Origin of the sequence: Arthrobacter dokdonellae, from assembly GCF_003268655.1 — a bacterium.
GTDB classification, from domain to species: Bacteria; Actinomycetota; Actinomycetes; order Actinomycetales; family Micrococcaceae; genus Specibacter; species Specibacter dokdonellae.
In genome coordinates this window covers 400,974-457,434 of the sequence record NZ_CP029642.1, presented here as the reverse complement: position 1 = coordinate 457,434, position 56,461 = coordinate 400,974, and the positions used below count along the sequence as shown (strand labels likewise).

Genomic DNA, 56,461 nt, shown 5'->3' with positions numbered 1-56,461 from the left:
GGGGACGCTCATCCGCAGCTCCGCCGGAGGCATCATCGTCCTGGTGGCCCTGTTCTTCCTGCTGGAAATCGGCACCTCGCTGCTGGGCCTGGTCCCCGGCGACTTCTGGAAGTACGTGGGACAGTACGTGCCCAGCGTGGCTGGCGGGCGGATGCTGGAGATCGGAGACAAGGCCGCCTTCATCAGCCCGCTGTCCGGTGGATTGATCTTCCTGGGCTGGATCGTGCTGGTCACGGTGCCTGCCATCATCACCCTGAAGACCCGTGACGTCTAAGACCGTCTGCTGCCCGGCGCCTGCGCCGGGCCTCCAGACCCACCCTTATGCGCACGCCTGAGCAGGCGGGGGCTGCGGAACGAACGGCCGCGGCCCCCGCCGAACCGACGTCCGCCACGGCACCCGCCGCCGCCGGGCGGGCCGAGGATTTTACGGCCCTGCGCCGGGGCAGGCTGCGGCACTACCTGTACAACCACCCCCGCGTCATGGACGTGGTGGTGGTTGCCGCATACCTGTTGGCAACCTCCGGAGCGTTCCTTCGTGTGGGCCCGGGCACCGCATTGGCCTGGCAAACCGCCCAGGTGGCGGCCGTGGCCGTGGCACTCATGTTTCGCCGGTACCGGCCCCTCAGCGTTCTGGCCGTGCTGTGCGCGTTGGAAATCGTGAACATCATGCTGGTGCCGAGTGCCGGCAACGTGGGCTCAAGCCTGTGGTTTGGCCTCTACGCGGTGGCAGTCCGCTACCGCACGGTGTTCAGTTTCGCGGCAGCCGCCCTGGCCACCGTTCCGCTGGCCGGCTACATGCTGCTCTTTTACCGGTACCCCCACGAGTTTCTGGTTGCGGACGGGCCCTCCGCCGCGACAAGCAGCGTCATCACCGTGATCGTGCTGCTGCTCTCAAACACCATTGCCACCGGCGTGGGCGCCTCCGTGCGGCGCGGCCGGGACCACGAGGCGGAGCTTCGCCAGTGGGCGGTCCGCAACGCCCAGCTGGCCTCCATTGCCGAGCGGAACAGGATCGCCCGGGAGATGCACGACGTCGTTGCGCACTCCCTGACCGTGATGGTGGCACTTTCCGACGGGGCCGCCGTCGTGGTGAGGAGAAATCCGGACAAGGCGGGGGAGGTGCTGGGCCAGCTCGCCCAAACAGGCCGCAACGCCCTGGCTGACATGCGGCGCGTCCTGGGCGTGCTGCGCGAAGACTCCGGCGCGGAATCGCGTTCGCCACAGCCGGACGACACGGACATGGCGGCATTGTTCGAAGGGTTCCGCCAGGCCGGGCTGCCGCTGTCCGTCACCCAGGCAGGTCCCGCGCTGCCCAAGGACCCGGCGCTACAGCTGACCGTGTACAGGATTGTCCAGGAGTCGCTGACCAATGTGCTGCGGTATGGCACCTCCGTCTCCCGGGTGCAGGTGCTCATTGACAACGACGCCGCCGCCGGTGTGCTCAAGGTGGCGGTGTCCGACGACGGCCGCGGCTCCGTGGACGCCTCCATGGGGACCGGACAGGGCATTGTGGGCATGCGTGAACGCGCACGGATCTACGCGGGAACGGTTGCCGCCGCACCCGCCCCGGGCGGCGGATGGGCCGTCGAGGCCGTGCTGCATCCGGCGGCCGAAAGGAAATAGGCGGGGAATGGAGAACATGGTGAACACCGGGCCCATCAGGGTGCTGCTCGTGGACGACCAGCCCCTGCTCCGCATGGGGTTCCGGCTGATCCTGGAGGGGGAGGACGACCTGGACGTGGTGGGGGAGGCCTCCAACGGGATCGAGGCGCTGGCGGCCGTCGACCGGCTGGCGCCTGATGTGGTGCTCATGGACGTGCGCATGCCGCTCATGGACGGGATCGAGGCCACCGGGAAAATCAGCGCCTCCGCATCCGAGGCCAAGGTCATCATCCTGACCACCTTCGACCTGGACGAATACGGATTTGCCGGGCTGCAGGCCGGGGCGTCGGCATTCCTCCTGAAGGACGTGGCCCCCGCCGAACTGGTCAACGCCGTCCACCTGGTGGCCAGCGGCGACGCCGTCGTGGCCCCACGCATCACGGCGCGCCTGCTGGAGAACTTTGTGCGCTCGCAGCCCGCGCGCACACCCATGCCTCGGGACCCCCTGCTTGAGGAGTTGACGCCGCGCGAGCTGGAGGTGGCCCTTGCCATCGCCCAGGGCCTTTCCAACGCCGAAATCGCCCACCAGCTGTTCCTGTCGGAGGCGACCGTGAAGACCCACGTGCGTCGCATCCTGACGAAGCTGCACCTGCGCGACCGCGTGCAGGTGGTGGTCTACGCCTACGAAACGGGGCTGGTCACGCCCAGCAACCCTGACTATTAGTGGGTTTAGCGACTATTAGTGGGTTTAGCATTGTCTTGACAGTAAAAGTCAAGAGCGGAGCATACCATGCAATCTCCGAAGGAAGAAATCGCGTCATCTCCCGGACAGCTGGTCATCGCCAGGCTTGAACGCCTCGACGTGTGGTCCCTGTCCTACGTTTTCATCGGGATCATCGGGCTCGGATTCCTGTTTACGTTCTACGATATTTTCGACATCAATGTCTCCTTCATTCAAACATGTGTGGCCCTGAAGCCCGGCTGCACGCCGGAGACCGCCTTGGACGCCCTGCCGTACCCCGTGGTGCTGAACCTGGCCGGCTACGTGGTGGGCACCCTGGTCCTGAGCCCGTACGCAGACAAGGTCGGGCGGCGGAACATGCTGCTGATCACGATGCTCATCACGGGTCTCGGTTCCCTCTACAACGCACTGGCCCCCGGGTACGTCAACTTCAACATTGCCCGCATCATCACCGGCATTGGCATTGGCGCCGACCTGGCCATCGTGAACACCTACATCAATGAGGTGGCTCCACGGCGGGCCCGGGCGAAATTCACCACCATCATCTTCATCATGTCGGCGCTGGGTGCCTTCGTGGGGATCTGGCTTGGACTGATCCTGACCACGCCGTCCACGCCGTGGCCGCTGGGGCTGCCGTTCGCCGTGGCCGGGCCGGGGTTCGACGTCGGCTGGCGGTGGATGTACGGCGTCGGCGCCCTGCTGGCACTCGTTGCCATCCTGCTGCGGGTGCAGTTGCCGGAGTCCCCGCGATGGCTGATCGGCCAGGGACGGATCCAGGAGGCCGATGAGGTTGTCAGCGGGATGGAAGCGCGGGCCATCCGTCACGGGACCCTCCGCGAACCGGTGCTGGCCGAGGCGGCGGCCCTGCCGCGTCCGCCGTCGAAAATGCCCTACCGGGACCTGTTCACCAACCCGCTCTACCTGCGGCGGATAGCGCTGTTGTTCAGCATCTGGTTCATCGGCTACATCACCGTCTACTCCTACGCGTCCGGCTTCACCAGCATCCTGACGGCGTTGAAGTTCCCGCCGCCCGAGGCCGGGGTGATCGCCGCCGTCGGCACCATCGGATTCGTGGCGGAGGCCATGGTGATGTCCTTCCTCGTCGAAAAGCTGGAGCGCCGCTTTTGGCTGCCCATCGGCGCGGCGGTGACGATCATTGGCGCCGTGCTCATCGCCGTGGCCGGAACCACCATCACGGTCTCCTTCATCGGCGCCATCCTGATCTTCGCCGGCTTCAACCTGTGGGTGTCCCCGACGTACGCCCTCACCGCGGAGAGTTTCCCCACGCGGGCCCGGACCACGGGCTTTGCCCTGGTGGACGGCGTGGGGCACATCGGCGGCGGCATCGGCGTCCTGGTGATTGCGCCGTTCCTGCCGCACATGTCCGTCCTGGGCGCGTTCATGCTGATCACCGCCTTCATCGTGGTGGCCTCCATCCTGGTCCAGTTCACCCCCCACACCCGCAACCGTCCGCTCGACGTCATCTCGCCCTAGACTCGGAGCATGACATCCCTTGAACACATTCAGGACCTGCGCGCCTTCATCGAGGCGTCGCCGTCGAGCTTCCACGCGGCGCGCGAGTCCGCCCGGCGGCTGGCGGCGGCCGGTTTCAGCCAGCTGCCCGAAAGCGCCGAATGGCCCGTGCACGGCAAGCATTTCGTGGTCCGCGACGGCGCCATCATCGCCTGGGCGGTGCCTGGAGATGCCACGGCCACCACAGGGTTCAACATCCTGGGCGCGCACACGGACTCGCCGTCCTTCAAGCTCAAGCCCAAGCCCACCACGGGCCGCTACGGCTGGCTGCAGGCAGGCGTGGAGGTGTATGGCGGCCCGCTGCTGAACTCCTGGCTGGACCGCGAGCTGCAGTTCGCCGGCCGCCTGGTGGACCTGGACGGGACGGAATCCCTGGTGGCCACCGGCCCGCTGCTGCGCTTTCCGCAGCTGGCCATCCACTTGGACCGGTCCGCCAACGACGGCCTGAAGCTGGACAAGCAGCAGCACATGAACCCCGTCTGGGGCCAAGGCAACCCGGGATCCGAGGACCTGCTCGGACTGCTGGCCGCAAGGGCGGGGGTGGACGCCAAGACCATCGGCGGCTATGACATCGTGGTGGCGGACACCCAGCCGGGCCAGGTGTTTGGTGCCCGCAACGAATTCTTTGCCGCTGGCCGGATGGACAACCTGACCTCGGTGCACGCTGGGCTGACGGCACTGATCAACGCCGCAGCCACGGACTCCACGGCGGACACCGTCATCCCCGTCCTTGCCGCCTTTGACCACGAGGAGATCGGTTCGGGGTCGCGTTCGGGAGCGTGCGGGCCCATCCTCGAGGACATCCTGACCCGCGTGTCCGACGGGCTGGGCGCTTCGGTGAGTGAACGGCGTCGTGCCTTCGCCAACTCCTTCTGCGTCTCCGCCGACGCCGGGCACGCGGTGCACCCGAACTACGCCGAGCGGCACGACCCGGCCAACCTGCCGGTACTGGGCGGCGGTCCGCTGCTGAAGATCAACGCCAACCAGCGCTACGCCACCGACGCCACGGGCGCCGCCATCTGGGCCGGGCTGTCCAACGTGACGGGAGCGCCGTACCAGGAGTTCGTGTCCAACAACGATGTGCCGTGCGGCTCCACTATCGGCCCCCTGACGGCGACGCGCCTGGGCATCCGCACCGTGGACGTGGGCACCCCGCTGCTGTCCATGCATTCGGCGCGCGAGCTGTGCGGCGTGGACGATCCCTTCCACCTCTCGCGGATTACGGAAACGTTGTTCCGGACCGCGGTGTGAGTGCGGCCGGCACGGCGGCCTGGCCCACTTCCGGTATCAGAGGAAGGGCCTCAGCGGCACCAGGACCGCTTCGCTGAACCGCGCAACCAGGGGTCTTTCCTGCCACTCCTCGAGGGTCAGCACCCGGCAGTTCCGGCTGTCCACGTCGAATATTTCCTGCATGTCCGCGGCAAAGTCTTCGTCATGGATTTCAAGGTTGACTTCGTAGTTACCGGTCAGGCTGAGCCTGTCGATGTTGGCGCTGCCCACAGTTGACCACTTGCCGTCGATGGTTGCCGTCTTGGCATGGATCATCGCATTGCGATAGAGCAGGATGGTCACCCCCGCGTCAAGCAGGGACCGGTAAAATCCCCGCGAGAGCCAGTCGGAGAGAATGTGGTTTGACTCTTCGGGGAGGATCAGCCGGACGTCGACACCGCGCCTGCTGCAGGCAAGCAACGCCCGCAGGATCTGCTGGTCCGGTATGAAGTAGGCCATGGTGACGTAGATGTGGTCCTGGGCCCGGTTGATCGCCTCGAGATAGACGCCCCGGATCGGATAGACAAGGTTCGCCGGAATGTTGTTGACCGTGCGGAGCCGAGGTTCCCACACCTTCGGGGCCGTGTGCGCAATGTCGGCTGCGGATCCGGGAGTGTGGTCGTTCCAGACGGTGACGAACGCCTGCCGCAGGTCCCATACCGAGGGTCCGTCAAGCCGGAGGTGTGTGTCCCGCCATTCTGTGGCGTACAGGGACCCGATGTTATAGCCTCCGACGAAGCCGATTTGATCATCGACGACGAGGAGTTTGCGGTGGTCCAGCCCGGTGCTGCGTATGGTCTTCAGGAGCATTGACGGACGGACCACTGGAAAGCGGTAGACGTGTATGTCCGGGTGAAACCGGAAAAAGGATGGCGGCACGACCAGGTTGGCGAACCCATCGTAAATGACGTGCACGTCCACCCCGCGGCCGGCGGCTTCGTTCAGGGCGTCTTTGAATTGTTTCCCGGTGTCGTCGTTCTTCCAGATGAACGTTTCGATGAGGATTTGATGTTGTGCGTTGTTGATGGCGAGGAGCATGTCGCGGTACAGGTCGGCCCCGTAGGTGTAGGTTGTGACCTGCGTGTCCGAAACAGCCTTGTCAAAAGTGCCGGGGTGCGGGAAACCCTTGCGCTTGCTCCGGTCGCGCTTCTTGACCATGTCCACAATGACCAGGCCGGCGATTACTGCTCCCTGGAGGGCCGCGAAACCCAAGATTGAGCGGGTCACAGTCTTTCGGGCGACCTCGGCCACGGGCTCGGGGAGCAGTTCTTCCATGCGGACAGCCTATCCGGTTGGCGGCCGGGAGCCCGTGCTTTTCACCATTCCGGCGCGGCCAGCCAGGCAGCCGTTTTGCCAGCGGCTACTGGGCGAGGCTGACCACCAGGTTGATGGTGCTGGCCAAAATGCCGGTGCCGAACACGAAAGCCAGCAGGCTCTGCCGCAGCGCGATCGACCGCATCGCCCGCGTGGTGATGTCCGTGTCGGAGACCTGGTACGTCATGCTGAGGCAGAACGCCAGGTAGCCAAAGTCCGTGTATTGCGGGGGTTCCTTTTGGTTGAAGCTGACGCCGCCGGCCCCTCGCGCGTAGTAGGTCTCGGCGTAGCGCAGCGTAAACAAGGTGGGCACCAGCAGCCAGGACATGGCCGTGCAGCTCAAGGCCAGCAGCGCCAGCAGCGCCCTGCCGCCGCCCGTCACATCCTTGCTGCCCACCATGACCAGCACGACGGCGGCCAGCGAGCCCACCGCCGCCAGGAGCAGCAGAAGGTCCGAGGTGCTGCGCCCGGGATCCTCCTCCTTCGCGTGGTTTGCCGTACGGACGTTGTCCATGCGGGCGATGGTCAGCCACACCCAGAGGTTGTAGACCAGCGCCGCGACGGTCCAGCCGACGGCCGGAGCGTAAACCCACGCGCCAAACATCACTGTGGCCGCTGCCGAGCCAAGCCCGGCGATGAGCATGACAGCCAGCCGCCCCCTGCGGTGTTTCGCTCGTGTGGTAACCATACGGCGATCATGCCACGGGCGGGGCCGGCATCCGGCACTTTCCTGCGGCAAGCGGGACCGTGGCGCGGGCCAGGAGCTTGCCCAGAAGGCCCGGATCGCCGGCGGCGGCGGCCAGGCGTGCCTCCTTGAGCCAGTCGGGATCCACGTCGGCCCAGCTGATGCGCCATCCGGCGTTGCGGGACAGCTGGTCGAGGAGCACCGCCTGGGCGCGGGTGTTGCCGTCCCGGAACGGATCCAGCATGGCGAGGGCGCCCCAGTGGTGGGCAAGGTGCCCGGCAAAGACGTCCCTGCCCGGCCCGTCCAGAAGGATGTCGTCGCGCAGTGCCCCAAAAACGTCCTCGGCAGTCGTTTCAAGGAATTCCGGGCGGCAGTGGACCACGCCGGAGCCGCGTGCCTCCTTGTCCGTTTGCCGGAGCTCCCCGGCCCACGGGTACAGTTCGCCAAACAGGCGGCGGTGGATGGCCTGCAGGTGGGAGAGCCGGAACGTCGGCTCCTCGGGCGACACGGCCAGCGCGGCGAGGCCCAGCTCCACCAGGCCGTTCTCCACGCGGCTGAGTGCAAACTGTTCGACGAGGCTGAACCTGTTCTTCAAGACCTCGGAATTGGGATACGTGTACCGGTCCGGCATGGCGGCTACTCCACCTCCGGCAGGGTGGCGTCCAGGTAGCGGCGCACCGCGGCTTCCGGCGTGGACGTGCCGCGCAGGATCCGCCGGGCCAGGCGCTGGGACCGCTTGTCCGGATCCCCGCCGGCAAAGCCCTGAATGCCGGCGGCGAACTCCATGGCGTCGCGCACTTGCTGTTCGTCCAACCCGCTTGGGTTCTCTTGTGCCGACAAGCGCAACTCCTTCGCAGCAACGGGCCACTCCCCAAGGGCCCACTCTATTCGGGTTGCCCGGGTTGCGGTTGGAGAAATCCACAGCAGGCCGCCAACCGCCGCGTACTTCGTCAATTCGCGACGATGCTTCGCGAACGTGGATCCCCGGCAGCCGCCGGGACTTATCCACCGCCTGTGGCGGCCCTTACGGGAAAAGGCGAGGGCCCGGCGTCGTACGTACTGTAAGATGGACAAGTCTGTGCTGGCACCTGCCCACCTTCGGGAGGGCGCCAGGGAACGGCGCAGGCACCGCAAATGAACCTCCTGTTACGGAAAGACCGTAACCGCTTAGCCCAAAGGAGGTGGGTTCACATATGCGTCCTTACGAATTGATGGTCATCATCGACCCCGAGGTCGACGAGCGTACCGTAGAGTCGTCACTTCAGAAGTTCCTCAATGTCATCACCACCGATGGTGGAACCATCGAAAAGGTAGACATCTGGGGCCGTCGCCGCCTGGCGTACGAGATCAAGAAGAAGTCCGAAGGTATCTACGCCGTGGTGAACTTCACCGCTGCACCGGCTACCGCCCAGGAACTTGACCGCCAGCTTGGCCTCAACGAGACCATCATGCGCACCAAGATCATCCGTCCGGAAGACCAGAAGGTCGTGGCCGAGTAACTTCGGCCCGCCCCACACGTTTTTCACCGTAGGAAAACACCCAAGCAGGAAGCAGGAGCAGATGGCAGGCGAAACCACTATTACGGTCATTGGCAACCTCACCAGTGACCCCGAACTGCGGTTTACACCGAGCGGTTCAGCAGTAGCGAACTTCACCGTCGCGTCGACTCCGCGGACCTTTGACCGGCAGAGCAACGAGTGGAAGGACGGCGAAACGCTGTTCCTCCGCGCGTCGATCTGGCGGGAAGCGGCAGAGAACGTGGCCGAGTCCCTCACCAAGGGCACCCGCGTCATTGTCTCCGGCCGGCTGAAGTCGCGGACCTACGACACCAAAGAAGGCGAAAAGCGCACCGTCATGGAGCTTGAGGTCGACGAGATCGGCCCCTCGCTGCGCTACGCCAATGCCAAGGTCAACCGCACCCAGCGCTCCGGCGGCCAGGGTGGCGGCTTCGGCGGCGGCGGAGGCAACTTCGGCGGCGGCAACGCCGGCGGGGGGCAGGGCGGTTTTGGCGGCAATTCCGGCGGAGGCAACTTCGCCGGCAACGGCGGCCAGCAACAGCCGCAGCCGCAGGCTGCTCCGGCGAACGATCCGTGGGCCACGCCCGGCGGCGGTTCGTCAGGCTGGGGCGCGGGCCCGGACAACTCCGAGCCCCCCTTCTAGCAACAACCCTTTTTACCCAGTGCGGCAACCGCCGCACGATCACCATCCCGCGGATTAATATCCACGGGCTCCACGAATACTAAGGAGCTCCACGATGGCTAAGGCTGAACTCCGTAAGCCCAAACCAAAGTCCAATCCCTTGAAGGCCGCTGACATCACTGTCATCGACTACAAGGACGTAGCATTGCTGCGCAAGTTCATCTCTGACCGCGGAAAGATCCGTGCGCGCCGCGTCACGGGTGTCACCGTCCAGGAGCAGCGCAAGATCGCCCAGGCAATCAAGAATGCCCGCGAAGTTGCACTGCTGCCCTACTCCGGCGCTGGCCGCGGTTAAGGGAGATAAATAAACATGGCAAAGCTCATTTTGACCCACGAAGTAACCGGTCTCGGCACCTCGGGTGACATCGTCGAGGTGAAGAACGGTTACGCACGTAACTACCTTCTGCCCCGCGGCTTCGCCCTGGCATGGTCCAAGGGAGGCGAGAAGCAGGTTGAGTCCATCAAGGCTGCCCGCGCCGCCCACGAGCACGCTTCCGTTGAAGCCGCTCAGGCCCAGGCTGCCGAACTGGCCGCCAAGCCGGTCACGCTGACCGTCAAGGCCGGCGGGTCCGGACGCCTGTTCGGCACCGTCAAGGCTGACGACGTGGCAAAGGCTGTTGCCGCTGCCGGTCTCGGCAACGTCGACAAGCGCAAGATCGAACTGCCCACCCACATCAAGTCGGTTGGCAAGTACACGGCAAACGTCCGTCTCTACGAAGACGTCACCGCCGTGATCACCCTGAACGTGGTTGCCGGCTAACACCCGCTTCACGCTTCACCAGGAAAGGCCGGTTCCCGTGCGCGGGGGCCGGCCTTTCCCTTACCCGTTTTGCCTGCCCTGCTGCCCGCTCTGCTGCCCGGTCATGTGCCGGTATCCTGCCCGGACGAGCTCGCGCAGCACGTCCGGGTCGATGTCCGCCAGCTGGTTGACGTAGAGGCAGGCCGCGCCGCGCTTGAACTTCCCCAGCCGTTCCAGGACATGGTCGACGCCGGGAGGGGAGGTCAGCCCGTAGATCACCAGGTGCGCTTTCCTGAGGGAAAATCCGACGGCGGCTGCGTCCCCTTCCCTGCCGGAGGCGTACCGGTAGTGGTAGCTGCCGAAGCCGATGATGGTGGGCCCCCACATCACCGGCTGCTGGCCCGTTTCCTGCGCCATGATGCCCAGCAGGGCGCGGGCGTCCGAGCGGCGGACCGCGCTGGTGTCTACGGTGTCGATGAACTTCCCGACGTCCGCAGTGGTGGCCCGCGTCTTGTTGGTATTTCGCGTTCCAGTGGTCTTGGGCCCCTCTTCGGGTGCCGCCGTTTCATGACCCCCTGCTTGTGATGGTCCTTGTGATGGTCCCATGGCGTGCCTCCCGGTCCTGTCCCTGCGTGCTTGCCCCCAGCTTAGGGCGCGAATGGCCTGCGATGTTACCGCCCGGTACATACGTCCCCTGCATACGTGCAGGTCAGCGTCCCCGGACGCGGGCCGTCATTCACAAGCTGGGCATATGTCTGTGGATATCCCCGTGGGTATCCCCCTTGGACCGGCCTGTCAACATGCAAGTTGTGGATGAGAGTTGCTGGCAATTTTCTTTTTACCCACAGGCGGTGGGCAGTGTTTGCGCAGGTCAGAGCCACATTCGTATTCAAACTAATCCATTATCCACATAGTTCTCCCCAGCCTGTGCACAAGGCATGGCACTTAATGCACAAGTTATCCACATGGACGGTGGACAACGGGGTTGGTAGTTGTCCACAGAGCGTCTACCGTTGCGGGGGGATCCCCTCCGCGAACGGCAATAATGTCGTTAGGTGCTGGTAGGACGGGAGGAAGCACTCGAGACGAAACCAAGCGGTTTCGAATATGCCAGGCCAGCAGGTACGAAAGTGGGCACAAATCATGTCAGCTCCAGCAATGGACACCCTAGGATCGTCCAGGGAGCCGGACTTTGCCCGGACGCCCCCGCAGGACCTCGTGGCGGAACAGAGCGTCCTGGGCGGCATGATGCTCTCCAAGGACGCCATTGCGGACGTCGTGGAGGTGTTGCGCGGCAACGACTTCTACCGCCCGTCCCACGAGAGCATCTACGAGGCCATCCTTGACCTCTACGGCCGCGGCGAACCTGCCGACGCCGTCACCGTGGCCGATGAGCTGACCAAACGCCAGGAAATCGCCAAGGTGGGCGGGGCCGCGTACCTGCACCAGCTCATCCAGTCCGTTCCAACCGCGGCCAACGCCGGCTTTTATGCCGAGATCGTGGCCGAGCGCGCCGTGCTTCGCCGACTCGTCACGGCCGGGACCAAGATCGTCCAGATGGGCTACGCCCAGGACGGCGAGGTCGAGGACGTGGTGAACGCCGCGCAGGCGGAGATCTTCGCCGTGGCCGAGCGCCGCACCACCGAGGACTACGTCATCCTCAAGGACGTCATGGAATCCACCGTGGATGAAATTGAGGCGTCCGGCCACAAGGGCGAAGGCATGACGGGCGTGCCCACGGGCTTCTACGAATTTGATGAACTGACCAACGGCCTGCACCCGGGCCAGATGATTGTCATCGCGGCCAGGCCGGCCGTCGGCAAGGCCCTCGCGCTGGACACCGCCCTGCCCACGCCTGCGGGCTGGACCACCATGGGCGAGGTCAAGGTCGGGGACACCGTCCTGGCTGCCGACGGCACGCCCACGCTGGTGGTGGGGGCTACTGAAGTCATGCTGGGCCGTCCCTGCTTTGAGGTGACGTTCGACGACGGCAGCGTCCTGACTGCCGATGCCGAGCACCAGTGGCTCACCGACACGCGCTCCTTGCGGAAATCCGCGCAGGCGGCCAGCCAACCGCGGATCACGCCGCAGGTGCGCACAACGGCGGAGATTGCCGAAACCCTTCGCTGCGAAACAGCGGACAACCGCCTGAACCACTCGATCAGGAACGCCGCCGCCCTGGAACTGCCCGCGGCAGAGTTGCCAATCGGCCCGTACACGCTCGGGGCGTGGCTGGGCGATGGCGCATCAGCGGCCGCCCGCGTGACAAACACGGACGACGAGGTGTTCATGCGCATCTCCGCCGAGGGCTACGAACTCAGGGCCGTCTCGGACATGGTCTACAGCCTCCACCTGCCGGCAGAATCATTTGTGTTTGAAGGCATCTGTGTCGTTTGTGGAACGTCGTTCACCAACAAACTACGACAGGTCCGCACCTGCTCCCAGAATTGCGGCCGCAGGGCACGGTACACGACCTCGCCGGTGCCGTCACCGACTTGCATTGATTGCGGAGTCCCCTGCAGCGGAGGACTCCGCTGTGAGCCTTGCCGGCTCGACCATGGGTCACTTCAGGCGCTGCTGCGATCAAACCGGCTGCTGGGCAACAAGCACATTCCCGGCTCCTATCTCCGGGCGGGCATCGCCCAACGGCGGGACCTCCTGGCGGGCCTGCTGGACACCGACGGGACTGTGACCAGCAGCGGGTGCGTTCAATTCGCCGTGACGAGCCGGCGTCTGGCCGAAGACACGCGCGAACTCGTGCACAGCCTGGGCTACCGCACCGGGTGGTCGGAAAAGCGGGTGAACGGACACACCGATCAGTCGTCGACCTGCTACACGATCACCTTCGCCACCGACGACGTCGTCTTTGGCCTGACCCGCAAGCAGCTGCTGCACAAGGAACGCGACGCGCGTGCCACGCCAAAGCGCACCCAGCGCTTCATCACGTCGGTCCGCCCGGTTGAATCTGTCCCCGTGAAGTGCATCCAGATCGCCCATGGCAGCCACCTGTACCTGGCCGGCCGCTCCTTCATTCCCACCCACAACTCGACGTTCGCACTTGACTGGGCGAGGTCGGCCGCGATCAACCACAACATGGCCACGGTCGTGTTCTCGTTGGAAATGGGCCGCAACGAGCTGGCCATGCGCCTGCTCTCCGCCGAAGCAACCATCAGCCTGCAGGACCTCCGCAAGGGAACCGTCAAGGACGACCAGTGGTCCAAGATCGCCACGACCATGGGCAAAATGAACGACGCCCCGCTGTTCATTGACGACTCCCCGAACATGTCCTTGATGGAAATCCGCGCCAAGTGCCGGCGCCTGAAGCAGCAGCACGACCTCAAGCTCGTCATCCTGGACTATCTCCAGCTCATGTCCTCCGGCAAGCGCGTGGAATCGCGCCAGCAGGAAGTCTCCGAGTTCTCCCGCGCCCTGAAGCTCCTGGCCAAGGAACTGCAGGTGCCCGTGGTGGCGCTGTCGCAGCTGAACCGTGGTTCCGAGCAGCGCACGGACAAGAAGCCCATGGTTTCAGACCTCCGTGAATCCGGCTCGATCGAACAGGATGCCGACATGGTCATCCTGCTCCACCGTGAGGACATCTATGACAAGGAGTCGGCGCGCGCCGGTGAGGCCGACGTCATTGTGGCCAAGCACCGCAACGGCCCCACCAAGACCATCGTGGTGGGATTCCAGGGCCACTATTCACGGTTCGCCAACATGGCCAGCGACAGTGGCGGGGGCGGGTACTAGCACGGGCGGAACACCGGCACTTTCAGCGGCGCCGTCGACAAGGCGTGGCGGTGAACCCCTGAACCGCGCCTCGATCCGCTGCCCGGCGTAGCAGCCTCCCACCATCAACGCGGCACCGCAGGCGCCGGGCCAGCCAAGCGACTCACCGGCAAAAAGCACGCCCACGAGCACCGCCCACACCGGCTCGGTACCCATGAGCAGGCTGGCCCGGGACGCAGAGGTCCGCCGCACGGCCCACAGCTGCACCACGAATGCGAACACGCTGGCGGCCAGTCCCAGGAACAGCACGCCCAGCCAGCCCGACGGGCCAAAGGCTAAGGCGGCCGCCACCATCCCCATTGGGTCCAGGGCAATCCCCGCCACGGCGCACACCACGGATTGGATCAGCGTCACGGTGACGGAGCTGTCGGGCTTGTTTCGGGTCAGGGCGCCCAGCAGCGTCACGTGGCAGGCCCGCACGGCAGCCGCAGCCAGCATCAGCAGGTCGCCTGGATTGGGTGTCCGGAAACCTCCGCCCGAAACCAGCAGTGCCACGCCCACCACGCTCACAACGGCCGACACAAAGAATCCCGGCGGCAGCCACCTCCGCGTCGCGACGGAGTCCACCAGAGGCGTGAACACCACGGTCAGGCTGATGATCAGCCCGGCGTTGGCGGCCCGGGTCTGGGCAACGCCATAAGTCTCGAGGAACAACACTGCGGCCTGCGTCAGCCCCAGCAGTGCCCCGGTCCACAACTCCGCGGCTCCCGGCCTGCGCCGCACCCGCCAGCAGCGCCACGTCAATGTGCCGCAGCCGACGTGGAGGTGGCACTCGCGCGGGCGGATACGGCCGCAGCGTCGGTGGTGGAGCGCGGCGCCTGCGTCTCCCTCATGCCGCGTTACACCGTCAGCAGGCAGTACTTTCCACAGTTGGTGCTTGTGCCGCTGCGTGCCCCGAAACAGGGCCGACATATCGACATCCTTGCCAGGCCGGAAGCCATGGAGCGGACAGCTGTCCAAAATGTCATGCGCGCCCTGCACGGAGTCATGGCGGAACTCATCGACGCCGGGGCGTTGCCCGCGCCGATACGCTAGAACCATGCCCAAACCCGCGCCGCAAAAGGCCCCGCCCGCCCCGGCGGCCGGCCCGTCAACCTCCCGGCAGATCCTGCACCTGGCGGTGCCGGCCTTTGGCGCGCTCATCGCCGAGCCGCTGTTCCTGCTTGCCGACTCCGCCATCGTGGGCCATCTGGGCGTCACCGAACTGGCCGGCGTCGGCCTGGCGGCGACCGTCCTGCAGACCGCGGTCGGCCTCATGGTCTTCCTGGCCTACTCCACCACGCCCGCCGTCGCCCGCCTCATCGGAGCGGGCCGCCGCGCCGACGCCCTCGCCGTAGGCCGTGACGGCCTGTGGCTGGCCCTGGGACTGGGCCTGGTCCTCGCCATCGCGGGCTGGCTGGCCGCCGGGCCGCTCCTGGCCGCAATGGGCGCCGGGGGTGATGTCCTGGGGTTCGCGCACGAATACCTGGTGGTCAGCATGGCGGGCATCCCGGCGATGCTGCTGGTCCTCGCGGCCACGGGCGTGCTGCGCGGGCTGCAGGACACCCGGACGCCGCTTCTGGTGGCCGGAGCGGGCTTTGCCGTGAACATCGTCCTGAACGTTGCCCTGGTCTACGGGCTCCACCTGTCCGTGGCCGGCGCCGCGCTCGGGACGGTGCTGGCGCAATGGGGCATGGCAGCCGTCTATCTGGTCATCGTGCTCCGCGCCGCCCGCGCCGCAAATGTTGCCTTGCGCCCCGACTGGGCGGGTGTCCGTACGGTCTCCCGCGTGGGCAGCTGGCTCATGGCGCGCACGCTGTCGCTGCGCCTGGCCATCCTTGCCACGGTCGTCGTCGCCACCGCGCAGGGCCCCGCCAACCTCGCGGCGCACCAGCTGGCGATGACGCTGTTCACCTTCCTTGCGTTCGCCCTTGACGCCCTCGCCATCGCCGCCCAGGCCCTCATTGGCAAGGAGCTCGGCGCCGGCAACATCACGGCCGTGCGCCTCCTCACCCGGACCATGACCTGGTGGGGCGTCGGTTTCGGGGTGGTCACGGGGCTTGCCCTGTGGGCGGCCGCCCCCGGCGTGGGGTGGCTCTTCACCAACGACGCCGGTGTCCACCGGGCGCTCGCCGCCGCCCTCGTCGTCATGGCGGTTGGGCAGCCGCTGGCAGGCTACGTGTTTGTCCTGGACGGCGTGCTGATCGGCGCCGGCGACGCCCGCTACCTGGCCCTGGCCGGGCTGGCCAACCTGGTGGTGTACCTGCCGCTGCTCTGGTGGGTCTGGGCCGCCTCACCGGGCGACAACCCGGCAGCCCTGACCTGGCTGTGGGGGGCGTTCAGCCTGGGATACATGGCCGTCCGCGGCCTGACACTGGGCCTGCGCGCGCGGACGGGCCGCTGGATGCGGGTAGGTGTGCCCACCGAGGCTAGACTTGGCGGGTGAGTGAAACAGCCATGCCGCAAGGCGCACATCCAACCGTGACCGGCGACCGCGGGACCCGGCTGTGGCAGCCGGTGCTTTTCCGATCCATGGCCACCCTCCTCTTTGGCATCATCACCGTCTTCTTCGGGGCGCCGGACACGATCGGCCTGTGCCTGAACTTTGGCTGGTACTTCCTGGTCCTGGGGCTCTCCCACTACTGGTTCGTGCGCCGCCTGGCCCTGCACCGACGCGACTCCCGGCGCCTGGCGCTTCTGGGTGCCGCCGCGGTCCTGGCGGTGGCCGGCGTCGTTATTTTCATCGCCATCAGCGCCGTCCTCGCGGCCTGGCTGGGAGCCGCGGCCCTCGTTCTCATGGGCGCCGCCGAGCTGTTCGCGGCCCTCACCTCGCCCCGCACGCAGCTGCGCAGCGACTGGCTGATCTCCGGTGTCATTGGCGTGGGCACGGGCCTGCTTCTGCCGTTTTTCATCAACGCCGGCCCGCATGCCCTCCTGGGCGTCACCGGCGGAGGGGCGCTCATGACTGGCGCCCTGTGGCTGCTGTCAGCGCTCACGCTTCGCCATGATGCCCGGACGCCAAAAGGAAAGTAAACTTCAAGGAAGAGTTCTACTTTGTGTAGAACGCACCGTGGTGAGCCGGTGCCAACCGATACCTAAGGATCCATTGTGGGCAAAGAAGAGCCGCAGAACCCCAAGCCGGGCAACTCCATCAAGTTCCCCCTGAGCTTTTCCTTCGCACTGGGCGCCGTGGCCGGCATCGTGGTGCTGGTGGTATCCGCCGGCGGCACCGAGCACGGGCTGCGCTGGGACCTGGGCGGGATCGCTTTTGGCATTGCCTTCATCGCCGCGCTGCTGATCTCCTCGCTGCTCGTGATGGGCCACAAGGAAAACCCCGACTACCTCAGCGAGGGTTCCGGCATAAACCGCCGTTCCTCGGACCGCCTGCGGGACGCCAAGCCGGCCGCGCCGAAGCCCGCTGAAAAGAAGGACGACGGCGGCACCCCCGCAGCCTAGCCCCGCGCCCTTTGGCGGCCCCAGCCTTTGGGGGCCGCAGGCCCGTGCCCCGGGCCCGCAGTACCCGGCTTCAGCCCCGCAGGGCGGCCAGGCTCGTGGCAATGCGTCCAAAGACCCCGGCGTCCACTTCCACTCCGTGGCGCTTGAGTGCCAGCACGGCGGCGCCCACCACCCCGTCGTGGACCAGCACCGGGGCCGGGCATGCAGCCGGGACGCGCAGCCCGACCTTTTTCAGAACCGCCCCCGCCACCGTCCCGCCCTTCACCAGGACGCTGCCGCCGAACACGAGCGGGCCGCCCGGGTGTCCCTCCATGACGGCCAGCAGGGTCCGGGCCAGTGCGGCCGCGGCGCGGTTGGCGATGTCCACGGCGACGGGATCGCCCGGGGCGTCGAAGACCAATGGCGCGAAACGTGAGAGTTCGATCGGCGCCAGCTCATACGTCTCGTTGATCAGCTGCTGCAGGACGCCCGTGCGGCCGTAGCTGCCCACCGCGGTGTCCCTGTGGATGTCCAGCTCGGCCAGCAACGGTTCCGTCAGTGTTGTGCGCGGCCCCCTGCCGTCGAGGGCGGCGGCCACCGCGCGCACCACCTCCCGGCCCAGCCAGAACCCGGCGCCACTGTCGCCCAGGAGCCAGCCCGCGCCGTCGGCCACGGCCGCGAGCCGGCCCGCTTGAACCCGGGCGGCCACCGCTCCCGTCCCCGCGATGAGGGCATGGCCATCATTTTGATAAGTTCCGGAGTAAAACACGGCCAATAGATCAGATTCTGTCACGGTATCGTTCATGACGCCCAGCCTGCGGAACCCCTCCAGGAGCATCCGCGACGGCAGCTGCAGGGATGCCCCGGCCTGGGCGATCGTGGCCGAATGGACAGGCCCGCCTGCCACCGAGAGTGCCTTTTCGGCTGCTTCGAGGACGGCGGCCGCGGAGGCCTCAAATCCCCGGGAGACCGGGTTTCCGCCACCCGAGAAGCCATAGCCGAGGCACGCTCCGGAGGAGGAGACGAGGACGGCCCTGGTGGACGTTCCGCCGGCGTCCACTGCGAGGTATTTGTTCATCGTTACCATTCTGTGCCCTTGGTGTGACTTGACTTACATTGCCGGTGATAATAGTTTTCAGTTATCGTCCGCAAAAAAGAAATGGATTTTCACATGGCGCCGTTCACCGCTTCTCCCGCAGTGGCAAATGCCGCCGGCGTGGTGAACCGCATTCAAGCCAAGCTACCGGACATGCCGGCCGCCATGGCCAAGATCGGCGCGTTTTTGCTCGAGCACCCGCACGCCCCGTTGGAGCTTTCCATCATGGAGCTCGCGTCCGAGACCAAGACGTCCCCTGCGACCGTGACCCGCTTCTGCCGCCTGCTGGGGTATTCCGGCTACGTGCCGTTCCGTGTGAGCATCGCCTCGGATGTTGGCCGCACCGACGCCCGTGAGTCCTGGAAATCGGACATCGGGCGTGCCTTCGGCCCCGACGATTCCGCCGGCGACATCCTGAGCACCCTGGTCAACGCGCACACACGCTCGCTGGAGGAAACAGCCGCCGTCATGGACCTGGCGCTGATGAACAGGATTGCCCGGCGCATCGCCATGAGCTCGCACGTGGACATCTACGGCATCGGCGGCAGCGCCGTCATGGCGAAGGAACTGCAGTCGCGCCTCTACCGAATCGGCATCAACGCCCATCACTGGTCGGAGGTCCACGCCGGACTCACCAGCGCCGCCATCCAGGACTCGAACTCGGTGGCCATTGGGATATCCAACACGGGCCGCACCGAGGAGACCATACAAATGCTGCGTGAAGCCGGTGAAGCCGGTGCGCTGACCGTGGCGTTGAGCAACAACCCAGGCTCCCCGCTCGCGGAGAGCGCGGACGAGGCCATCATCACCTCGGTGCACGAACAATTCCTGCAGCCTGACGATCTCTCAGCCAAGCACGTGCAGCTGCTGGTCCTGGACATGATGTACCTGCTCGTGGCCCAGATGAACTTTACCCAGACCGCCGCGAAGCTGGCAGCCTCCGCCGCCGCCGTGTCCCCACACCGCCGCCCCACCCGCGCGGCGCGCCTGGAGCTGGGCGCCCGGCGTGGGCAGCGAAACGACCGACGGAGCCGCAACCATGCCTGAGTCCAATGTGTCCAAATCCCCTGCCTCCGCATCCGTGGTCTCTGCTTCCGTTGCCGAGTTCAGCCGCGAAGTCGGCTCCAGGCTCGACGCGATCACCCGCTGGGCGGCCCGGGGCGGCCTGGCCGAGGCGGCCGGCGCCGTGGCGGACGCCGTGGCCAACGGCGGAGTCGTCCAGGCGTTTGGCACGGGACATTCCGAGGCCTTCGCGATGGAGATCGCCGGCAGGGCCGGAGGCCTGATCCCCACCAGCAAGATTGCGCTGCGCGACCTCGTCCTGCACGGTACCCGTGACGTGGAGGCGCTGGACGCACTGGAAGGCTCCATGCTGGAACGGGAGGACGGCCTGGCGCGGGAGCTTTTTGGTCTTCAGGCGGTGGACCCGCGCGATATCTTCATCATTGCCTCAAACTCGGGCGTCAATGCCTCCGTGGTCGGCCTGGCCCTGCTGGCCAAGGAACGCGGCCACACCGTGATCGCAGTCACCAGCCTTGAACACACCAGCGCGGTCGAACCCAAACATCCCAGTGGGATGCGATTGAGTGAAATTGCCGATATTGTTATGGATAACAAGGCGCCGTTTGGCGACACGGTGCTTGAAATTTCCGGCGGAGGAGGCGTGGGGGCGGTGTCATCGATAACGGGGGCGTACATTGCGCAACTGTTGACGATTGAGACCGTCCAGTGCCTGGTCCGTGCGGGGAAGAAGCCGCCCATCTATGTTTCCTCCAACGTGCCGGGCGGGGATGACCACAACAACGCGCTGGTGGCGCACTATGCCGGCCGGCTCAGACGTGAGGCGTAAAGCTCGATGCCTCTGCAGAAGTATCCGTAGCAAGAGTACAAAGCAGTACCTTTAGCGCTCGTACCATCAATGGAAGGCAGTACACAAAATGAGTATTCTGAACAAGCCCGTCCAGCGCCGTGGATTCCTCCGCGGTGCCTTGGCCACGGCCGTTGTTGTCCCTCTCGGCGGGGCCCTGGCTTCCTGCGCCGGCGGCGGCGGTTCCTCCTCGACGTCGGCGGCAGCCGGTGGCGAGGTCTCGGCAACGAACCCGTTCGGTGTTGCCAAGACAGGCACGCTTGACGCCGTCATCTTCAAGGGCGGATACGGCATCGACTACGTCGACTTCGCCGGTGCCATCCTGAAGAAGAACTTCCCGGACATCACCGTGAAGATCAGCCCTTCCACGGACATCGCCCAGGAAATGCAGCCGCGTTTTGTCGGCGGCACGCCGCCGGACCTGATTGACAACTCGGGTGCCAAGTCCATCGGCTTCAGCACCATCCTGGACCAGCTCGAGGATCTCAAGTCCATCACCGAGGCGAACAACCTCGAGGGCACAAAGATCGCCGACACGCTGTACGACGGCGTCCTGGCGCCGGGCACCTTCGACGGCAAGGTTGCGGCCATCAACTACGTGCTGACCGTGTACGCCATTTGGTACTCGAAGTCCCTGTTCGACGCTAACGGCTGGACGGTTCCCACCACCTGGGACGAGGCGATGGCCCTTGGCGCCAAGGCCAAGGCGAAGGGCAAGTACCTGTTCCTCTGGGGCAAGGAAGCGGCCACGTATTACCAGACCATGGCTATTGAATCGGCCATCAAGGAAGGTGGCGACGAGGTCCGCCTGGCCCTGGAGAACCTCAAGCCGAACTGCTGGTCGCTGCCGGCGATCCAGAGCGTCTTCACTGCCCTGGAAAAGATCATCAAGGCCGGCTACGTCAAGCCCGGCGGCTCCGGCACCCAGTTCACCGCCGCCCAGGCGCAGTGGAGCAACAACCAGGATGCCCTGCTCTACCCGTCGGGTTCCTGGATTGAAAACGAGATGAAGGACCAGACCAAGGCGGACTTCAAGATGACCGGCGCGCCGACTCCAGTAGTGTCGACGAGCCCGAAGATCCCCCAGAGCGGCGTCCGCTCGGCCGCCGGCGAGCCGTACATTGTTCCCACCAAGGGCAAGAATGTGGCCGCCGGCAAGGAACTGCTGCGCATCATGCTCTCCAAGGACTCGGCCGTCAACTTCGCGAAGACTAAGCTGGCCCCCACCGTCGTCAAGGGTACGGTTCCGGCGGACGGCTTCGGCTCCACGGCTCTGGTCTCGCAGACCACCATGCTGGACAACGCCAAGAAGAACATCTTCACCTGGAACTTCATTGACCTTTACGGCATGAACCCCGACCAGCTGGTGCCGTGGAACTCGTTCCTGGACGGCAAGCTCGACGCCGCCGGCCTCACCAAGGCCCTTCAGGAAATCACGGACAAAGTCGCCAACGACAGCTCGGTGACAAAGATTGAAGTGAAGTGACACAAGTGAGCCATCGCGTCCAACCGGGCAGCGGCGTTCCCGCCGCTGCCCGGCGGCGCCGGAAAAAACTGACATTCGACAAGGTCAGCTTCATGGCCGTCTTTCTGGGCGTGCCGTTGGCAATCTACCTGGTGTTTGTGATCTCGCCGTTTGCCCAGGCCGTGTACTACTCGATGACCAGCTGGGGCGGCTTCAGCAATTCCATGCCGTTCGTGGGGCTGGACAATTACGTCAAGCTGTTCCATGATGACATCTTCCTGATCGCCATCAGGAACAACATCATCCTGGTCATCTTCCTGCCGATCATCACCATCATCCTCAGCCTGATTCTCGCCACCTTGGTGACCGTCGGCGGCAGCAGCCGCGGCCAGATCAAGGGCCTTAAGGGCTCGGGCTTCTATCGGGTCATTTCCTTCTTCCCGTATGTCATTCCCGCGGTGGTCATCGGTGTGATCTGGGCCCAGATCTACGATCCCAGCTCCGGGCTGCTCAACGGCATCCTGACCCATCTTGGCTTCGACGGCGTGAAGTCCTTCCCCTGGCTCGGGGACTCCCGCACGGCCATGGCCGCGTCGATGGCGGTCATCGTCTGGGGCTTTGTGGGCTTTTACATGATCCTGTTCATCGCCGCCATCAAGGGGATCCCGGCCGAGACCTTTGAGGCCGCCCGGATTGACGGCGCCGGCCGCTTCCGCACGGCCACCACCATCACCATCCCGCTGATCCGCGACACCATCCAGACGGCGTATGTCTACATGGGCATCCTCGCGCTTGACGCGTTTGTGTACATGTCCGTCCTCAACTCCACGGGCGGCCCGGCGAACTCCACGCTGGTCATGTCCCAGAAGCTGTTCTCCACCGCGTTCAGCAAGAGCCAGTTTGGCCTGGCCTGCGCCATGGGTGTGGTGCTGGCAGCCATCACCCTGATCTTCTCGGCACTGGTCTTCCTGGTGAACCGGCTCACCGGCGGCAGCAAGGATGTGTCCGCATAATGTCACTGAAAATCACCAAGAAGGCGCCCGTGGTTGAAGGGCACGTTGAGCGCAGGGCCAAGGAGTCCACCAGTGACAAGGTGGTCGCCGGGGTTTCCCACACCATGCTGGCCCTGTGGGCACTCATCGTGTTCATCCCCCTCGGCTGGACGCTCCTGTCGTCCTTCAAGACGAGTACGGAAATCTTTGCGTCCCCGTTCTCCCTTCCGAAGACGTGGCAGTTCGGCAACTACGTCGACGCCTGGGTCACCGCCGGGATTGGCAGCTACTTCCTCAACACCGTGGTGGTGGTGGGCTCCGCCCTCGTGATCGTCATGGTCCTGGGGTCCATGTGTGCCTACGTGCTGGCCCGCTACGTCTTCCCGGGCCACCGCGTCATTTACTTCCTGATGCTCGCGGGCCTGACCTTCCCGATCTTCCTGGCCGTCGTGCCCCTGTTCTTCATCCTGAAAAACATGGGCCTGCTGAACACGCTGCCCGGCCTGATCATCGTCTACGTCGCCTTTGCGCTGCCGTTCACCGTGTTCTTCCTGTTCTCCTTCTTCAAGGCCCTCCCCGGGGAAATCGCCGAGGCGGCGCAGATCGACGGTGCCGGGGAGTGGCGGACGTTCTTCCAGGTCATGTTGCCCATGGCCAAGCCGGGCCTCGCCTCGGTGGCCATCTTTAACTTCCTGGGCCTGTGGAACCAGTACCTGATCCCTGTGGCCATCAACACCGACCAGAGCCATTGGGTGCTTTCCCAGGGCATTGTGGCCTTCGCAGGCCAAATGGGCTATGCCGTGAACTTCGGTGCCATGTTCGCTGCCGCCATCATCGTGGTGGTGCCGGTCCTGATTGCCTACATCGTCTTCCAGCGGCAGCTGCAGGGCTCGGTGTCCGCAGGCACCATGAAGTAGCGTCCCGTCCGTCCCGTCCGTTGAGGTTCGAGATAACGACCTCTCCGGCGCCCCCAGGGCGCCACTCAGAGGTCGTTATCTCGAACCTCAACTTTTCCAGCGGGTCATCGGGTTCCTTCAAGGGCTGATTTCCGACGGCGGTAGGCGGCCACGTGGGCACGGTTGCCGCAGTTGCCGGTGTCGCAATAGCGGCGGGAGCGGTTCTTGGACAGATCGATCAGCACGGCCCGGCAGTCATCGGCCGCACACACCTTCAGTCGCCCCAGCTCCTTGGCGCGGATGACGTCCACGAGCGCCATGGCGGCCTCCACCCCCATGCGCTGGGCCAGCGGGGCCGCCGGTGCGGTGGCATGCAGGTGCCAGTCCCACTGGTCATGCCTGACCAGCTGGGGCAGTGCCCCGGCCCCGGACAGCAGGGCGTTGACCCTGCACACGGCCTCGTCCTCGCCGGCCGTCCAAATGGCGCGAAGTTCGGCGCGCATCGCCCGTACGGCCTCCAATTCGGAGGCCGAGTGCTCACGTGAACCGGTGTACTGCTCCTGGATGACGAACGCATCCAACTCCTCAACCGTGGCCAGCGCGTCCGTGCCGGAGGTGCTTCCGGCCGGGCTGACGTCGATGGGCGCTGTGTTGATCAAATTGGCCGCGGACGCGAGGGCCACCTCAGTGTCATTCGTAAAAACCACTTTGACTCCTGACAATTGACGGGCGTAGTGTCATGAGTCTAACGCCTTTGACTCATGACATACGGACACGCCCATGACTGTTTCCCAGAACGCCCCCTCAACGGCCCTGCCCGGCGCCGCCGCCAAGGCTGCCTCGCCGGCCCTGCTTTTTGCCTTCGCCTCAGCTGCCACGTTCGCGCTGTCCGGCCCTTTTGCCAAGTCGCTCTTTGAGGCCGGCTGGTCGCCCGGCGCGGCGGTGGCGGCACGCATAGGGGGCGCCGCCGTCGTCCTTTTGGTCCCGGCGGCCATCAGCCTGGCGCGGCAGTGGGCTGCCGTGAAGGGCTCGCTGCTGCGCATCGCGGTGTACGGCATAGTGCCCATCGCGCTGTGCCAGCTGTTTTACTTCAACGCCGTGGCGCACCTTTCCGTGGGCGTGGCGCTGCTGCTGGAGTACCTCTCGCCGGTCCTGCTGGTGGGCTGGGCGTGGCTGACCACGCGCACCAGCCCACGGCTGCTGACCATTCTCGGCGCCGTCTGCGCCATGTCCGGACTGGTGCTGGTGCTGGACCTGGGCGGCAGCACGAAGGTCAGCATCGAGGGGATCCTGTGGGGTCTGGCGGCGGCGGTGTGCTCGGCCGTCTTCTTCATCATGTCGGCACGCAGCAATGACAACGTTCCGCCCATCCTCATGGCCGGCGGCGGCATGGCCGTGGGAGCCGCGCTCATCTTCGCCTTGGGCTTCGCCGGGCTGATGCCGCTGACGTTCTCTGCGTCGGATGTAGTTTTCGCCGGCCAGCTGGTTCCGTGGGTTGTACCCGTGCTGGGGCTGGTGCTCATCACGACCGTCTTTGCCTACGTGGCCGGCATCATTGCCACGCGCGGCCTGGGCTCCAAGGTGGCGTCCTTCGTGGCGCTGTTTGAGGTGCTGTTTGCCGTGATCTGGGCATGGATCCTGCTGGGGGAGATGCCGCGGCTGGTCCAGCTGCTGGGCGGGGTGTGCATCATGGCCGGCGTGGTGATGGTCCGGCTCGACGAGCTGCGCGGCGTCAACCGGCGCGGCCCGTCCTATGCCGTCGACCTGGCTGCCGGCTACCAGGTCGACGGCAGCCCGGCTGCCCCTGCCCCCGGCGACCCGGCCTCCGGCGCCGCACCCGTCAGGGGTGCGGCTGGAATCGGCTGAGACGGCCTGCCCGGTTTTCCGGCTACCGGCCGAAGCGCCGCAGCCGCAGCGAGTTTGCCACCACCAGCACCGAACTGGCGGCCATGGCGGCGCCGGCGATCATCGGATTCAACAGGCCCAGGGCAGCCACGGGGATGCCGATGGCATTGTAGAAGAACGCCCAGAACAGGTTCACCTTGATGGTGCCGAGCGTTTTCCGGGACAGTGTGATGGCCGTGGCCACCTGGCCCAGGTCGCTGCCCATCACGGTCAGGTCCGCCGCCTCCATGGCGACGTCGGTGCCCGAGCCCATGGCGATGCCGAGGTCCGCCTGGGCCAGGGCCGCGGCGTCGTTGACGCCGTCGCCGGCCATCGCCACCGTCGCGCCGGCGGCCTGCAGCTTCTTCACGGCGTCGACCTTGCCCTGCGGCAGGATGTCGGCGAAAACGTCCCCGGGAGCGATTCCGACGGCGGCGGCCACCTGCGCCGCCACCGCCGCGTTGTCGCCGGTGAGCAGGATGGGCCGCAGCCCCAGCTCCTTGAACCAAGCGACGGCGGCGGCCGAGTTTTCCTTGATGGTGTCCTTCAGGGCGATCAGCCCCGCGGCCTGGCCGTTGACGGCAACCCAGATGGCCGTGGTGCCCCGCTGCTGCTGTTCGGCCAGGGCCGCGCGCGAAGCCGCGGACAGTTCGACGCCGTTCTCCTCCAGCCATCCTGCCCTGCCGGCCACCACGGCACGCCCGTCGATCATGGCGCGCACGCCGCCGCCGGGGGAGGACGTGAAGTCCAGGACCTCGGGCAGCCCGCCCTGTGAGCGCGCGTGTCCGGCTATGGCGTGGGCAATCGGGTGCTCGCTGTGGGATTCCACCGCGCCCGCCAGCCGGAGGACATCCGGCGCGGGCAGTTTTCCGAGCGGAATGACGCCGGCCACGGACAGCCTGCCTTCGGTGACGGTGCCCGTCTTGTCCAGCAGGATGGTGTCCACGGTACGGGTGTCCTCCAGGACCCGCGGGCCCTTGATGAGGATGCCCAGCTGGGCTGCCCGGCCGGTGCCGGTCAGCAGCCCGACCGGTGTGGCCAGGCCGAGGGCGCACGGGCATGCGATGATCAGGACGGCGACGGCGGCCGTAAAGGCTGCCTGGATGTCGCCGCTGAAGACCAGCCACAGCGCAAACGTCAGGACGGCGACGCCAAGCACGATCGGGACGAACACGGCGCTGATTCGGTCGGCGAGCCGGGCGATGGGGGCCTTGCCGGCCTGTGCGGCGCTGACCAGCCGGCCCATCTGGGCAAGTGTTGTCTCAGCTCCCACCCGGGTTGCCCTGACCAGCAGCCGTCCGGAGGTGTTGATGGTGGCGCCCGTGACGGCGTCGCCCGCGGCCACGTCGACAGGCAGGGATTCGCCCGTGATGAGGGAGGTGTCGACGGCGGAGGCCCCGTTGGTGACGATGCCATCCGTGGCGACCTTCTCGCCGGGGCGGACCACAAAGGTCTCGCCGACGGCCAGATCGGCCGCGGGGATCTTGACCTCGGCACCCTCGCGCAGGACCGTGGCTTCCTTGGCGCCCAGGCTCAGCAGCGCCTTGAGGGCGTCGCCGGCCTTGGCTTTCGCCTTGGCCTCGAGGTAGCGCCCCAGCAGCAGGAACGTCACCACCACGGCGGAGACCTCAAAGTACAGGGCTGCATGGCCTTCCATGGCGGCGCCGGGGGCGGTGAGCTGGGGATCCAGGGCCAGCTCCACCGCGGAGAACAGGAACGCGGACGTGACGCCGATCGAGACGAGCGTGTCCATGGTGGAGGCAAGGTGGCGGGCGTTGATGGCCGCCGCGCTGTGGAACGGCCACGCCGACCATGTGACCACGGGCAGTGCCAGGATTCCGGCGGCCCATCCCCAGTGCGGGAACTGCAGCGCCGGGAACATGGAGACCAGGAATACCGGAACGGTCAGGATGGCGGCCAGGATCAGGCGCGGACGCAGCGACGCGGCGGTGCCGCCATGCGTCATGTGGTCATGACCTTCCTGCCCTGGGCCGGCTTGTTGCTCCGGGCCGGCGTCGTGCCCCCGCCGGGCTTCGTGCCAACGGAGGGGTCCGGCGTCGTGCCTGGGCGGGGAGGTAGTCTTCAGGGTGGCGGTGTAGCCGGTGGTCTTGACGGTGTCGAGGATCTGCTGGTCGGTGATTCCGGAGCTCACGGTGACCGCCGCGCTTTCCAGCGGGAGGTTCACGGACGCGCTGACCCCTTCGAGCGTGCCCAGTTTGCGTTCCACCCGGCTGACGCACGATGCGCAGGTCATGCCCTGGATGTCGAGCTCGACAAGGCGGGGTCCGGGGGAGGTGGCGTGGGGCAAAATGTCTGAGGTGCTCACGGCGCTCCTTACGTCGGGTCAGGCATTGTTGGCGACGACGAGGTAGCCCGCCTCCGCGACGGCCTCGCTGATTTCGGCGGGCTCCAGGGTCAAGGTCGAGGTGATGGTGACCTCGGATAGGCCGCCGGGGACGAGGTCGACGGCAACGTTTTCCACTCCCTTGAGTTCGCCCAGTTCCTCGGTCACGGCATTGACGCAGTGCCCGCAGGTCATGCCGGAGACGTTGATGGTGGTGGTGTGGCTCATGGCGTTAGCTCCTCAGGAGGCGGGAAATGGCGGCGGTGGCTTCGGAAACCTTTTCCGAGACTGTCCCGGGATTGCCGCTCGCCTGGGATTCGTTGGCGGCATTGACCACGCAATGGGCAATGTGGTCCTCCAGCAGGCCGATGCTCACGGCGTGGAGGGCCTTGTTGACGGCGGCCATCTGGGTCAGGATGTCGATGCAGTACTTGTCTTCCTCAACCATCCGGGCGATGCCGCGGACCTGCCCCTCGGCGCGCTTGAGCCGGCGGAGGTAGGCCTGCTTTTGCTCTGCATAGCCGTAGGGGCCGGCCGGTTCTTTTGCGGTTTCCATGTGCCCAAACTATACCCCTGCGGGGTATCGGTCAAGTACCCCCTGGGGGTATACCACCGCGCCGGCCGGCATTCGCCCCAAATTACCGGCCGAAAAGTCTTGCCCGGACGGCTCGGGGTGGCAAGACTTGGACGCATGGCTACCAACGGAGAACTGTCAAAAACCACCTATCTGCTGGCCGTGGGCACCAAGAAGGGCCTGTGGCTGGGCACCAGCGCGGACCGGGCCAACTACACGTTCACCGGTCCGCACTTTCTGATGCACGAGATCCCCAGCGTCGGCATCGACACGCGCAACAACCACACCCGCATCCTGGTGGGCGTGCGCAGCGAGCACTGGGGCCCCACGGTGGCGCACTCGGACGACCTCGGGGAGACGTGGACGGAGCCTGAAAACGGCGCCATCACCTTCCCGCCGGACACTGACGCCGCCCTGGAGCGCGTCTGGCAGATCCAGCCCGACACCGAGGACCGCGCCGGTGTGGTGTGGGCCGGCTGCGAGCCAATCTCAGTGTGGAAGTCCACCGACGGCGGCGAGCACTTTGAGCTGAACCGCGGCCTGTGGGACCACCCGCACCGCAGCGAATGGGGCGCGGGATTTGGCGGCGCGGCGGCGCACACCGTGCTCCCCAGCCCCGCCGATCCGAACACCATCCATATCGCCATGAGCACAGGAGGCGTCTACCGCAGCACGGACGCGGGCAGCTCGTGGGAGCCCCGGAACAAGGGCATCAGTGCCGGCTTCATGCCGGACGCCGAGCCTGAATTCGGCCAGTGCGTGCACAAGGTGGCCCGGGACCCGAACGTCCCGGAAACGCTGTACGCGCAAAACCACCACGGCGTCTACCGCACCGATGACAACGGCGACACCTGGAATTCGATCGCCGAGGGCCTGCCCACGGACTTTGGCTTCACGATGCTCACGCACCCGCGCCGGTCCGGAACGGCCTGGGTGGTCCCGATCATGGCGGACAGTGAGCGGATCCCGCCGGGCGGCCAGCTGGCGGTGCACCGGACGGACGACGCCGGCGCCTCGTGGATACGTTTGGCCGACGGCTTGGTGGAGCCGGAGTTCAACGTGGTGCTGCGCGACGCCGCGGCCGTGGACACCGAGGAACCGGCCGGCGTCTACTTCGGCACCCGCGGCGGCACCGTGTACGCCAGTGCCGACGAGGGCAACAGCTTTGTTCCCGTCCTCAGCCAGCTGCCGGATGTCCTGTGTGTCCGTGCCGCCGTCGTCGAGCTCTAAGTGTCCAGCTCCAATGGGGGTGCCGGCAGGAGAGGAGGGGGTGTGGCGGAGGTCAGTGTGTTGATACCGAGCCTGCTGCGGCCCGTCACGGGAGGGCAGGAAGAATTGCGCCTGGACGTGGACACCGGCGGGGCCACGGTGGCCGAGCTGCTGGACGCCATCGGCGCGCAATACCCGGTCTTCAATCGGCGGGTACGCGACGAAACGGGCACGTTGCGCCGCTTCGTGAACATCTATCTGGACGGCGACGACGTCCGGCGGCTTGACGGGCTGAAAACCCGTGTCGCCGCCGGAGCGGAAGTCATGGTCATGCAATCGGTGGCCGGGGGCTGAGCCCTCGGCCTGGCCTTGCCGGCGTGTCAGCGGCGGCTAAATGGCGTCGAGGTCCGTTTCCAGCATCTCGACCAGCTTGTCCAGCGCCGCATCCGCGCCCTCGCCCTCGGCGCGCAGCACCACCACGCTGCCGTGCTCGGCGCCCAGCGTCATGAGGGACAGGATGCTGCTGGCGTCCATGGCGTCGTCGGCCGGGGCGCCGTCCATGGCGATCGTGACCTCCACTCCGGCATTCCCTGCGGCCTCGGCGAAGAGGGAGGCGGGGCGGGCGTGCAGGCCGGAGCTGCTGGCAACGGTTGCTTTACGTTCGGACATGGTTTCCTCCTGGGGAGCTGTGGGTGAAATCGGGAGGCCGGTGGTCCCGGCCGGGTCGGGGAAGGGCCGGGTCTAGAGACCAAGCTCTGCCAGGATGGGCAGTTTCCCACGCGCCCGGTCCCGTGCTTCCTCGGGGCTGGTTGCGCGTAGGGCAAGTGTAGCGATTTCCTGCGCCTCTTTCAGGGTGACCGTGGCCAGGACCGAGGCGACGGCCGCGAGCGAGCGCGCCGTCATGGACAGCGTGCTCACCCCCAGTCCCACGAGGACGACGGCGAGGGCCGGGTCCGCTGCCGCCTCGCCGCACACGCCCACGGGTTTCCCGTTTCCCTCGGCTGCGGAGCCGGCCACGGTCAGGCGGACCAGCGCAAGGACCGCGGGCTGCCACGGGTTGTTCAGGGCGGCCAGCGGCCCCAGCTGGCGGTCAGCCGCCATGGCGTACTGCGTGAGGTCGTTGGTGCCCAGACTGGCGAATTCAACTTCGCGCAGGATCGATTCGGCCGTCACGGCCGCGGACGGGACCTCCACCATGACACCCGGTGTCTTCAGCCCGGCGGCCGCGCACAGGGATGCGAAGTGGGCAGCCTCGGCCGGAGTGGAAATCATGGGGGCCATCACCCAGACGTCGGCCGTGGAGCCTGCGGCCGCCTCGGCAACGGCGGCGAGCTGGCGCTCCAGCACGCCGGGGGAGGAGGTGTCCGTCCGGTAGCCGCGAACGCCCAGGGCAGGGTTGGGTTCCGTGGCGTCGGTGAGGAACGGCAGCGGCTTGTCCGCCCCGGCGTCGAGCGTGCGGACCACCACCTTTTTGCCCGGGAACGCGTCAAACACGCCCTTGTAGGCCTGTACCTGTTCAGCGATGGACGGCTCGGTCTCGCGTTCCAGGAAGCAGAATTCGGTGCGGAGCAGGCCCACGCCCTCCGCGCCGGCGTCCGCTGCCTTGACGGCATCCTTGGCCCCGCCCACATTGGCAAGGAGCGGGACCAGGTGGCCGTCCGCCGTCGTGCCCTGGCCGGTGAAGGCGGACAGGGTGGATGCGTTCGCGGCCCAGGCGGCAGCCGCGGCGCGCTCGCCGTCGCCGGGGTCGGTGGAGATGGTTCCGGCCGCGCCGTCGACGTAAATTTCGGTGCCATCAGGCAACCGGTCCACCCCGGCTGCGGCAACCACGGCGGGGAGCCCCAGGGAGCGGGCGATGATGGCAGTGTGGGACTGCGGGCCGCCGCCGGAGGTGACCAGGGCAACCACCACGGCGGGATCCAGTGTGGCGGTGTCCGCAGGCGCCAGGTCCTCCGCCACGAGAATGAAGGGCGTGGCGGAGGCGGGGATGCCGGGGGCGGGAACGCCGCGCAGCGCGGCCACGATCCGGGCGCGGACGTCCAGGACGTCCGTGGCGCGCTCGGCCATGTAGCCGCCCAGGTTCACGAGCATGGCTGCCACGGCCTCGGCGGCTTCCCAGGCCGCGCGCTCGGCGGACGTGCCCGTATTGATCAGCTTGACGGCGGCCTTGATGAGCATGGGGTCCGTGGCCATGAGTGCGGTGGCCTCCAGGACGGCCTTCGCGTCGCCGACGGCCACGGCGGCGCGGCCGCGAAGCTCTTCATGGACGGCCTTGGCGGCCGCCTTCAACGCGTCCGCGGCACCGTCGGCGGTGGTCCCGGGTGCCAGTTTTTCGCCGGCAGGCGGCTCGGCCAGCGGGCGCGGCATTTGCCTGACCAGTCCCACGATCCGTCCAGGGCTGACGCCCACTCCTGGGAAATTCTGCATTGAAAGTCCTCGTGTTCCGTGCTTGCCGGGTGCGGTGCCCAGCGGGTGCGGGGACCAAAAACCACTTCTGTGATTCACTTCATATAACGTTGCTATAGGTGATAGGGTAGCAGCCATGAACTTCGACGGCCAGCTTCCACCCAAGGGCAGGCTGCTCAAAGCCGCCGCTGAATTGCTGGCCAACTCGGCCGGCAAGACGGTCTCGACCCGGCAAATCACCGAGTTGGCGGGCGTGACGGCACCGACCCTGTACCACCACTTTGGCGACAAGGAGGGACTGTTCAACGCGGTCATCGATGCCGGCTTTGAAGAGTATGTGGCCGGTGAGCACAACTTTGCGCCCACCGGCAAGCCGCTGATGGACGTCCGGCAGATTTGGGACAACCACCTGAAGTTCGGCCTGGACAATCCGCAGCTGTATTCGGTGATGTTTGGCAACATCCGCCCGGAAAGCCGTCCGGCGCGGGTTGCCGAGGCCGAAGGCTTCATGGAAGAAATGCTGGAGAAGGCCGCCGCCGCCGGCCAGCTCTGCGTAACACCTTCGGAGGCCGCACGCAGCATCCTGGCCGCCAACGTGGGCGTCACCTTGATGCTCATTGCCGAACCGGCGGCCGAGCGCAATTTCGATTTGTCCGACATGACGCGCGAGGCCGTCATTTCCGCCGTCTCCTCGGAAACGGAACTGAACGCCGCCGGGGCGCCGATTGGGGCATCGTCGGTGGTCGTGGCGGCCATCGCCCTTAACGCGGCCCTTGAGTCATCGCACCCGGAACAGCTGTCCACCACGGAACTGAAGCTGTTCCTGGAGTGGCTGGACCGCATCGCCAAAACTTCATAGCAACACCTCCATCACCCACCCTGCCTGCGCAGACGCAGGACCAACGGTTAGGAATCCTTCATGGCAACATCATCAGTGGCCGCCCGCAAGGGAGGCGCGAGAGTTGGGGTGCAGAAATTCGGCACCTTCCTTTCAGGCATGATCATGCCCAACATTGGGGCGTTCATTGCCTGGGGCATCGTCACCGCCTTGTTCATTCCCACGGGCTTCACACCCAACGGGACACTGAACGAGATGGTGGGCCCCATGATCACCTACCTGCTTCCGCTGCTGATCGCGTACACGGGCGGAAAGATGATCCACGGCGTCCGCGGCGGCGTGGTGGGGGCGGCCGCGACAATGGGTGTCATTGTCGGCACCGACATCCCCATGTTCATCGGCGCCATGATCATGGGCCCCCTCACCGCCTACGTCATGAAAAAGCTGGACAAGATCTGGGAAGGCCGCGTCAAGCCGGGCTTTGAGATGTTGATCGACAACTTCTCCGCCGGCATCCTGGCCGCCATCATGGCCATTGTCGGCAAGCTGGTGGTGGGCCCCATGGTCGTCGCCTTCAGCAACGGGGCCAGCGCGGTGGTGGAGTTCCTGGTCCACCACGGCCTGCTGCCGCTGACCAGCATCTTCATCGAACCCGCGAAGGTGCTGTTCCTGAACAACGCCGTCAACCATGGCATCCTCACACCCCTCGGCACCGAGCAGGCACTGCAGCAGGGCAAGTCCATCCTGTTCCTGCTCGAGGCCAACCCCGGCCCGGGCCTCGGCCTGCTGCTGGCCTACGCCATCTTTGGCCGGGGCCTGGCCAGGGCCTCAGCGCCCGGTGCCGCGCTGATCCAGTTCGTCGGCGGCATCCACGAGATCTACTTCCCGTACGTGCTGATGAAGCCGGTCATGATTCTCGCCACCATCGGTGGCGGCATGACGGGCATCTTCATGCTCGTCATCACCGGTTCCGGCCTGCGGGCACCCGCGGCCCCTGGCAGCATCTTTGCCGTGTACGCGATGACGGCCAGCGACAGCTACGTTGGCGTCACGCTGTCGGTGGTGCTCGCCGCCACCGTGTCGTTCCTGATCGGCTCGTTCATCCTAAAGGTCAGCCCCATCCCCGCCGACACTGACGGATTGGGCGAGGCCACCGCCAAGATGGAAGAGCTCAAGGGCAAGAAGAGCTCGGTGGCCTCGGCCTTGGCCGGCGCCGCGAACCGGGGTCCCATCTCCACCGTGGTCTTTGCCTGCGACGCCGGCATGGGCTCAAGCGCCATGGGAGCCTCGGTGCTGCGCAACATGATCAGGAAGGCCGGCTTCCCCGAGGTCAAGGTCAGCAACTCGGCGATCGCCAACCTGACCGACACGTACGACGTCGTCGTCACCCACCAGGACTTGGCGGAACGGGCGGCCCCCTACACGTCCAGCGCCACGCACTTCGCGGTGGACAACTTCATGAACAGCCCGCGCTACGGCGAGATCGTTGAGCTCGTGAAGGCGAGCAACGCGCCCGACTCTGCGCCGACCGCCGTCGTTCCCGAGGCTGCCGACGATGCCGCCGATTCCGGCGGCGAAGGCGCGGTCGGCGACGTCCTGACCCGCGAAAGCGTCGTCCTGGACGGTTCGGCCACCACCCGCGATGCCGCCATCGACGAGGCAGGCACCCTGCTCCTGGCCCGCGGGGCCGTGAATGCCGCCTACGTGGCGGCCATGCATGAACGCGAGGAATCCGTCTCCACCTACATGGGCAACTTCCTGGCCATCCCGCACGGCACCAACGAGGCCAAGGGGAACATCGCAAGCTCGGCGGTGTCCATCATCCGCTACCCGGCGGGCATCGACTGGAACGGCAAGCCCGTGAAGTTCGTGGTGGGCGTGGCCGGAGTGAACAACGAGCACCTGGCCATCCTGTCCTCCATTGCCCGCGTGTTCACCGACAAGGAACAGGTGGCACGGCTGGAACAGGCCACCAGCGCCGACGAGGTCCTGGACATCTTCGGAAGGGTCAACGCCTAGTGAAAACAGTCCATTTTGGGGCCGGGAACATCGGCCGCGGGTTCGTGGGGCTGCTGCTCCACAACGCCGGCTACGAGATTGTCTTTGCCGACGTGGCCGAGGCGCTCATCAACGAGCTGGCGGCTACGGACAGCTACGACGTCCACGAGGTGGGTGATAACGCGGCAGTGCACACGGTCGACAACTTCCGTGCCCTGAACTCGGCGGCTGCCCCTGGTGCCGTGGTTGCGGAAATCGCGACGGCGGACATGGTCACCACCGCCGTGGGCCCGAACATCCTCAAGTTCGTGGCTCCGCTGATTGCCCGTGGAATCGCGGCGCGGGATGCGTCCCAGCCTCCGCTGCAGGTGATGGCCTGCGAGAACGCGATCAATGCCACGGACATCCTCGAGGCGGCCGTCCGCGCAGACGGTGCTGACGGAGCGGACACCGTGGACGCGGCCACGGTTGACGCCCGGGCGGTGTTCGCCAACACGGCGGTGGACCGCATCGTGCCCAACCAGGAAGCGGGCCAGGGCCTGGACGTGACGGTGGAGACGTTCTTTGAATGGGTCATCGACAAGACTCCGTTCCATGGGGCGGAGCCTGCCATCCCGGGCGTCACCTTTGTGGACGGTCTGGCACCCTACATTGAGCGCAAGCTGTTCACGGTGAACACCGGGCACGCGGCCACGGCCTACTTCGGCTATGCGGCCGGGATCGAAAAGATTTCGGACGCCATGGCGGACCCGGACGTCCAGACCAAGGTCCGGGCGGTGCTGGAGGAGACCAAGGGACTGCTGGTTAAGAAGCATGAATTTGGCGAGGCAGAGCAGGAGGCGTACGTAGGGAAGATCCTGCGGCGCTTCTCCAATCCGCACCTGCCCGACACCGTGGTGCGCGTGGGGCGCGCGCCGCTGCGCAAGCTCGGCCGCCACGAGCGGTTCATCGGCCCGGCCGCGGAACTGGCAGAAAACGGTGTCCGGCCCGTTGCGCTGCTGGAGGCGGTGGCCGCGGCACTGCGCTTTGCCGACGCCGGGGATGCCGAAGCCGTTGAACTGGCCTCCATCCTGGCCGACAACACGGCCGACGCAGCCACGGAACGGATCACCGGCTTGGCTCCTGCGCACCCGCTGTTTCCAGGGGTCCGTGACGTGATATCAGACGCACAAGCCCGGTAGGGCAAGTGTGAGATGCAGCAGGCCGGCGGGCTGTCCGTCGGCCTGCTGGGTTTTGGGTTTAAAAATGACTAGAATATACTTCCTAGACGTACTTATATTTCCCGATTGTGTGATCTAGACTTGGTGTATGGGCACGATGGATCGGCCCGGCAGCACTGGGGATTCCACCCCCGCCGGACCGCCTCTTTTGGATCAGACCCCCGGCCGCAGGCCGGAGGAGCACAAGCGTGCGCGTCCCGCGCCAGTCCTCGCCGGGCCAGCTTTTCCGGCAGCCGCCGTTGCCGGGGACGCGCCGTCCCGGGGGCCCGGCACCGTTTCGGATGCTGCGGCGGCACAAGCCGCGCAGGCATCCGCCGCCACCGCGGGGACAAGTGCCGCCACGGCAGGCGTGATGGGCGACGCCGTTGGCGTGGTGCCGGAGGCGGCGTTGGCGGCGTTGATCGCCTCGGACCCTGACGCCGGGGAACCGTTCACGGCCACGAGCGGGGCCGCGTGCGCCCGCCAGCCCGCCGTCCCCGACGACTGGGCCGGCTGGCCCAGCGATGAGGACATTGACCGGCTGATTGCCTCCATGCCCGAGGACGGCTGGGCGGACCGGGCTGCTCCCGACGGAACCGGCGGGACCGCGGTGTTTCCGTTCCCGATGGCCGATGCGCCGTGGGCGGTCCCGGACCAGTGCGACCCGGCCGTGTCCCTGCTTCCGGGCCCGGCGGACCTGGGCCGGGTACGGATCCTCCAGGCGTCCGTCCCGGACCTGCCCGAGGCCCCGCGGCCGGCCAACCCGGCCCATGTGGCCTGGTCCCCGGTGGCCGGGGCGGACGCCCTGGCACACCTGGACCCGCACAGGCTCGGGGAGAACGACCTGCTGGACTACATCCACGCCGCCAACCGGCTCTGCGCCTTCGCCCGCGCCATGGAAAACGACGCCCTGGCCGTCTTCGCCACCCGCCGCCCGCCCCTGCCCAGCGAACAACCCGCCACCACCGCCGGCAAGCTCCAAGCAGGAACACTCCACGACACCGGGGAGCTCCAGGACACCGGGGAGCCCGGGCCGGGCGGACTTGGGCGGGACGGGGAGCTGGGGCGGGCAGGGGAGTTGGGGGAGGCCTGGCGCCGGTCCCGGTACGCGGCCGCGGAGATCATGGCCGTGCACTGCGTGGGGATCGGCACCGCGCACCAGCTCCTCGATGACGCCGAAACCCTGGCGAACAACCTGCCCGCCACCACCGCCCTGTTCCGGGACGGGCTGCTGGACCCGGTACGGATCAAGGCCATCCTGGCCGGGCTGGAAAACGTCCCCGCCGACGTCCAGACACTGATCGAGCCGCTGTTCCTGCCCGGGGCCGCACGGACGAACCCGCGGGCCCTGACCCGCAAGATCCGTGCCCTGGCCCAAAAACACCACCCCGAACCCCTCACCGAACGCCACCAACGCGCCCGGACCCAACGCCGGGTCTGGTTCACCGCACTGCCCGACGGCATGGCCCAACTCAGCGCCGTCCTGGACGCCGCCCCCGCCAAGTCCCTCTACGACACCCTCGACGCCTGGGCCCGCCACGCCCAACACGAAGGCACCCTGCCCGGCGGGGCGCCCAGCACCGCCACGACCCCCACCGGCCGTCCCTCCCGCTCCCTGGACAACTACCGCGCCGACACCCTCCTGGACCTCCTCCACCAAGCCCTCCACCCCACCACCAACCGCGCCGGCCGCAGCAACAGCGGCAACCGCGGCGGCAACACCCCAGGCGGCGGCGCCAACGGCGGCGGCAGCACCCAAGGCGGCAGGGCCAACGGCGGCGGGCCCGCGGGGAGCGCCGCCCGGGACGCGGCCGGCCCCCCGCTCCCGGTGCCCGTCGCAGTCCCAGAACCGGTGCCGGAGCCGCGGTTCACCTTCGGCATCTCGGCGAAGATCTCCGTCACCGTGCCGGCCCTGACACTGCTGGGCCACTCCGAAGAGCCCGGCTACCTGGACGGCTACGGCCCCATCCCGCCCGAACAGGCCCGCGAACTCGCCGCCGGATCCTACTGGTGGGAACGGCTCCTGACCGACCCCGCCACCACCCCGACGGCACCCCCCTGCCCAAAGGCGAAACCAGCGTCGAAAACCTCCGCCCCCGCGACACCTACTGCCACCAACTCAAAGACAACCCCGACACCGGCTGGACCGTCGAACCCCACAGCCCCCAACAAACCAAAACCACCACACCCACCGGCCGCACCTACCTCCACACCCAAACCAACGAACCCTGCCCCTTCTAGAAGCACACGGGCCGTTCTAACCGTCCCTTAGGATTCCAGACAGTTGTGTTCGCCTTGAGCCAGACATGTGCGACCGTCGTACACATCAGACTCCGGAGAATTCCACCAACCGTCCCGATTTGCCAGATCAGCGGCAATAGAGCGGTCCGATGGAGGCAATTGTGAAGCGTGCCTGATCATCGTCCGCGGATGCCTGAACGCCGGGCATTCAAGCGAAGGAACGACGGGCGGGCGTTGTTTGCTTCATTCTGCAGTGGCACCGTCCTGGAATGACTCACCAACGATTGAGCGGTTTGGAGTTGCCGTACACCTGAGACAGGCGGTGCAGCTCGGTACGGTGCCACAACGTTTTCCACGACCCTCCGGGCATCTGGTGTGCAGGGTTTCAGGTGTGCGGCGTCTTGCCGCATCCAACTGCGCGCTGGAGCCCAGATCGAAGCACTGGCGGGCAGCTTGGCCTAAACTCAGACTCCGGAGGGGGATCCTGCGGTACGTTGGGCCTAACAGCTCGTGCGGATCACCCAGCAGCAGAAGGACGTGCCCATGGCCAAGGAACTTTCCACGCAACTCGTTGAACAACTGCAGGCCGCGGGCGTGCGCCGCATCTATGGGATTGTGGGCGACAGCCTTAATCCAGTGGTCGACGCCGTGCGGAAAACCGGAGGATCCGCCCAAGGCGGCATCGACTGGATCCATGTCCGCCATGAGGAGGCCGCCGCCTTCGCCGCCGGTGCCGAGGCCCAACTGACCGGCCAGCTGGCCGTATGCGCCGGGTCGTGCGGACCGGGCAACCTGCACCTGATGAACGGGCTCTATGACGCCAACCGCACCGGAGCACCCGTGCTGGCCATCGCGTCCCACATTCCCAGCAAGCAAATCGGCAGCGGCTTCTTCCAGGAAACCCACCCGGATCGGATCTTCGACGAGTGCTCCGTGTATTCGGAGCTGGTGAGCACCGCGGAGCAGGCGCCCCGCGTGCTGCACAACGCGATCCAGCACGCGGTGGGCCTGCGCGGCGTGGCAGTCGTGACCCTGCCGGGTGACGTCGCCAGCCTGCCGGCCGCTGCGCCGTCGCCCCTGCAACGCCCGCTGCGGCCCGCCAGCCTGGTGCCGGCGCCGGAGAGCGTGCAGGAACTGGCCGACGCCATCAACAGTGCTACCAAGGTGGCCATCTTTGCCGGCGCCGGCGTGCAGGGCTCCCATGACGAAGTGCTGGCTCTGGCAGGATTGGTCAACGCGCCCATCGGCCACAGCCTGCGCGGCAAGGACTTCATCCAATACGACAACCCCTACGACATTGGCATGACAGGCCTGCTTGGCTACGGGGCGGCGGCGGAAGGGATCGAAGACGCGGACCTGCTCATCCTGCTTGGCACCGACTTCCCCTACGACCAGTTCCTGCCGGCGACCAGGACGGCCCAGGTTGACCGGGCGCCGGAGCACCTGGGCCGGCGCACCGACGTCGACCTCGCCATCCACGGCGACGTCCTGCCCACCCTCCGGACACTCCTGCCGCTGGTGAAGCAAAAGAAGAACTCCAAGTTCCTGGACGCCATCCTCAAGAAGCACGACAAGCTGATGAACAAGGCGGTCGGAGCGTACACGCGCAAAGCGGACAAACTGGTGCCCATCCACCCGGAATACGCAGCCTCCCTGCTGGACCAGATCGCCGCAGAGGACGCCATCTTCACCGCCGACACCGGCATGTGCAACGTCTGGACGGCCCGGTACATCAACCCGCTGGGCACGCGCCGGTTGATCGGCTCCTACCTCCACGGCTCCATGGCCAACGCGCTGCCCCAGGCCATCGGGGCGCAATCCGCCTTTCCGCACCGGCAGGTCATTTCCGTTTCCGGCGACGGTGGGCTCTCCATGCTCATGGGCGAGCTGGTCACGGCGGCCGCGCACAAGCTCCCCATCAACGTGGTGGTGTTCAACAACTCCACGCTCGGGATGGTGAAATTGGAGATGCTGGTGGACGGACTGCAGGATTTTGGCGTGGATGTCCCGGACGCAAACTACGCCGGGGTGGCCGCCGCACTGGGCTTCCACTCCGTCCGCGTCACCGACCCGTCGGAGATTGCCGGCGCATACCGGGCCGCGTTTGCCCACAACGGGCCTTCCCTGGTGGAGCTGATCACCGATCCGCAGGCCCTGTCCATCCCGCCGAAGATCAAGGGCGGCCAAGTGCTAGGTTTTGCCACGGCCATGTCAAAGATCGTCCTGAACAAGGGCGCCGGCGAGGCGGTCAGCATGGCCCGCAGCAACCTGCGCAACATCCCGCGCGGCTGAGAAACCGTGGTCACCGCCGTATCGGTCTTTGCTTCCTTGGCTGCACTGGTCCACGTGTATATCTTTGTGCTGGAATCACTGCGCTGGACGGCCCCGGCCACGCGCAGGACGTTCGGCACCACGGAGCAGGAGGCCCTGGCCACGAAGGAGCTGGCCTTCAACCAGGGCTTTTACAACCTGTTCCTGGGCTGTGTGGCACTCGCGGGCGTTGTCGCGGCGGCGGTCGGCCATCCCGGGGTGGGTGCCGCACTTGTCCTTGCGGGCTGCGGCTCCATGGTGGCGGCCGGGCTGGTCCTGCTCATGTCTTCGCCGGCCAAGGCCAAGGCGGCGCTGGTGCAGCTCGCGCTGCCGCTTGTCGCCGTCGTCCTCGGCGTAGTGTGGCTGACCAGGTGAGCCATTGAAACCCCCGGCGAACCGGCCTACCGTTGAAGGACATCCAAAGGGGGTGGCCAAAATGGAAATTCATCTGTGGTGGCTTGAGCTGGACCTGCCGGCGAAAGAGTGGCTGCGTGAGAACCTTGAGGCGGAATCGGTGCCGGACCATGTGCTGGCGGCCGTGCGGTCGGCTGGCGGCGACGTCGTCAATGGCACGCTGACCCAGCGGGAGTGGATCTTCGTCGAGACCCAGTCGGAATTCGTCGACTGACACCGGCGTGTCACACGGGGCTGGAATGCGGCCAAATGTGATATTAACTGCCACTGCGGGACAGGCGTCCGGTTGTGGGGGACAATGGAAAGGATGACTTCCCACCAAAACGCCCCCAGCACTGCTGCCGCGCCCACGGCCGCGCCCGCCAAGGTCCAGCCCGTCCGCCGTACCGCCCAGGTCAAGCCTGCCACCGAAGGCTGGAAGCAGGCCACCGGCCCCGAGGGCCGCCCGCTGCTGCAGTTCAAGTCCCCGCGCGTGTCCCAGCCTCCCGCACATCTGGCGGACATGACCCTGCCCGAGCGCGAAGCGAAGTTCAAGGAGATGGGCCTGCCGGCCTTCCGTGCCAAGCAGCTCTCCGTGCACTATTTCCAGCACTACACCACCGATCCGGAGCAGATGAGCGACCTGCCGAAGGACCGCCGCGCCGAAATCACGGACACCATGTTCCCCAAGCTGCTGACCGAGGTCAAGCGCCTGACGACAGACAACGGCGACACGATCAAGTTCCTGTGGCGCCTCTTTGACGGCTCGCTCGTGGAGTCCGTGCTCATGCGCTACCCCGGCCGGGTGACCCTGTGCGTCTCCAGCCAGTGCGGCTGCGGCATGAACTGCCCGTTCTGTGCCACCGGCCAGGCCGGGCTGACCCGCAACATGTCCACGGCCGAAATCCTTGACCAGATCGTCCAGGCCAACCGGGTCATCGCCGAAGGCGGCCTGGGCAACCTGCGCCGCGACGGCGGGCACGACGCCGAGCGCGTCACCAACATCGTCTTCATGGGCATGGGTGAACCGCTGGCCAACTACAAGCGCGTCATGAACGCCGTGCACAGGATGGTCGCCGACGGGCCCGAGGGCCTGGGCATGTCCGCGCGCGGCATCACCGTCTCGACTGTGGGCCTGGTGCCGGCCATCAACAAGCTGGCGCAGGAGGGCGTGGCCGTCACGTTCGCCCTGTCCCTGCACGCCCCGGACGACGAGCTGCGCGACGACCTGATCCCCGTCAATGACAAGTGGAAGGTCGACGACGCCCTCGACGCGGCGTTCAACTATTACAAGGTCACGGGCCGCCGCGTCTCCATCGAATACGCGCTCATCAAGGACATGAACGACCACCCCTGGCGCGCCGAGCTGCTCGCGAAGAAGCTGAACCAGCGCGGCCGCGGCTGGGTCCACGTGAACCCGATCCCGCTGAACCCGACCCCCGGCTCCATCTGGACCTCCTCGGAGCCGCACGTCATGCAGGAATTCATCGACACGCTCATCGAACACGGCGTGCCGACGACGCTGCGCGACACGCGCGGCAAGGAGATCGACGGGGCCTGCGGACAGCTTGCGGCTGCTGAGTAGGACCTAACTGAAGGACGACGGCGGAAACCGGGTTCCGGCGTCGTCCGTCGGTTGAGGGGATCTGGGGCGGGCGTTTGACGTCGTGCGCTGACCTGAGCCCGGAGACGCATGGTTGCAGCCGCGCATCTCGCGGCTGAGGTCAGCACTCGAGGCGGCAGGCTGCAGGATCGACGGGCCGCGCATCCGGGGAAGGGCTATAGGGCCGTCAATACGACGTACGCGGTGGCGGAACCGGGCTCGATCTCGGTGCGGCCGGCGTCGTGGATGACGGGCCCGGTCGCCTTCCGCGCCCCCTTATGGAAATCCCTGGCCGACAAACGGGCCACTCCCACGGGGAACCCGGCGGCCGCCCATGCATCGGCCGCGGGACCGGCGTCGAGGAGCCAGGCGAACAGCGCATGCGCAGCCTGCGCGGCGGCCTTGCCAGTGGACATTCCCAGGGAGTCGTTCAGCACAATGGTCAGCGGCTGGGGCGCCAACGGCACCCCCTCGGGCAGTTGCGTACCGGAGACCTGCAGCTTTGCCAGAAGCTTCGGGAGGCGCTCCGAGGGCATGGGCGGCAGGCCGACGGCGCTCGCGGCGCCAACGGCGGCGAGGGCATGGTCCGGGAAGGAGGCGAGCACCTTGGCAAACATTTTCGCGTCCGCACGGCGCACGGACTTCGCAAACGCGCCGGCGGCCCAGAGCGGCCAGGCGGGATTGCCGGGGTCCTGCCGGTACGCCTTCACCGAGGCCAGCGCCGCCACGGCAATGCCTTCGTCCCGGCCGGCCGGTTCGTCCCTGTCCACCAACAGGACGATGGGCTGGACCAGCTCGCGTGCCGTCGGCTCTTCGGGGGCGGCAACCCCGCTGGATTCACTCACCGCACCAGCCTATGCCGCCGCCGGCGGTCGCTCCACCGGGCCACGCGCACCGAACCACATGACAAACCACGCCCCGGCTGGACCCGCCCGGCATATGCTGGGAGGGTGAAGCAATTCCAACGCAACACCCCACCCGCCGCAAGCGATGAAGGGACAGCGTCATGACAGAGACCACCCCCAACGCCAACTTTGACTGGAGCGCCGCCACCGCACTGCTCTTCGACCTCGACGGCGTGCTGACGCCCACCGCCCTGGTGCACGAACAGGCCTGGCGCCAGCTTTTCGACGGCTACCTGGCTGAAACGGGCCACGCCAGCTACCGGGACAGCGACTATTTTGACTTCATCGACGGGAAGCCCCGCTTTGACGGTGTCCGCGACTTTCTGGCCTCCCGCAACATCACCCTGCCCGAGGGGCCTCTGGATGACGACCCGGCGCACGACACCGTCCACGGCCTGGGCAACCGCAAAAACGGGGTGTTCAACGCCATCATCGACGCCGGAGGAGTGGCCCCCTATCCGGGGTCGGTGAGGTTCGTGGAAGCCGCGCTGGGGCGCGGTCTCAAGCTCGCCGTCGTCTCCTCCTCCCGGAACGCACCCGCCGTGCTCAAGGCGGCCGGCCTGGACCACCACTTTCCCGTGGTGGTCGACGGCGAGCTGGCGGCCGGGCGCGGGCTGCCCGGCAAGCCCAACCACGACACCTTCAGCTACGCGGCGGAACTGCTCGGCGTGCCCACCAGGGACTGCATTGTGGTGGAGGACGCCGTGTCGGGTGTGCAGGCCGGGAGCGCAGGTGACTTCCGCGCCGTGATTGGCGTGGACCGCGGCGCCGGCCGCCAGGTGCTCCTCGACGCCGGCGCCACCCTGGTGGTCGACGACCTCGCCGAACTGCTCTAACTCCTGCCCGCCAGCCCCAGCTTGAAACTTCACTTCCCCCGGAGGAGAGAATAATTCCATGACACTGATCAATTCCGACCGGCAGCGCTTCCCCTGCGACCCCTGGAAGCTGGTGGAGACTTCCTTCGACCTGGACAGCGAAGGCACCATGGAGACACTCATGGCGCTGGGCAACGGCCACCTGGGAACCCGGGGTTCACATGCCTTTTCCGGCCCCGGGGTGCTGCCGGGCACGTTCATCAATGGCTTTTATGAAACCTGGGACATCCAACACGCCGAGAACGCCTTTGGCTTTGCCCGGACGGGCCAGCGCATTGTCTACGTCCCGGACGCCAGCAATTTCACTGTCATTATCGACGGCGAACACCTACAGCTGACCGAGTCCACGGTCCTGGACTACCGGCAGAGCATTGACTTTGCCACCGGCGTCCATGAATCCGCCATTGTTTGGGAGGCGCGTTCAGGTGCCAAGGTCACGACCGTGCTGCGGCGCGCCGTTGGCTTTGAATCCCGGGGACTGATGGGCATTGACCTGACGATCTCGGCGGACCAGGAGGTCTATGTCGACGTGACGAGCGCGGTCGTGGACCGGCAGGACCAGCCGGCCACCGAGCCGTCCCTCAACGACCCCCGGAGGCCCGGCCGCCACGCGGACAGGATCCTGCAACCGCTCTATCTGGAAGGGTCAGGCGGCGCCCTGGACTTGGCGTGGGAGACGGCATCCTCGCACCAGCGCGTGGCCTTGGCCGTCCGCCACCAGATCAATTCGGAGGATCAGCCTTTTGAGACCCTGGTGGCCGAAGACGTTTCAACGGTCCGCTACGTCCTGGCCCTCGAGGAAGGCGCGACGTTCCGGTTGGAAAAGACCGTGAGCTATGCGGTGGGCGGGGAAAGCACCGCCGAAGACCGAGGAGAGGTGCTTGCCGCCGAAGCGGGGGCCGTGCTGCTGGACGTCGAGGCCATCTTCGCTGACAGCGCCGACCATTACCGCCGCTACTGGGACGTGGCGGACATTGTCATCGGCGGCCAGCCGGAGTTGCAGCAGGCGGTGCGCTGGAACCTGTTCCAGCTGGCCCAGGCCACCGCGCGGGCCGGCGTCTCCGGCATCCCGGCGAAGGGCGTCACGGGAGCCGGCTATGAAGGCCACTACTTCTGGGACCAGGAAATCTACCTGCTTCCCTACCTGACCTACACCAATCCGCAGGCGGCCCGGCAGGTGCTTGAATCCCGCCACCAGATGCTCCCCACCGCGCGCCGACGCGCCGCGGAGCTCAGCGTGGACGGCGCCCTGTTTGCCTGGCGGACCATCAACGGGCTGGAGGCCAGCGCCTACTATGCAGCCGGGACGGCGCAGTTCCACATCGCCGCCGCCATCGCCTTTGCCGCCAACCGCTACGAGTGGGCCACGGAAGACCCCGCCTTCCGCGACGAAATCGGCGCGGACCTGCTCATTGAGACGGCCCGCATGTGGGCTTCCCTGGGCTTCTTCGGCAAGGACGGAATGTTCCACATCCACGGGGTCACCGGGCCCGACGAGTACACCGCCGTGGTCAACGACAACCTGTACACGAACGTCATGGCCCGCTTCAACCTGCGCAAGGCGGCCGCCGTCCAGGGACGCCCGGATGTCACGGAGCGCGAACAGCAGGTCTGGCAGCAGGCCGCAGACCGCATGTCCCTGCCCTACGACACGCACCTTGAAGTTTTCAGCCAGGACGCGGACTTCATGACCTTGGAGCCCTGGGACTGGAGCACGCCCAGGGACAAGTATCCCCTGCTGCTGCACTTCCACCCGCTGGTGATCTACCGCCACCAGGTGCTCAAGCAGGCTGACACCGTGCTGGCGATGTTCCTGCAATGGCAGGACTTCACAACGACGGAAAAGCAGCGCGCGTTCGACTTTTACGATCCCATCACCACCGGGGACTCCACCCTGTCAGCCTGCGTGCAGGGCATCATGGCGGCCGAGGTGGGCTACGGCCAAACCGCGCTGAAGCACTTCACCGAGGCGGTCTTCATTGATCTCGACAACACCCACGCCAACACCGTCGACGGGGTGCACATCGCCTCGGCGGGTGGAATTTGGAGCTCCCTGGTGTGCGGCTTCGCCGGCATGCGCGATCAGGGCCCGATGTTTCACTTTGACCCCCGCCTGCCACTCGGCTGGGACAGCCTTTCCTTCAAGCTGAAGGTCCGTGGAGACCTGCTGTCCGTCTCCCTGGCCACCGATTCCATCACGTTCAGCCTGCTGGACGGGCACGACGCCGGACCGCTGGCCGTGGACGTGCGCGGCACCACCGTGCAGCTCAACCCGGGGGAGGACGTCAAGGTGGCGCTGGAGCCGGTGCCGGTGGCGACGCGGGAAGTGTTCCCCAGCAGCTTCCCGACCACCGGCATCCCCATCATCGGAAAGGGGCTGTCCTAGCGCCTCCAGGGGTCTGCCCGCCGTCTTCGGTCCGGCGCCGTTTTCGCTCCTTCGCCCGTTGTACACATCTGGCGCCCCGACTCGAAGGGACGTCCCCGGAGCCGTACTTTCGGCGGGCCGCTACGTCCTGCAGTCCGCCATGTCCGCACCGCCGCTGGCCGGCGCGTCCGTGTGGGATGCTGGGTGGTGCGGCCCCGCCGCCGCGCCACCGCATTCTGCCGCCAGGAGCCTGCCATGAACCGTCCGCTGACCATTGCCGCCCGTGCCCAGGTGCCGCCGTTTGCCGTGATGGACATCCTGGCGCGGGTGGCCGATCTGCGTGCGGCCGGACGGGACGTCATTTCACTGTGCGCAGGGGAGCCGGGCGGGGGCGCGCCGTCGGCAGTGTCCGCCGCGGCCGCTTCCATCCACGCCGCCGGGGCCCCGTTGACGTACACGCCGGCACTGGGCACCGCCGAACTCCGTGAAGCCATCGCCGGCCACTACCGGCGCTGGTACGGGCTGGACGTCCCGGCACGGAACGTCGCCGTCACCACCGGCTCCTCCGGCGCGTTCATGCTCGCGTTCCTCTCCGCCTTCAATGCGGGCGACCGTGTGGCGCTGGCCCGCCCCGGCTATCCCGCCTACAAGAACATCCTGCGCGCGCTCGGCATTGACGTCGTGGAACTCGACTGCGGCCCGGAGACCCGCTTCCAGCCCACCCCCGGCCAGCTCGAGGCAGCCGTCCTCGAACGTGGGCGGCTCGCCGGCTTGGTGCTGGCCTCACCGGCGAACCCCACCGGAACCATGGTGTCCCGGACGGAACTGGCGGCCTTGGCCAGCTGGTGCGCCGTGAATTCCGTGCGTTTGGTGAGCGACGAAATTTACCATGGAATCACTTACCCCGCCGCGGGCGACCCTGACGCCAAAGGGGTCTGCGCGTGGGAACTGGACCGGTCAGGCGTCGTCATTTCCAGCTTTTCCAAGTACTGGGGCATGACGGGGTGGCGGCTGGGATGGGCCCTTGTGCCCGACGACCTCGTCGGGGTGGTGGACGCGCTCGCCGGCAATGTGGCGCTGTGCCCGCCGGCCCCGGCCCAAATGGCGGCCGTGGAGGCATTCAGCGGGCTCTCCTACGCCGAAGCCGACACGGCCGTGGCGGATTTTGCCCGGACCCGCGCGTACCTGCTCGCGAACTTGGACCGGCTGGGTTGGGCCGACGCCGCCCCGGCCGACGGTGCTTTTTACCTGTATGCGAACCTCGGCGCAGCCATGGACGGGTTCGCGGACTCGGCCGCCTACTGCTCGGCGCTGCTGGAGGCCGAGGGCGTGGCCGTGGTGCCCGGGCTAGATTTTGACACCCTCAACGGCAGCCGCACCGTGCGGCTGAGCTTTGCCGCCGGGTACGACGCCGTCCGCGAGGGGCTGGAGCGCATCGTCAACTTCCAGCAGGCGAGGGCCTAGGGACGCCTGGCCCCGTGCCTTGCGGAAGGCCGGTTGGTGGGCGAAATAGGGACGGTTGAGCCCTGCACAGCCAGGGCCGGCCCGAACCTTGTCCACAGTTGAGCGGGGTGCCCTTTTGCTGGGGGCCAGTGGTTGCAATTGTTGGTCCTTGGAAAGGAAAACCATGGAACATGAATTGCCTGACGAGGTACGGCGGGACGTTGACACCCTTGGCATGGACCTGACGCTGCCGCTGCCCCACGAGTGCCTGTTTTGTTATGTCTGGAGCATGGTGTTGTGTTACGGCTGCCACGGCCTCCATTGGGCGAAGCGGTACCAGGAGCTTTGTGCGCCGCGTGCGACCGCACTGGTCCAGCGGTTGGAAGCACAAGGCGGCTATTGCGACTGCGAAATGTTCATGAACGTTGTCGGCCAGCGGTTCGCCTGGTGGCTGCCTGCGCCGGACGATGGGGTCGATGACTGGGAGGACGGGACGGGGGAGCCGGAGAAACCGCCCTGTTTGGGGGCCAGAAAAGGTTCAACGCAGGCATGCGATTTGTGGTTCGGCCGGGGCGGGCACTCATTCACCCATTACTAGCGCGCCGGTGGATCAGGTGCCGCCGTCGCTTCCATGGCGCCAGAAGTGCTGAAGCAGCCTCCACAGTCCCAGTGAGCATGGGCCAGTGCCTCGAAGGTCATGGATCTCGTAGGTCACGGACATGGAACGTCCGCCGATCACGTTGGCCGTTGTGGTGATCCCAACGTGCCTTAGTACGCTTCCGTGGTGAACGCGGAGGTTTGGGATCCGAGTGCTGTCCCCGCTGCAGTCTGCCGTACGCCGTGCCCAGCTGCCTCGGAGTCCGCCGAGGCTCGACGCAGCCGTGCAAGCTCTGGCGGTGGAAAGCCGACGTTGCCCGTGAACGAATGCTCGGCTTGTGGCAGGCAGACATCGGGTGGTGAGTTGGGGGGGCCGGCCACCACTGGCTGCCCGTTCGGGCAGGGGCTACTTTTGCAGGTGGTCCACCAAGGATTCAGCAATGCCGATGTACGTGGCTGGGGTCAGGGCCAGCAGGCGTGCCTGGGCGGCGTCGGACAGGCCCAGGCCGGAGACGAACTCCTGCATGCGCGCCGCGTCCACACGGCGGCCGCGGGTCAGGTCCTTGAGGCGCTCGTACGGGTCTTCCATCCCTGATACGCCGGCCAGGGCCTCGGCCCGCATGACCATCTGGATGGCCTCGGCAAGGACTTCCCAGTTGTGGTCGAGGTCATCCGCGAGCACGGACTCGGCCGTGTCCAGCCGGCCCAGGCCGCCCAGCACGTTGTTGATGGCCAGCAGGGAGTGGCCGAAGGCGACGCCGATGTTGCGTTGGCTGGAAGAGTCGGTGAGGTCCCGCTGCCAGCGGCTCGTCACGAGGGTGGCGCCGAGGGTGTCCAGCAGGGCGTTGGAGATCTCCAGATTCGCTTCGGCGTTTTCAAAGCGGATCGGGTTGACCTTGTGCGGCATGGTCGAGGAACCGGTGGCGCCGGGAACCGGAATCTGCACGAAGTAGCCGATGGAGATGTAGCTCCAGACGTCCGTGCACAGGTTGTGCAGGATGCGGTTGAAACGGGCAACGTCGGCGTACAGCTCTGCCTGCCAGTCGTGCGATTCGATCTGGGTGGTGAGCGGGTTCCATGTCAGGCCCAGGCTTTCGACGAAGCCGCGGGAGACATCCTGCCAATTGGCTTCAGGAACGGAGGCATAGTGGGCGGCGTAGGTGCCCGTGGCGCCGTTGATCTTGCCCAGGAACTCCGTGTTGGCGATCCTGTCCAGCTGCCGCGTCAGGCGGTGGGCCGTAACAGCCAGTTCCTTGCCCAGCGTCGTCGGCGTCGCGGGTTGTCCGTGCGTGCGCGAAAGCATCGGGACGGCACGGTTTTCCTCGGCCATTTCGGTGATCCTGGCCACGAGGCTGCGGGCTGCCGGCAGCCAAACGTCATCGACCGCTCCCTTGATGCCCACGGCGTAGGAGAGGTTGTTGATGTCCTCGCTGGTGCAGCCGAAGTGGACCAGCGGCTTCAGGCGCTCCAGGCCCAGGGCGGCCAGACGGTTGCCGATGAAGTATTCCACTGCCTTGACGTCATGGACGGTGACCTTTTCAATCTCCGCAAGTTCCGCAACCGAATCGGCGTCGAACTCGGTGACAATGGCGCGCAGGCCCGCCTGCTGCTCGGCAGTCAACGGCCCGGTGCCCGGCAGCACGTTGTTGCTCGTGAGGTGGATGAACCACTCCACCTCAACGCCGACGCGGTCGCGGTTCAGGGCGGCCTCGGAGAGGTAGTCGACCAGCGGTGCGACGGCGCCTGCGTACCGGCCGTCGAGCGGACCCAGGGCGATGCGCCGTTCGGAAGCGGCCAGCGACAGGCGGCCGGAAGGAATGCGGGAAATGGCGGAGGCGGAATCAGACATGGCCCAATTCTTTCATGAACGGCGGGTTCCACCGCAGTGTGTCCGTGCGGCAGCACTTTCGACCGCACTGCTTCCTGCACAGCGCGGGCCCGCCCCCGCCTTGTCCCCATCGCGGGCACGGGCGCTGGCGGGGGCCGCGGGTGGTGCCTATTGTCGAAATCGACGTCCCACAGGGGGCGGTGTCCCGCGGTGGGCAGTGCGGAGAGTGCAAGGGGGCGACGGCATGGACTACTCGACGGACCGGCGGGCAGCACAATTGACCGGACCGGGGCAGCCTGGTCCGCAGCAGTGCAGCGGCCCGTCCGGCTTCTGGGTTTCGGGCAGTTCCCCGGGCGACATGTCCGCCCTGTCCGCACGGTTGTCCCGGCTGGCGGGCGCGATTGACAATGCCCAGGCCCGGCTGTCCAGTGCCACGGCCCTGGAGTGGGCCTCCACGGCGGGAGAAGCCTTCCGACAGGAGGTCGCGTTGCGCTTGGCGGACCTGGCGGCCGGTTCTTCCGATGTCAGGATGGCTTCCGACTACGTGGCAGCGTACGCCAGGGTCCTTGATGAACTGGCCGCAAAAGGGCCCGGACTGCTCGGAGGCTGAGTCATGGAAGGGAAGGCCGACGACGGAATCAGCTTCAGCATTGCCGGCGGGGCAGGCCGGGTGAAATATACGTTGGCCGAAATCGAGTTGACGGCCAGGGGAATTGACCTGGTCGGGCGGGACGCACAGGAACTGGCCGCCAGTCTCGGCAGCGAGCTGCGGTGGATGTCGGAGTTTGCGGCGGGATTGCTGGCGTCGGGCCTGCAAGCGGCCAACGGCACGCAATACGCCGCACGGGCCGCCGAGGCCGTCCTGTCGTCGGCGCAGGGATCGGTGGCGGCCGCGGCGCAGGGAGTGGCCGAACTTGCCTTGCATGCATCAGCCGCCGCCCAACGCTATGAGGCAGCCGAAGCCGAGACGGTTGCACGTGAAAATGCGCAGCGCATGAAGGCCCTGTTTGGCGGGATCGAGGTCGAGTCCGCGGGTATCTTCGGTCCGTTGGTGCTTTGGTGGCAGGTCCACAAACTGCAGGATGTCGCGGCGCGGGCTGGGCTGCGGGACAAGACTGAAGACCTGCTCAACGACGGTCCGGCGTACCTGGCCGGTCTGCTCGGTCCCATGGCGGGGCTGGCCTATCTGCTCGGCCGGGTCCCGTCCGGACAGGACCCATCACGTGGCGGGCTCAATGCCGGAGTCTTGCCGGCCGCCGGCCTGCGGAAGTTCTTCGACTGGACCGGGCTGGCCAAACCGGGGCATCTTGAACTGAGGAGAGTGCCGGCCGGCGAATGGCACGGCCGGCCCGAAGACTGGAGCCCCGGCCGTGCTGTCCCGGATCCGTCCGGCGGACTCCAGGTCGACGTCGACCCTCGGGCAGCGGGCCTGCTGTCGGGCAGCCGGGACGCGTACGGCTACCCACCGGGGTCCATTGTCGTGGACCGCCTGGACCGCCTGGACGGAACACGTGCCTGGATCGTGCATTTGCCGGGAACCGAGGATTGGTCACGGGTCGACAGCGTCAACCCGATGGACCTCGAAGGGGACCTGGAAGGCATGACGGCGGCGCAGCCAGCCCTCTTCAGGCAGCAGCAGATCGTGGTTCAGGAAATGATGAAGCAGGCCCTGACGGACGCCGGCGCGCTCCCCACGGAGGATGTCATGATCACGGGGCACAGCGGCGGCGGGATCCACGCTGCCGCCGCCGCCGCAAGCCCGGCGTTCCTGGCCGACTTCAATCTTAGGATGATCATTATTGCCGGAGCCCCGGCCAGAAACCTGCCCGTCCCTCCCGCCGTCAAGGTGCTGGACCTGCAAAACGAAGACGACATCGTTGCCGCTGCCGACTACGGTCCGCCGCCCGGTTCCGCCAACTGGGTGACGGTGACCTCCCACCGGCCCGGGGCCCCGCGCGGCAAGGACCCGGTTGAGGTCATCAAGGCCGCCCACGACCTGGGAAACTACATCGACGACGCGCATGCCCTGGAACGGAGCAGCGACCCGGGCATCAAGGCGGTGCGGGAGAGTGTCGGTGTCTTCATGGGAGGCGTCGCGGCCGCTCGCGGTCCGATGAACGTCCCCGGTGGCGGTACGGTGAAGGTGTCACGAAGCGTCTACCAGGGACGGGACGTCGACGACGCCCAGCCTGATAAACGCCAGCCTGGTAAACGGCGAGCCCGCTAACCGGCACAGGGCCGGCTAGCGCCGTGCGTGCCGCCTGGTCAGGCCGCCCATCAGCATCGAGACGATGCTGATGATCACGGCAGCGATGACGGCCGTCCAGAAGAAGTGGTCAATGGTGAAGTGCACGGGCGTGAACGAACTGAGCCATGAGGTCAGCCACAGCATGGCGGCGTTGATGATGATGGTGAACAGTCCCAACGTCAGAATGGTGACGGGAAGGGTCAGCAGCTTCACCACAGGCTTGACCAAGGCATTGACCACACCAAAGACCAGGCCGATGAAAATGAACGCCAGCGCCTTGTTCACGGTGGCGTTGGAGGTTTCCAGGCCGCTGGTGCCGGTGTTCACCACGGCCATCCCGGGCAGGAGCCAGGCGGCAATCCACAAAGCAAGACCGTTGACGAGGACCCGCAGCACAAATCGCATCATGCAGCCATGCTTTCACAGACAGCCTTCCGCGCGCAGCCGTCCATGCTCAATTAGGCTAGGAGCATGACCCTGAACAGCCAAGCCCAGCAATCCGGCGTCCACCCGCGCCCCGTCGTGGGCCGGCTGCCCAAATATGCCGCGGGCAAGCCGCCGGTGGAAATCCCCGGGCTCGAAAGCTTCAAACTCTCATCCAACGAGAACCCGCTGGGCCCGGTACCCGCGGTGCTGGAACTGCTGCACGGCACGCTGGAGGTCCACCGCTATCCGGACACCACCTGCGCCTCCCTGCGTAACGCCCTGGGGACGTTCCTGGACGTGCCGGCGGACGACGTCGTCACCGGCGCAGGGTCCCTGGGAGCCCTGAACCAGATCCTGGCGGCCTTTGCCGGGGCGAACGACGACGGCATACCCGATGAGGTTGTCTACGCCTGGCGCTCTTTCGAGGCGTACCCAATCTGCGTCGGACTGGCCGGTGCCCGGAGCATCCAGGTTCCCGTCCGCAGCGACGGCACGCACAACCTTCCCGCGATGGCGGCCGCCGTCACCGGAAACACCAAGGTGGTGCTGTTGTGCACGCCGAACAACCCCACGGGTCCTGTGCTCAGGACCGCGGAAACGGAGGAGTTCATCCGCAGCGTGCGCTCCGACGTCGTCATTGTCATCGACGAGGCGTACCAGGAATTCGTCCGCGCGGAAGATGCCGTTGACGGGATCGCCATGTACCGCAAGTACCCGAACGTGGTGGTCCTTCGAACGTTCTCCAAGGCGCACGGGCTGGCCGGGCTGCGCGTCGGCTATTCAGTCTCGCAGCCGGAGGCCACCGCCTACCTGCGCGCCGCGGCCACGCCGTTCGCCGTCTCCGGGATTGCCGAACAGGCCGCCGTCGCATCACTGGAAAACTACGGAGAGGTTGTGGAAAGGGTACAAAGCCTGGTGGACGAGCGCGACCGCGTGACCCGGGGCCTGAAGGCGCTGGGCTGGGACATCCCTGAAGCACAGGGCAACTTTGTGTGGCTCAATCTCGGTTCCGACACCCCGGAGTTTGCCGCCTTGGCGGACAGCCACGCGCTTTCGGTGCGGGCATTTGGCCACGAAGGCGTCCGCGTCAGCATCGGCGAGGTGGAGGCGAACACCCGTTTCCTTCAGATCTGTGCGTCGTACACAAAAGCGCCGCATCCTTCCTAGCCATTAACAAAGGCGGGAAAACCCGGACTGTACCGCTACAGTTGTAAATCGAAAATGGAAATATATGCACTTCGCGGAATACATTCCCGCAGAGGCATATGTCGATACCAACGAGCCGGTGCAGCGGATCCCCGCGGTCAAGTTGCGGCCAGGCAAACGAGGAGACGGTATGGGCTCTGCCCAGCAAGCTGCCACCGGCACAGGGCCTTCCGCCGGCGTGCTGCAGGCCAACGGCGTTGGCGACGGCGACATGGTACAACTGCTGGATGCCGGCGGCACGCGCCGTGAGGACGGCATGTTTAGCCCGTACATCGACGCCCTGGACGCGGAAACGCTGCGCGGCTTTTACCGCGACATGGCCCTGGTGCGCCGCTTTGACGCGGAGGCCACCGCGCTCCAACGCCAGGGCGAACTGGCGCTGTGGGTGCCGGTCGTCGGGCAGGAAGCGGCGCAGATCGGCTCCGGCAGTGCGATGAACAAGGCCGATTACGCCTTCCCCACCTACCGTGAACACGGCGTCGCCCTGACCCGCGGCCTGGACCTGGCCGATCTCCTGAAGTTGTTCCGCGGTGTCACCAACGGCGGGTGGGATCCCCGAGAGAACCATTTCCACCTGTACACGCTGGTACTTGCCGCCCAGACGCTGCACGCCGTCGGCTACGCCATGGGCATCCAGCGCGACCTGGCGGCGGACGGCGCAACCGAGCCTGCCGCCGTCGTGGCCTACTTTGGCGACGGGTCCAGCAGTGAGGGCGATGTCCACGAATCCATGGTCTTCGCCGCCTCCTACAACGCGCCGGTGGTGTTCTTCTGCCAAAACAACAACTGGGCCATTTCCGTCCCGTTTGAGGTGCAGTCGAAAATTCCGCTGGTCAACCGCGCGGGGGGCTACGGCTTCCCCGGCATCCGCGTCGACGGCAATGACGTCCTGGCTGTGTACGCCGTGACGCAGTGGGCGCTCGAGCACGCCCGCTCCGGCCGCGGTCCGGTGCTGATTGAGGCCTCCACGTACCGCGTGGGCGCGCACACCACGGCCGACGACCCCACGAAGTACCGCCTGAACGCTGAGGAGGAATCGTGGAAGGCAAAGGATCCGCTGCAGCGCCTGGAAACCTACCTGCGCGCCGCCGGCCTGGCCGCCGACGACTTCTTTGACCAGCTGAAGAACGACGGCGACGAGCTGGCCGCGCATGTCCGGCGCGCCACGCTGGCGCTGGGCGGGGCGGACATCCGCCAGAAGTTTGCCACCGTCTACGCCGAGGCCCATCCGCTCGTGGCCGAGGAACTGGCCTGGTTTGAAAACTACGAAGCGTCCTTTGCCGACGCCGGCTCCCAGACGTCCCAGGGCGGTGCCGCATGACGACAATGACCATCGCCAAGGCGATCACTGAGGGCCTGCGCGCCACGCTGGCCAACGACCCCACGAGCTTCCTGATGGGCGAGGACATCGGATCCCTCGGCGGTGTCTACCGCGTCACGGAGGGCCTGAAGGCCGAATTTGGCGCGCACCGCGTCATGGACACGCCGCTGGCGGAATCCGGGATTGTCGGCACCGCGATCGGCATGGCCCTGCGCGGCCACCGCCCCATCTGTGAGATCCAGTTTGACGGCTTCGTGTTCCCCGCCTTCAACCAGATCACCACTCAGCTGGCCAAGATCCACACGCGCTCCGACGGCCAGCTCAGCGCGCCCGTGGTCATCCGCATTCCCTACGGCGGTGGCATCGGCTCCATCGAGCACCACTCCGAATCCCCCGAGGCGCTCTTTGCGCACACGGCGGGACTGCGCATCATCACCCCCTCCAACGCCAACGACGCCTACTGGATGATCCAGCAGGCCGTGGCGTGCAAGGACCCGGTCATTGTCTTTGAACCCAAGCGCCGCTACTGGCTCAAGGGCGAGGTTGACACGGAAAAACCGGCCCGCGATGCGTTCGCCGCACAGGTGGTCCGCGGCGGCACGGACGCCACCATCGCCGCCTACGGCCCCCTGGTGCCGGTGGCCCTGGC

General features: G+C 66.6%; 55 protein-coding genes (2 of these 55 only partly in view). 39 read left to right on the top strand and 16 right to left on the bottom strand.

Annotated elements, in window-relative coordinates; all coding sequences use genetic code 11:
- From DMB86_RS02085 to DMB86_RS02065, 5 genes are all read left to right on the top strand, one after another.
- Positions 1-274, top strand: partial view of an ABC transporter permease gene (locus DMB86_RS02085; protein ID WP_113716346.1) — the end only. The gene continues 626 nt to the left of window position 1, outside the view; 274 of the gene's 900 nt are visible here — the last part of the coding sequence; its start codon lies off the left edge, out of view; it ends in the stop codon at positions 272-274.
- Between the two features lie 47 nt (positions 275-321).
- Complete coding sequence (locus tag DMB86_RS02080; RefSeq protein ID WP_227878541.1) at positions 322-1,623, top strand: sensor histidine kinase; 1,302 nt, start codon at positions 322-324, stop codon at positions 1,621-1,623.
- Between the two features lie 16 nt (positions 1,624-1,639).
- Positions 1,640-2,326, top strand: a complete 687-nt coding sequence (locus DMB86_RS02075) for a response regulator (protein ID WP_113719269.1) — start codon at positions 1,640-1,642, stop codon at positions 2,324-2,326.
- A 66-nt stretch (positions 2,327-2,392) separates the two neighbouring features.
- Positions 2,393-3,838 (top strand): MFS transporter, encoded by a 1,446-nt coding sequence (locus tag DMB86_RS02070; protein ID WP_113716345.1) that lies wholly within the window; start codon positions 2,393-2,395, stop codon positions 3,836-3,838.
- 9 nt (positions 3,839-3,847) lie between these two features.
- Entirely contained in the window at positions 3,848-5,128 is a 1,281-nt protein-coding gene (locus DMB86_RS02065) for a M18 family aminopeptidase (RefSeq protein ID WP_113716344.1), read from the top strand.
- A gap of 36 nt (positions 5,129-5,164) precedes the next feature.
- Here the strand turns inward: DMB86_RS02065 and DMB86_RS02060 are convergent, their stop codons facing one another.
- The 4 genes from DMB86_RS02060 to DMB86_RS20220 form a co-directional block, all read right to left on the bottom strand.
- Positions 5,165-6,421 carry a phospholipase D-like domain-containing protein gene (locus DMB86_RS02060; RefSeq protein WP_113716343.1) on the bottom strand — a complete coding sequence of 419 codons (1,257 nt, stop codon included), beginning with the start codon at positions 6,419-6,421 and terminating at the stop codon, positions 5,165-5,167.
- Between the two features lie 85 nt (positions 6,422-6,506).
- Positions 6,507-7,148, bottom strand: a complete 642-nt coding sequence (locus DMB86_RS02055; protein ID WP_227878540.1) for a DUF1345 domain-containing protein — start codon at positions 7,146-7,148, stop codon at positions 6,507-6,509.
- Positions 7,149-7,155: 7 nt separating this feature from the next.
- Positions 7,156-7,776, bottom strand: a complete 621-nt coding sequence (locus DMB86_RS02050) for a Fic/DOC family protein (RefSeq protein ID WP_113716341.1) — start codon at positions 7,774-7,776, stop codon at positions 7,156-7,158.
- A 5-nt stretch (positions 7,777-7,781) separates the two neighbouring features.
- Positions 7,782-7,985, bottom strand: a complete 204-nt coding sequence (locus DMB86_RS20220) for a hypothetical protein (protein ID WP_129545445.1) — start codon at positions 7,983-7,985, stop codon at positions 7,782-7,784.
- A 353-nt stretch (positions 7,986-8,338) separates the two neighbouring features.
- Between DMB86_RS20220 and rpsF the strand changes: the two genes are divergently transcribed.
- The 4 genes from rpsF (at position 8,339) to rplI (ending at position 10,104) form a co-directional block, all read left to right on the top strand.
- The gene (gene rpsF / locus DMB86_RS02045) at positions 8,339-8,644 is read left to right on the top strand and encodes a 30S ribosomal protein S6 (protein ID WP_113716340.1); all 306 of its coding nucleotides are present in this window, start codon (positions 8,339-8,341) and stop codon (positions 8,642-8,644) included.
- A 61-nt stretch (positions 8,645-8,705) separates the two neighbouring features.
- Positions 8,706-9,305, top strand: a complete 600-nt coding sequence (locus DMB86_RS02040) for a single-stranded DNA-binding protein (protein ID WP_113716339.1) — start codon at positions 8,706-8,708, stop codon at positions 9,303-9,305.
- A gap of 94 nt (positions 9,306-9,399) precedes the next feature.
- Entirely contained in the window at positions 9,400-9,639 is a 240-nt protein-coding gene (rpsR, locus tag DMB86_RS02035; RefSeq protein ID WP_003800144.1) for a 30S ribosomal protein S18, read from the top strand.
- Between the two features lie 15 nt (positions 9,640-9,654).
- Positions 9,655-10,104: a 50S ribosomal protein L9 gene (gene rplI, locus DMB86_RS02030; protein WP_113716338.1), complete on the top strand. Its 450-nt coding sequence runs from the start codon at positions 9,655-9,657 to the stop codon at positions 10,102-10,104.
- A 60-nt stretch (positions 10,105-10,164) separates the two neighbouring features.
- Here rplI and DMB86_RS02025 read toward each other — a convergent pair whose 3' ends face one another.
- Positions 10,165-10,689: a DUF1801 domain-containing protein gene (locus tag DMB86_RS02025; RefSeq protein ID WP_113716337.1), complete on the bottom strand. Its 525-nt coding sequence runs from the start codon at positions 10,687-10,689 to the stop codon at positions 10,165-10,167.
- 501 nt (positions 10,690-11,190) lie between these two features.
- Between DMB86_RS02025 and dnaB the strand changes: the two genes are divergently transcribed.
- On the top strand, positions 11,191-13,830 hold the full coding sequence (gene dnaB, locus DMB86_RS02020) for a replicative DNA helicase (RefSeq protein ID WP_335645023.1): 2,640 nt from the start codon (positions 11,191-11,193) through the stop codon (positions 13,828-13,830).
- On the opposite strand, the gene DMB86_RS02015 is transcribed toward dnaB, so the two are convergent.
- Entirely contained in the window at positions 13,783-14,613 is an 831-nt protein-coding gene (locus tag DMB86_RS02015; protein ID WP_227878539.1) for a DMT family transporter, read from the bottom strand. The genes dnaB and DMB86_RS02015 overlap by 48 nt on opposite strands.
- 15 nt (positions 14,614-14,628) lie before the next feature.
- Between DMB86_RS02015 and DMB86_RS20810 the strand changes: the two genes are divergently transcribed.
- The 4 genes from DMB86_RS20810 to DMB86_RS20715 all read left to right on the top strand — a co-directional run bounded on the left by DMB86_RS20810 (position 14,629) and on the right by DMB86_RS20715 (position 17,304).
- Positions 14,629-14,904 (top strand): hypothetical protein, encoded by a 276-nt coding sequence (locus DMB86_RS20810; protein ID WP_227878538.1) that lies wholly within the window; start codon positions 14,629-14,631, stop codon positions 14,902-14,904.
- Between the two features lie 4 nt (positions 14,905-14,908).
- Positions 14,909-16,294, top strand: a complete 1,386-nt coding sequence (locus tag DMB86_RS02010) for an MATE family efflux transporter (protein ID WP_227878537.1) — start codon at positions 14,909-14,911, stop codon at positions 16,292-16,294.
- On the top strand, positions 16,291-16,881 hold the full coding sequence (locus DMB86_RS02005; RefSeq protein ID WP_129545444.1) for a DUF308 domain-containing protein: 591 nt from the start codon (positions 16,291-16,293) through the stop codon (positions 16,879-16,881). Before DMB86_RS02010 ends, DMB86_RS02005 begins: the two co-directional genes overlap by 4 nt.
- A gap of 75 nt (positions 16,882-16,956) precedes the next feature.
- The gene (locus DMB86_RS20715; RefSeq protein WP_193926264.1) at positions 16,957-17,304 is read left to right on the top strand and encodes a hypothetical protein; all 348 of its coding nucleotides are present in this window, start codon (positions 16,957-16,959) and stop codon (positions 17,302-17,304) included.
- A gap of 70 nt (positions 17,305-17,374) precedes the next feature.
- Here DMB86_RS20715 and DMB86_RS01995 read toward each other — a convergent pair whose 3' ends face one another.
- Positions 17,375-18,370 carry an N-acetylglucosamine kinase gene (locus tag DMB86_RS01995; protein WP_113716333.1) on the bottom strand — a complete coding sequence of 332 codons (996 nt, stop codon included), beginning with the start codon at positions 18,368-18,370 and terminating at the stop codon, positions 17,375-17,377.
- 84 nt (positions 18,371-18,454) lie between these two features.
- Between DMB86_RS01995 and DMB86_RS01990 the strand changes: the two genes are divergently transcribed.
- The 5 genes from DMB86_RS01990 to DMB86_RS01970 all read left to right on the top strand — a co-directional run bounded on the left by DMB86_RS01990 (position 18,455) and on the right by DMB86_RS01970 (position 23,620).
- The gene (locus DMB86_RS01990; protein ID WP_227878536.1) at positions 18,455-19,426 is read left to right on the top strand and encodes a MurR/RpiR family transcriptional regulator; all 972 of its coding nucleotides are present in this window, start codon (positions 18,455-18,457) and stop codon (positions 19,424-19,426) included.
- On the top strand, positions 19,419-20,228 hold the full coding sequence (locus DMB86_RS01985) for a sugar isomerase domain-containing protein (RefSeq protein WP_113719266.1): 810 nt from the start codon (positions 19,419-19,421) through the stop codon (positions 20,226-20,228). Before DMB86_RS01990 ends, DMB86_RS01985 begins: the two co-directional genes overlap by 8 nt.
- A gap of 88 nt (positions 20,229-20,316) precedes the next feature.
- Positions 20,317-21,732: an N-acetylglucosamine/diacetylchitobiose ABC transporter substrate-binding protein gene (gene ngcE, locus DMB86_RS01980; RefSeq protein WP_113716332.1), complete on the top strand. Its 1,416-nt coding sequence runs from the start codon at positions 20,317-20,319 to the stop codon at positions 21,730-21,732.
- 92 nt (positions 21,733-21,824) lie between these two features.
- Positions 21,825-22,724 carry a carbohydrate ABC transporter permease gene (locus DMB86_RS01975; protein ID WP_113719265.1) on the top strand — a complete coding sequence of 300 codons (900 nt, stop codon included), beginning with the start codon at positions 21,825-21,827 and terminating at the stop codon, positions 22,722-22,724.
- Between the two features lie 104 nt (positions 22,725-22,828).
- On the top strand, positions 22,829-23,620 hold the full coding sequence (locus tag DMB86_RS01970) for a carbohydrate ABC transporter permease (RefSeq protein WP_418202315.1): 792 nt from the start codon (positions 22,829-22,831) through the stop codon (positions 23,618-23,620).
- 104 nt (positions 23,621-23,724) lie between these two features.
- On the opposite strand, the gene DMB86_RS01965 is transcribed toward DMB86_RS01970, so the two are convergent.
- Positions 23,725-24,306: a CGNR zinc finger domain-containing protein gene (locus DMB86_RS01965; protein ID WP_113716330.1), complete on the bottom strand. Its 582-nt coding sequence runs from the start codon at positions 24,304-24,306 to the stop codon at positions 23,725-23,727.
- Between the two features lie 73 nt (positions 24,307-24,379).
- On the opposite strand from DMB86_RS01965, the gene DMB86_RS01960 reads away from it, so the two are divergent.
- On the top strand, positions 24,380-25,465 hold the full coding sequence (locus tag DMB86_RS01960) for an EamA family transporter (protein WP_113716329.1): 1,086 nt from the start codon (positions 24,380-24,382) through the stop codon (positions 25,463-25,465).
- Between the two features lie 22 nt (positions 25,466-25,487).
- Here the strand turns inward: DMB86_RS01960 and DMB86_RS01955 are convergent, their stop codons facing one another.
- The 3 genes from DMB86_RS01955 to DMB86_RS01945 form a co-directional block, all read right to left on the bottom strand.
- A complete protein-coding gene (locus DMB86_RS01955; protein ID WP_113719264.1) occupies positions 25,488-27,737 on the bottom strand; it encodes a heavy metal translocating P-type ATPase in 2,250 nt (749 codons plus the stop codon).
- 90 nt (positions 27,738-27,827) lie between these two features.
- Entirely contained in the window at positions 27,828-28,055 is a 228-nt protein-coding gene (locus DMB86_RS01950) for a heavy-metal-associated domain-containing protein (RefSeq protein WP_113716328.1), read from the bottom strand.
- Positions 28,056-28,059: 4 nt separating this feature from the next.
- Positions 28,060-28,383, bottom strand: coding sequence for a metal-sensitive transcriptional regulator (locus DMB86_RS01945; RefSeq protein WP_113716327.1), 324 nt, complete (start codon positions 28,381-28,383; stop codon positions 28,060-28,062).
- A gap of 135 nt (positions 28,384-28,518) precedes the next feature.
- Here DMB86_RS01945 and DMB86_RS01940 point away from each other — a divergent pair, with 135 nt between their 5' ends.
- Together DMB86_RS01940 and DMB86_RS01935 are read left to right on the top strand one after the other, a co-directional pair.
- Positions 28,519-29,631, top strand: coding sequence for a WD40/YVTN/BNR-like repeat-containing protein (locus DMB86_RS01940; RefSeq protein ID WP_113716326.1), 1,113 nt, complete (start codon positions 28,519-28,521; stop codon positions 29,629-29,631).
- Between the two features lie 42 nt (positions 29,632-29,673).
- Positions 29,674-29,964: a MoaD/ThiS family protein gene (locus DMB86_RS01935; RefSeq protein ID WP_113716325.1), complete on the top strand. Its 291-nt coding sequence runs from the start codon at positions 29,674-29,676 to the stop codon at positions 29,962-29,964.
- A 36-nt stretch (positions 29,965-30,000) separates the two neighbouring features.
- Here DMB86_RS01935 and DMB86_RS01930 read toward each other — a convergent pair whose 3' ends face one another.
- Positions 30,001-30,279, bottom strand: coding sequence for an HPr family phosphocarrier protein (locus tag DMB86_RS01930; RefSeq protein WP_113716324.1), 279 nt, complete (start codon positions 30,277-30,279; stop codon positions 30,001-30,003).
- A gap of 72 nt (positions 30,280-30,351) precedes the next feature.
- Positions 30,352-32,037, bottom strand: a complete 1,686-nt coding sequence (gene ptsP, locus DMB86_RS01925; protein WP_113716323.1) for a phosphoenolpyruvate--protein phosphotransferase — start codon at positions 32,035-32,037, stop codon at positions 30,352-30,354.
- A gap of 115 nt (positions 32,038-32,152) precedes the next feature.
- On the opposite strand from ptsP, the gene DMB86_RS01920 reads away from it, so the two are divergent.
- The 8 genes from DMB86_RS01920 (at position 32,153) to rlmN (ending at position 42,580) form a co-directional block, all read left to right on the top strand.
- Positions 32,153-32,875: a TetR/AcrR family transcriptional regulator gene (locus DMB86_RS01920; RefSeq protein ID WP_113716322.1), complete on the top strand. Its 723-nt coding sequence runs from the start codon at positions 32,153-32,155 to the stop codon at positions 32,873-32,875.
- A gap of 60 nt (positions 32,876-32,935) precedes the next feature.
- Positions 32,936-34,873, top strand: a complete 1,938-nt coding sequence (locus tag DMB86_RS01915) for a PTS mannitol transporter subunit IICBA (RefSeq protein ID WP_113716321.1) — start codon at positions 32,936-32,938, stop codon at positions 34,871-34,873.
- A complete protein-coding gene (locus DMB86_RS01910; protein ID WP_113716320.1) occupies positions 34,873-36,033 on the top strand; it encodes a mannitol-1-phosphate 5-dehydrogenase in 1,161 nt (386 codons plus the stop codon). Before DMB86_RS01915 ends, DMB86_RS01910 begins: the two co-directional genes overlap by 1 nt.
- Before the next feature lie 127 nt (positions 36,034-36,160).
- Positions 36,161-38,323 carry a DUF222 domain-containing protein gene (locus DMB86_RS21410; protein ID WP_129545443.1) on the top strand — a complete coding sequence of 721 codons (2,163 nt, stop codon included), beginning with the start codon at positions 36,161-36,163 and terminating at the stop codon, positions 38,321-38,323.
- A 512-nt stretch (positions 38,324-38,835) separates the two neighbouring features.
- Positions 38,836-40,584, top strand: coding sequence for a pyruvate dehydrogenase (locus DMB86_RS01900; protein ID WP_113719263.1), 1,749 nt, complete (start codon positions 38,836-38,838; stop codon positions 40,582-40,584).
- Positions 40,585-40,590: 6 nt separating this feature from the next.
- A complete protein-coding gene (locus DMB86_RS01895) occupies positions 40,591-40,977 on the top strand; it encodes a DUF1304 domain-containing protein (protein ID WP_113716318.1) in 387 nt (128 codons plus the stop codon).
- A gap of 61 nt (positions 40,978-41,038) precedes the next feature.
- Entirely contained in the window at positions 41,039-41,230 is a 192-nt protein-coding gene (locus tag DMB86_RS01890) for a hypothetical protein (RefSeq protein WP_113719262.1), read from the top strand.
- A gap of 93 nt (positions 41,231-41,323) precedes the next feature.
- Positions 41,324-42,580, top strand: a complete 1,257-nt coding sequence (rlmN, locus tag DMB86_RS01885) for a dual-specificity RNA methyltransferase RlmN (protein ID WP_227878534.1) — start codon at positions 41,324-41,326, stop codon at positions 42,578-42,580.
- Between the two features lie 194 nt (positions 42,581-42,774).
- Here rlmN and DMB86_RS01880 read toward each other — a convergent pair whose 3' ends face one another.
- On the bottom strand, positions 42,775-43,443 hold the full coding sequence (locus DMB86_RS01880; RefSeq protein ID WP_227878533.1) for a peptidyl-tRNA hydrolase: 669 nt from the start codon (positions 43,441-43,443) through the stop codon (positions 42,775-42,777).
- A 161-nt stretch (positions 43,444-43,604) separates the two neighbouring features.
- On the opposite strand from DMB86_RS01880, the gene DMB86_RS01875 reads away from it, so the two are divergent.
- From DMB86_RS01875 to DMB86_RS01860, 4 genes are all read left to right on the top strand, one after another.
- The gene (locus tag DMB86_RS01875) at positions 43,605-44,339 is read left to right on the top strand and encodes an HAD family hydrolase (RefSeq protein ID WP_113716316.1); all 735 of its coding nucleotides are present in this window, start codon (positions 43,605-43,607) and stop codon (positions 44,337-44,339) included.
- Between the two features lie 58 nt (positions 44,340-44,397).
- Positions 44,398-46,764, top strand: a complete 2,367-nt coding sequence (locus DMB86_RS01870) for a glycoside hydrolase family 65 protein (protein ID WP_113716315.1) — start codon at positions 44,398-44,400, stop codon at positions 46,762-46,764.
- 234 nt (positions 46,765-46,998) lie between these two features.
- Positions 46,999-48,207, top strand: coding sequence for an aminotransferase class I/II-fold pyridoxal phosphate-dependent enzyme (locus tag DMB86_RS01865; protein WP_113716314.1), 1,209 nt, complete (start codon positions 46,999-47,001; stop codon positions 48,205-48,207).
- Between the two features lie 163 nt (positions 48,208-48,370).
- Complete coding sequence (locus tag DMB86_RS01860; protein WP_113716313.1) at positions 48,371-48,784, top strand: DUF2695 domain-containing protein; 414 nt, start codon at positions 48,371-48,373, stop codon at positions 48,782-48,784.
- Positions 48,785-49,189: 405 nt separating this feature from the next.
- On the opposite strand, the gene purB is transcribed toward DMB86_RS01860, so the two are convergent.
- The gene (purB, locus tag DMB86_RS01855) at positions 49,190-50,632 is read right to left on the bottom strand and encodes an adenylosuccinate lyase (RefSeq protein WP_113716312.1); all 1,443 of its coding nucleotides are present in this window, start codon (positions 50,630-50,632) and stop codon (positions 49,190-49,192) included.
- 223 nt (positions 50,633-50,855) lie between these two features.
- On the opposite strand from purB, the gene DMB86_RS01850 reads away from it, so the two are divergent.
- Positions 50,856-51,221, top strand: coding sequence for a hypothetical protein (locus tag DMB86_RS01850; protein ID WP_113716311.1), 366 nt, complete (start codon positions 50,856-50,858; stop codon positions 51,219-51,221).
- Positions 51,222-51,224: 3 nt separating this feature from the next.
- A complete protein-coding gene (locus DMB86_RS01845; protein ID WP_113716310.1) occupies positions 51,225-52,838 on the top strand; it encodes a hypothetical protein in 1,614 nt (537 codons plus the stop codon).
- 15 nt (positions 52,839-52,853) lie between these two features.
- Here DMB86_RS01845 and DMB86_RS01840 read toward each other — a convergent pair whose 3' ends face one another.
- Positions 52,854-53,267 carry a phage holin family protein gene (locus DMB86_RS01840; RefSeq protein ID WP_113716309.1) on the bottom strand — a complete coding sequence of 138 codons (414 nt, stop codon included), beginning with the start codon at positions 53,265-53,267 and terminating at the stop codon, positions 52,854-52,856.
- A 63-nt stretch (positions 53,268-53,330) separates the two neighbouring features.
- Between DMB86_RS01840 and DMB86_RS01835 the strand changes: the two genes are divergently transcribed.
- The 3 genes from DMB86_RS01835 to DMB86_RS01825 form a co-directional block, all read left to right on the top strand.
- Positions 53,331-54,452, top strand: coding sequence for a histidinol-phosphate transaminase (locus tag DMB86_RS01835; protein ID WP_113716308.1), 1,122 nt, complete (start codon positions 53,331-53,333; stop codon positions 54,450-54,452).
- A 169-nt stretch (positions 54,453-54,621) separates the two neighbouring features.
- On the top strand, positions 54,622-55,812 hold the full coding sequence (gene pdhA / locus DMB86_RS01830) for a pyruvate dehydrogenase (acetyl-transferring) E1 component subunit alpha (RefSeq protein WP_227878532.1): 1,191 nt from the start codon (positions 54,622-54,624) through the stop codon (positions 55,810-55,812).
- A protein-coding gene (locus DMB86_RS01825; protein WP_113716307.1) for an alpha-ketoacid dehydrogenase subunit beta crosses the window boundary here: on the top strand, positions 55,809-56,461 show its 5' portion. Its footprint extends 322 nt past the window's final position; 653 of the gene's 975 nt are visible here — the first part of the coding sequence; it begins with the start codon at positions 55,809-55,811; the stop codon falls past the right edge of the window. The genes pdhA and DMB86_RS01825 overlap by 4 nt, the downstream gene beginning before the upstream one ends.

Bases quoted from the DNA above. Each gene is read 5' to 3' on its own strand.
- DMB86_RS02040 (WP_113716339.1), top strand. From the start codon at position 8,706: ATGGCAGGCGAAACCACTATTACGGTCATTGGCAACCTCACCAGTGAC.
- rplI (WP_113716338.1), top strand. From the start codon at position 9,655: ATGGCAAAGCTCATTTTGACCCACGAAGTAACCGGTCTCGGCACCTCG.
- DMB86_RS02080 (WP_227878541.1), top strand. From the start codon at position 322: ATGCGCACGCCTGAGCAGGCGGGGGCTGCGGAACGAACGGCCGCGGCC.
- DMB86_RS02060 (WP_113716343.1), bottom strand. From the start codon at position 6,421: ATGGAAGAACTGCTCCCCGAGCCCGTGGCCGAGGTCGCCCGAAAGACT.
- ptsP (WP_113716323.1), bottom strand. From the start codon at position 32,037: ATGCAGAATTTCCCAGGAGTGGGCGTCAGCCCTGGACGGATCGTGGGA.
- DMB86_RS01995 (WP_113716333.1), bottom strand. From the start codon at position 18,370: ATGGTAACGATGAACAAATACCTCGCAGTGGACGCCGGCGGAACGTCC.
- DMB86_RS01850 (WP_113716311.1), top strand. From the start codon at position 50,856: ATGGACTACTCGACGGACCGGCGGGCAGCACAATTGACCGGACCGGGG.
- DMB86_RS02025 (WP_113716337.1), bottom strand. From the start codon at position 10,689: ATGGGACCATCACAAGGACCATCACAAGCAGGGGGTCATGAAACGGCG.
- rpsR (WP_003800144.1), top strand. From the start codon at position 9,400: ATGGCTAAGGCTGAACTCCGTAAGCCCAAACCAAAGTCCAATCCCTTG.
- DMB86_RS01970 (WP_418202315.1), top strand. From the start codon at position 22,829: ATGCTGGCCCTGTGGGCACTCATCGTGTTCATCCCCCTCGGCTGGACG.
- DMB86_RS01890 (WP_113719262.1), top strand. From the start codon at position 41,039: ATGGAAATTCATCTGTGGTGGCTTGAGCTGGACCTGCCGGCGAAAGAG.
- pdhA (WP_227878532.1), top strand. From the start codon at position 54,622: ATGGGCTCTGCCCAGCAAGCTGCCACCGGCACAGGGCCTTCCGCCGGC.
- DMB86_RS01990 (WP_227878536.1), top strand. From the start codon at position 18,455: ATGGCGCCGTTCACCGCTTCTCCCGCAGTGGCAAATGCCGCCGGCGTG.
- DMB86_RS01975 (WP_113719265.1), top strand. From the start codon at position 21,825: ATGGCCGTCTTTCTGGGCGTGCCGTTGGCAATCTACCTGGTGTTTGTG.
- DMB86_RS01900 (WP_113719263.1), top strand. From the start codon at position 38,836: ATGGCCAAGGAACTTTCCACGCAACTCGTTGAACAACTGCAGGCCGCG.
- DMB86_RS02065 (WP_113716344.1), top strand. From the start codon at position 3,848: ATGACATCCCTTGAACACATTCAGGACCTGCGCGCCTTCATCGAGGCG.
- DMB86_RS01955 (WP_113719264.1), bottom strand. From the start codon at position 27,737: ATGACCTGCGCATCGTGCGTCAGCCGGGTGGAACGCAAACTGGGCACG.
- DMB86_RS21410 (WP_129545443.1), top strand. From the start codon at position 36,161: ATGGGCACGATGGATCGGCCCGGCAGCACTGGGGATTCCACCCCCGCC.
- DMB86_RS02075 (WP_113719269.1), top strand. From the start codon at position 1,640: ATGGTGAACACCGGGCCCATCAGGGTGCTGCTCGTGGACGACCAGCCC.
- rpsF (WP_113716340.1), top strand. From the start codon at position 8,339: ATGCGTCCTTACGAATTGATGGTCATCATCGACCCCGAGGTCGACGAG.
- DMB86_RS01875 (WP_113716316.1), top strand. From the start codon at position 43,605: ATGACAGAGACCACCCCCAACGCCAACTTTGACTGGAGCGCCGCCACC.
- DMB86_RS02010 (WP_227878537.1), top strand. From the start codon at position 14,909: ATGCCCAAACCCGCGCCGCAAAAGGCCCCGCCCGCCCCGGCGGCCGGC.
- DMB86_RS02070 (WP_113716345.1), top strand. From the start codon at position 2,393: ATGCAATCTCCGAAGGAAGAAATCGCGTCATCTCCCGGACAGCTGGTC.
- DMB86_RS01840 (WP_113716309.1), bottom strand. From the start codon at position 53,267: ATGATGCGATTTGTGCTGCGGGTCCTCGTCAACGGTCTTGCTTTGTGG.
- DMB86_RS01865 (WP_113716314.1), top strand. From the start codon at position 46,999: ATGAACCGTCCGCTGACCATTGCCGCCCGTGCCCAGGTGCCGCCGTTT.
- DMB86_RS01950 (WP_113716328.1), bottom strand. From the start codon at position 28,055: ATGAGCCACACCACCACCATCAACGTCTCCGGCATGACCTGCGGGCAC.
- DMB86_RS02055 (WP_227878540.1), bottom strand. From the start codon at position 7,148: ATGGTTACCACACGAGCGAAACACCGCAGGGGGCGGCTGGCTGTCATG.
- dnaB (WP_335645023.1), top strand. From the start codon at position 11,191: ATGCCAGGCCAGCAGGTACGAAAGTGGGCACAAATCATGTCAGCTCCA.
- DMB86_RS01920 (WP_113716322.1), top strand. From the start codon at position 32,153: ATGAACTTCGACGGCCAGCTTCCACCCAAGGGCAGGCTGCTCAAAGCC.
- DMB86_RS01915 (WP_113716321.1), top strand. From the start codon at position 32,936: ATGGCAACATCATCAGTGGCCGCCCGCAAGGGAGGCGCGAGAGTTGGG.
- DMB86_RS01945 (WP_113716327.1), bottom strand. From the start codon at position 28,383: ATGGAAACCGCAAAAGAACCGGCCGGCCCCTACGGCTATGCAGAGCAA.
- DMB86_RS01930 (WP_113716324.1), bottom strand. From the start codon at position 30,279: ATGTCCGAACGTAAAGCAACCGTTGCCAGCAGCTCCGGCCTGCACGCC.
- DMB86_RS01870 (WP_113716315.1), top strand. From the start codon at position 44,398: ATGACACTGATCAATTCCGACCGGCAGCGCTTCCCCTGCGACCCCTGG.
- DMB86_RS01985 (WP_113719266.1), top strand. From the start codon at position 19,419: ATGCCTGAGTCCAATGTGTCCAAATCCCCTGCCTCCGCATCCGTGGTC.
- ngcE (WP_113716332.1), top strand. From the start codon at position 20,317: ATGAGTATTCTGAACAAGCCCGTCCAGCGCCGTGGATTCCTCCGCGGT.
- DMB86_RS01845 (WP_113716310.1), top strand. From the start codon at position 51,225: ATGGAAGGGAAGGCCGACGACGGAATCAGCTTCAGCATTGCCGGCGGG.
- DMB86_RS01860 (WP_113716313.1), top strand. From the start codon at position 48,371: ATGGAACATGAATTGCCTGACGAGGTACGGCGGGACGTTGACACCCTT.
- DMB86_RS01835 (WP_113716308.1), top strand. From the start codon at position 53,331: ATGACCCTGAACAGCCAAGCCCAGCAATCCGGCGTCCACCCGCGCCCC.
- purB (WP_113716312.1), bottom strand. From the start codon at position 50,632: ATGTCTGATTCCGCCTCCGCCATTTCCCGCATTCCTTCCGGCCGCCTG.
- rlmN (WP_227878534.1), top strand. From the start codon at position 41,324: ATGACTTCCCACCAAAACGCCCCCAGCACTGCTGCCGCGCCCACGGCC.
- DMB86_RS02050 (WP_113716341.1), bottom strand. From the start codon at position 7,776: ATGCCGGACCGGTACACGTATCCCAATTCCGAGGTCTTGAAGAACAGG.
- DMB86_RS01960 (WP_113716329.1), top strand. From the start codon at position 24,380: ATGACTGTTTCCCAGAACGCCCCCTCAACGGCCCTGCCCGGCGCCGCC.
- DMB86_RS01940 (WP_113716326.1), top strand. From the start codon at position 28,519: ATGGCTACCAACGGAGAACTGTCAAAAACCACCTATCTGCTGGCCGTG.